A 50,659-nucleotide genomic window follows, 5' to 3' on the forward strand; every position below is an offset into this window, starting at 1 on the left:
CGGTGAGCGCTTCAGCATCCCGACTACCCGTGCTGTGATCTCTGCAATCCAGAATGGCAAACTGCGCGGCGTTGAAACCGAGACTGTCCCTGTGTTCAACCTGCTGGTTCCTAAGACTCTGGAAGGCGTTGACAGCAACCTGCTGAACCCACGCAACACCTGGGCCGACGCTGAGAAGTACGACGAGGCGGCACGCAACCTGGCTGCCCAGTTTGTAGAAAACTTCAAAAAGTACGATGTCTCTGATGCCATCGTTGCTGCAGGCCCGCAGCTGGATTAATTCCTGCTTAGCGGCCAATAAAAAACGGGAGCTTCGGCTCCCGTTTTTTATTGGCAGAATTTCACCGACAACGAACAAATTGACCTCATAGGCTAAATCTGCATAATGCCTTCGTCCCTAATGACAATCGGAAGGAACTTATAATGTCATTCAAATTATTACCTGCGTCTATAATCTGTGCTTCAGCTATTCTATTTGGGTGTGCAGCACCTGTAATGAAGTCTGTTAATTTAGGCTCCACCCCCACGCAAATAAAATTAACCTATGATTCGGGTGATACCGGCATATCTCAGGCTCAAGTATTTTCTAATATAAGCAGTACCATCACGAGTGCTGCCGGATACAAAGCCAAAGGCTATTATCGTAACGCATCCGGGATATCGGATATCAAAGGGATGGAAGTAAAATCTCGTTGTATGACAGAATCGCAGTGCATGATCGGTTTATTATTCCAAAATGGGGAGCGTTACTCATCCACCAATAATGAATATGTAACCGTACAAGAAATAGCAATCCCAGTCACATTCAGCCAGGCAGATGGAAAGATAGTTGCGCTCATCGATATTAATTACAGCGTAAATACTCTTGAAGCCAGAAACCCAGTATTTATTCCATATTCTCCATTATTGGACAATGCCGCCCTGACGAGAGTATTTAAAAATATTGAAAAGATCCAACCTGAAATCTCGTTTTCTAAATCGTTTGCAGAAGAACTGACAATCGATAGCCAAGACAACGTCGTATACGGTAACTTCAAAAGAGTGTATGGTTTTTACAAATACAATGAAGATGAGTCTAAGGATAAAATCGGGAAAGAAAGTACATTCAGCTTAACAACAAAACAAGGCAGTGTTCCATTGACTGCTGAAATCTATCCTTCCCGAGAAGGAGCACTATTAAACTATAACTTCACTATGAAGTACTCAGCGAAACCTGATGGGACAACTAACTATAATCCACAGGATATAGCCCCAATTAAAGCATCCATTAAGAATGTAGCAAGCATGTAATCGCACTAAACGGGAGCTTCAGCTCCCGTTTTTTATGGCTGTCATTTCTTATTCCGGACTGCCACTCAGCGGAATCATGGTCTGAATAATAATCCGGATAACATCCTGCTGCGTGTTGACGCCAAGCTTGTTAAAAACCGCTTTCATCTGGCTGCGGACGGTTTCCAGCGCAGTACCATTATGTTCTGCAATATCTGCCAGCTTAAGTCCGTTCACCAGGCATAACGTCACCTGAGCTTCAGCATTGGTCAGAGCAAAAACATTCGCGATCTGTGCCGCCGAAATGTTCATCTGCCCGCCGGGATCACTGATATATACCCTGGCACAACGCTCTTCATCCGACACAGTAAAATGACTTCCCGGCTCCTGCACCGAAGAAATAAACAACACTAACGGGAAGGAGGCATGCGGATGAGAAAATGAAACGGTTCTCACCGCAGCGGCTGACTCAGAGCGGTGATGCAAAGCATCCAGCACATCCTGCAGAGCTGAATCCAGCTGCTTCTGACTTTCGCGGCTATGTGCCTGTAATTTATCTTCGGCCAACGACAATCCTTTATGTCTGCCGAGCACATGTTGCGCTACTGAATTGCAGAATTTTACCGTGCCATCCTGACCCACCAGCAACATGCCCATCGGAATTTTAGATACCAGCGACATCATATTACGGGCTTCACTGCGGGCATTACCCAACTCGCGCTGAATCAGAACCGCACGGCAGATATGCGGAGAAATCAGCCGCAGAATATTGGTTTCGTTGTTGCTGTAACCCGGCGCATTCAGCGATCGGTGCACTGCCATACCAATACGGATATCACTGTCTTTGTGTAAATCAACAACCGAGATATGGCCAATATCCGCAGGCTTCAGAATAAACTGATAATACGAGGGGTTATTCTGCTTCAGCTCCTGCGAAGGCAGAATAGTGACATCATTAATTCTGGTTCTTATCAGCGAAAAGGTATTGTCGTAACGGCCGAGCCCGGCGTTATAGGCCACCGCCAGAATCCGGCTGATGCCATAAATACTGATAATCTGCCGGTTGCCGGATTTCTGATTTTCGATGATCAGTACGCTGGATTTTGACCCGGTGAGCTGACAGAGTTTTTCCATCACCACCTCCCAGTGCCCGGGTTTGTACGAGGCTTCATAAATATCCCCAACAAAATCCAGCAGTTCATTCTGCATAACAACTCCAGACAACGGGCCAGGCCAGATAGCAGACGTACTCCGGTTAAGCCCTGATAAATTTTCTGACATTGCTACAGCAGAATATATGCATACAGCTATCGCTATCAGATTTCATAAATATCAGTCATAAAAGAATACCCGCTCACATCGTCCTGTCCACCCATACCCCCCATATGGGGGATGCCGGTTCAGACTATGCGGGTAATGATATCGGCAGAACGGCTGTTGGCAGATGATCTGCCAATGTTGATATCGAATAAATAAGGAATTCGGCCATGAAATTATTACCTCTTATATTTGTCTCCGGCTGCAGCCTTCTCACCGCCTGCGGCGGCGGAGGCGGTTCTTCATCATCAACGCCGGATACAGAAGAAGAGGTGTTGGTCGGCGCCTTTCTCGACTCTGCCGTTAATAACCTCAGCTACTCATCCCCGTCTTATTCAGGTAGCACAGATATTCTCGGCACCTTTGAGTACGCCGAAGGGGAAACCATAACCTTTTCTTATCTCGGGTTAGTTATCGGCACAGTTACGATGACACCCAGCAAGAACATCATTACGCCACTGGAATTAGTGGGTGTAACCGATACCGATAATCAGACCGTTAAAAATCTGGTGGTCATGCTGCAGTCCATGGATATTGATAAAGACCCGGACAACGGCATCGAGCTTAGCCCCGCCATTGAAGCCGACTTAAGCGGTCTGGATATCACATCCCCCACCTTTACCGATGATCTGGTCTCCGAACTATCGGACCAGGGCACAGCGATTGAGCTGGTCGATGAAGCTGATGCTCTTGACCACTTTGAACTGACGCTGCAAGGCATGGATGCCTCTTCGCTACAGCTGGTTGGTAACTGGGCAGAACGTAGTGCAGGCGGAGAGATATCTTCTCTGATTACCTTCAATTCGAGCGGTGAACTGAGTTCCACCCGCTTTGTGAATTGCAGTGACAACGACGAGTTTATCGCTGCCAGCGTACAATCAGCGCAGCGAAACTGCTCTTCTCAGAGCTCGAGCTACCGCTGGGAACTGTCCGGCAGCACCATCATCATCCGCGACGGCGACACCGTTGCCGATCGCTGCAGCATCCGAAAATCATCGGCTTACATGATACAAGCCACCTGCATGACCGACGCGTTTGTGCGTTTTGAACGCCAGATCACGACACTGTCACCCGCACTGATTGCCGCCAGCTACCGCAACATTCACAACAGTGGCGACAGCTATGCCAACCTCACCTTCAACAACGATCAACAGGGTGGCGGCTATCAGTATGTGAACTCAGGCAACGACCTATCGAATAGTGGTACCTTTACCAGCTGGTCGGCTTCCGGAACCAGCCTCAGCGTCACCGGAACAGACGGAGCAAACGATGCGTTCAACACCACCTACACCGTGCAATCGGCCTTTAATGGTGCCCTGATCGTCGATAGTGGTGATGACGTGTCAGCCCTGATTCCAGACTTCAAAGACAACCTCGCCAGCAACATGACCTTCCGTAATCTGAAAGTGTTCGATGCCATCAGCGGAAAATGTAAACGGCTGATGTTCTCGCAATCAGACACGAATCAGCCAACTCAGGACACCCTGGTGTACCGTGATCCGGTGAGCGAAGAAATTTGTGACCCCGGCAATATGGAGGACATCCCGGTGGGTACAGAAGCGACAACATACACCTTCAATATCATTGACGCCGACTACATCACACTTGAACACGGCGACTATGAACGCCGCTGCGACCCGATTGATCGGGTTTATGGGGATAACACCGGAGCCTACTGGTACATGGCGTGTTCAACCAGCAATGCCTCTGTTGAGAATCAGATAGAGCTGGAGATCTGGTACAACGCATACTGATTCCGGCGCGCTAAGCAGAACCCACTCTAAGTCACATTAATGCCCCGGCCCCCGTCAGGGCATTTTTCGTTATACTCCCGCCTCTGTTTTTCTGATTCACCAGGATTGTTATGAGTCACGACACCATTGGATTACGCCTTGCCGAAGAACTGGGCATCCGCCCGCAACAGGTAGCGGCTACCGTTGCCCTGCTGGATGAAGGCGCCACCGCTTCCATTAACGTCACGGCCCAGCACGGTGCGATTGTGCTGGAAAAAGAAGGCGAAGCGGAAATTTGCTGGCCTGTTTCGCACAATATCACTTCCGAAAATGGCAGCTACACCCTGATGGCCTGCTCACCGGATAATGGCGGCCCGGACAGCTTTAACTACCAGCTCTGGTATTAATCCGAACAGCCGGATGATCAAACCAAACGGGAGCCTCGGCTCCCGTTTTTTATTGCTTTTGACAAGCGTCACAACTGCATCTTCTGCGCATTGAGCTGACAGGCATCCGCCGTTAGACTCCGCTTTCCAAAATTCTGACAACTCTGAAAACAAGGAACTGTTATGGCCTTCTGGGGCATTCTTACTGGCATACTCTGTATCGCCGCTATTATCGCATTGGGTTTTTTCCGTGCCGCCCAGCACATGAAAGTTGAGCGTATGCGCAGTGAGCTGGAATCTCAGGGCGTGGCTGCTGAAGATATCAGCAGTCGTCTTGATTCCATCACTTACGATATTCCCCAGCAGGTTGCGCCGTCGCTGGTGATTGCTGCGGTTATTTCTTTTGCGTTTGGCATGTTCAATCAGGTGTTTTTCTACGCTGAGCCGGGTTTTGTCTACCACGTACGTACCATCACCGGTGAAGAAAAAGTAGTCTCAGACGTCGGCTACAACACCTACCTGTTCGGCCGCTATAACGCCTGGAAACGATCGATGACGGTACAGGCTGTTGTCGGTAAACGTGAAGAACTGACAGCCGAGCGTGACGATGCCTTCGCCAGCGCACTGCTGCCACCACTGAACATTATGTTCCTTGATCAGGTGGATGCTGATGCCGAAGCCACCGTGCGTTTTTCCATCCCGCAGGATCAGGAGCATTTCCTGAAACTCGCCCACGAATACCGTTCTCCGGAAAATCTGCTGCGCACCGCGCTGATTCCGGCCTTTAAAGAAACGCTGCAGTCCACCGCATCGCTGATGGGTGCCGAAGAATATTATTCCGGTGGCCGTTCCGGCTTTAACTCTGAGTTTGAAAATCAGATGGCTAACGGGATTTACATCGTCAAACGGGAAGAGCAGCTCAGCCGCAGCAACCGTAAACAAAAATCCTCTGCCAATGCCGCTCTGGGCGAAGAGCAACAGGATTACGGCGACGAAACCAAAATCGAATTTGTGGTTATGAAACAAGTCGACGACAACGGCATTCCAAAGCGCAAAGTGCAGAAGTTCACCAACTTCGGCATTACCGTACTGGATGCCCGCGTCACCGATATGCGCCCTAACAAGAAATTCGTTGAACGTATGCAGCTGAAGCAGAAAGCATCCGCCGACCGTGCGATTGCCCGTGAACAACGGATTCAGGAAGAAGAACAGCGCCTGCTGGCGATCGCCAAAGGTGAGCGTGAAGTGGCCGAGCGTCAGGCCAAAGCCAAAGTGGAGCAGATTCAGCACACCACCGAAGCCGAGACCGAAAAACAGCTGGCGATTACCGGTGCCGAAAAGCTGAAAGAACAGGCTGAAATTGCCAAAGAAACCGCCCAAATCGAACTGGAGAAAGCGCGCATCGAAGCCGAAACCCAACGCACGCTGGCCGACGCTGAAGCCTATCAGAAGAAAGTGATTCTGCAGGCCGATAACGCCCTCGCGCAGAAACTGCAGGCCGAAGTTGAAATCCAGAAACTCTGGGCCGAAGCCTTTGCCAAACGTCAGGTGCCAACCAACGTCTTTGGTGGCAATGGCAGCGGCGGTGCACCGGTTGGCTCCGATGCCGAAACCAAAGCTTTTATGCAGATGCTGACCCTCGATGCCGCCAAACGTCTGAATTACGACCGCGACATCACCAAAGCCAAGAAGTAAGTCATACTTTTTGCCGGGCTCAGCACATGAGCCCGGCCCACAAGTCCGTTATACTCCCCCCGGTTTTATCGTTTCCCCTGAGAGTGTTATGAGTCACGAATCCATCGGTTCCCGTATTGCTGAAGAACTGGGCATCCGCCCACAACAGGTTGCAGCCGCTGTCGCGCTGCTGGATGAAGGTGCAACGGTGCCCTTTATTTCCCGATACCGTAAAGAAGTCACCGGCTCGCTGGATGACACTCAGCTGCGTACGCTGGAAGAGCGTCTGCGTTATCTGCGCGAGATGGAAGACCGCCGCGCCTCGATCCTGAAAAGCATCGAAGAACAGGGCAAACTGAGCGACGAGCTGAAGCGCGATATATTAAGCGCCGACACCAAAACCCGCCTCGAAGACCTGTACCTGCCGTACAAAACCAAACGCCGCACCAAAGGCCAGATCGCCATCGAGGCCGGTCTGCAGCCACTGGCCGAAGCGCTGCTGGATAACCCGGCGCTTGACCCGGAAGCCGAAGCCGCCGGATTCCTCAACGCTGAACAGGGCGTGGCCGATACCAAAGCGGCCCTCGACGGTGCCAAGTACATTCTGATGGAGCGCTTCGCCGAAGACGCCAACCTGCTGGCCAAGCTGCGTACCTTTATGCAGCAGGAAGCCACCCTGTCGGTGCGTGTTGTGCCTGGTCAGGAAGGTGCGGGGGCCAAATTTGCTGATTATTTCGAACATGATGAAGCGCTGAAAGGCGTGCCCAGCCACCGTGCACTCGCCATTCTGCGTGGCCGTAACGAAGGCATATTGAGTTTCTCGCTGGTCACCGGTGACCCCTCCGACAAACTGACGCCAAGCCCGTGCGAAGGCATGATCGCCTCGCATTTTAATATCGAACAACAGGGCCGCGCCGCAGACCGCTGGCTGGCCGAAGTGGTGAAATGGACCTGGCGCATCAAACTGCTCACTCACCTCGAAACCGAGCTGATGGGCAACCTGCGCGAAAGCGCCGAAGAAGCGGCGATTAAAGTGTTTGCCGATAACTTGAAAGACCTGCTGCTGGCCGCTCCGGCTGGCCCGAAAGCCACCATCGGCCTCGATCCGGGTTTGCGTACCGGGGTGAAAGTCGCGGTGGTCGATGCCACCGGTAAAGTGGTCGATCACTGTGCGATCTTCCCGACACCACCACAAAACCGTATCGCTGAGTCCGAAGCCGTGCTGATGGCCTTAATCAGCAAACACAATGTTGAACTGATCGCCATCGGTAACGGTACCGCCAGCCGCGAGACCGATAAATTCGTCGGCAATATGCTGAAGAAATTCAAAGCCACTCAGGTACAGAAAGTGATGGTGAACGAGGCCGGCGCTTCCGTTTACTCTGCGTCTGAGCTGGCGGCGAAAGAATTTCCGGATCTCGACGTAACCATCCGCGGTGCGGTGTCCATTGCCCGCCGTCTGCAGGACCCGCTGGCCGAGCTGGTGAAAATCGAACCAAAATCCATTGGTGTCGGCCAGTATCAGCACGATGTGAATCAGAGCCAGCTGGCACGCACGCTGGATGCGGTGATCGAAGACTGCGTAAACTCGGTCGGCGTTGATCTGAACACCGCCTCAGCACCACTACTGACCCGTGTTTCCGGTCTGAACAGCACTCTGGCGAACAATATTGTTGCCTTCCGCGATGCCAACGGTGCCTTTAACAGCCGCGCCGATCTGCTCAACGTACCACGTCTGGGCGGTAAAACCTTCGAACTGGCCGCCGGTTTCCTGCGCATTATGAACGGCAGCAACCCGCTGGATGCCTCGGCCGTACACCCGGAATCTTACCCGGTGGTGGAGAAAATCGCGCACCAGTTCTCGCGCGATGTAGCCAGTCTGATCGGCGATGGCGCGCTGCTGAAGTCGGTTAATGCCGCGCAGTTTACCGACGATAAAGTCGGCGAAATTACCGTTAAGGACATTCTCAATGAACTGCAGAAGCCGGGCCGCGATCCGCGTCCGGAGTTCAGATTCGCGCAATATCAGGAAGGCGTGGAAGAGATCAGAGATCTGAAGCCAAACATGGTACTCGAAGGGGTAATCACCAACGTCGCCGCCTTCGGTGCTTTCGTCGATATCGGCGTGCATCAGGATGGTCTGGTACACATTTCCGCACTGTCCGACACCTTCGTCAAAGACCCGCGTGATGTGGTGAAAGCCGGCGATATCGTCAAGGTTAAAGTGATGGAAGTGGATGTCGCGCGTAAGCGTATCGGCCTGTCGATGCGTATGAGCGACGATGCCAATGACCGCGCCAACGAACGCACACCCGGCGAAAAACCGCAGCGCAATGGCCAGCGGGCGAACGGTGCGCCAAACCGCAACAGCTTTGGTGATAAAGCCCAGGCTCAGGGCGCGATGGCCGGAGCCTTAGCCGCCGCGTTTGCCAAAGCAAAGAAATAACCTTCACCAGCATGACACTGGTTCCCCACAGAGATGCTGCGGGAGCCAGGCATTCTCTTGCAGGCAACAATGAATACCACCAGCCTTACCGTTGGGAGGTATCGTCCGCCAGCAATTTCCCCCTATAATCCGGCGATCTGTGTTTCTGCCCCGAGGCGACTTTGGCTAATTATCAACAAGCCCTGAATCTGTTCAGCGAACCGCAACATCTGGCACTGCTGGCACGTTTACAGCGTGGTATCGAAAAAGAAGGCTTACGCTGCTCACCTCAGGGCATCATCAGCCAGAAACCGCATCCGAAAGGGCTGGGCTCGGCACTGACCCACCCAAGTATCACCACCGACTACTCCGAAGCCCTGCTGGAATTTATTACGCCGGTTTTCGAAAGCGCTCACGAGGCCCATGCCTATCTGAGTATTGCTCACCGCTACGCGTACAAACAGCTGGATGGTGAGCTGATCTGGCCAAGCTCCATGCCCTGTATTCTGCAGGGTGAGATGAGCATTCCGATTGCCCATTACGGCAGTTCTAACCTCGGCCAGCTCAAGCATGTTTACCGTCATGGTTTGTGGCACCGTTATGGCCGTACCATGCAGACCATTTCCGGTATTCACTACAATTTCTCGCTGCCGGCGGAAATCTGGCCGCTGCTGCAGGCCAACGATGAACGCGGCGATCAATACAGCCCGCAAAGCTATATTTCGGCGCGTTATTTTGGTCTGATCCGTAATTTCCGCCGCTATTCGTGGCTGCTGATGTACCTGTTCGGCGCCTCGCCAGCAGTGTGCGCCAGCTTCCTCGCCGGCCGTGATCACAAGCTCGACCGCCTCAATGAGCACAGCCTGTATGCGCCTTATGCAACGTCGTTGCGCATGAGCGACCTGGGTTATCAGAACAACGCCCAGTCTGATCTGATGGTGTGTCACAACACCGTCGACAGCTATATCAAAACCCTTGGCAAAGCGATCAGCGCGCCGGTTCAGTCCTACGAAGAGATTGGTCTGCAGGACGAGCACGGCCACTACAAGCAGCTGAACACCAATCTGCTGCAGATCGAAAATGAATACTACAGCGATATCCGTCCCAAACGCGTTGCCCGCAATGGTGAAAAACCGCTGCAGGCGCTGGATAAATACGGCGTCGAATATATTGAAGTGCGCTGCACCGATGTGAACCCTTTTATGCCGCTGGGTATCGACGTGCCGCAGATGCAGTTTATGGATCTGTTCCTGACCTGGTGTCTGCTGCAGCCAAGCCCGGATATCGACGAAGACGAATACTGGCGCATCAAACGCAACCAGCAGAAAACCGTGATGGAAGGCCGTCGTCCGGGCCTGATGCTGGAACAGGGCGGCAGCGATATCAGCCTGCAGCAATGGGGCATGACCATACTCGACGAGATGAAAGAGCTGGCCATCATGATGGACCGCGCCAGCGGTGAAACTTTCCATATCGACACCCTCGGACAACAGCGTCTTAAGCTGGCCGACAGCCGCCTGACGCCGTCTGCGCAGGTGCTGCTGCAGTTGCAGGAAAGCGGTCTGGAGTTTGCCGAGCTGACCCTGCAGCAGGCCGAACGTCACCGCAAAACCCTGAGCGAAAACCTTGGCCCGCAGGTCTACCAGCAATGGCAGCAAATGGCGCGCGATTCGCTGGCGGCACAGGAAGAACTGGAGCAGTCAGACAATCTGCCATTTGCCGAATATTTAGCGCATTATCTGCAGCGCTGAGCGGAGCGGCAGGCAATAAAAAGGGAGGCACTGCCTCCCTTTTTAATTTTCACGGTGAATTCCGCACCGTTAATTCTGTGCTCTTAATTCTGTATCTTTAATTCTGAACAACGAAATTACTGAAATATAAATCGTCGATCAGTGGCGAACCTTCCAGCTGCACCATCAGTGCCCGTACTTCATCCAGTGCAACTTTACGCAATGACTCACGCCCCTGCGAGCTGTTCATGGTTTCTGATTCCTGCGCACTCAGCAGCATCACCAGGTTATTGCGGATATATGGTTTATGTTGGCTGACAGCCGCTGCCGCCTCATTACCGGAGACCTTCAGCGCGATTTCGGTACGCAGATATTTCATCCGCCCGGTGCTGCCATAATTCACCACAAACGCCGGTTCCAGATGAATATACTTGGTCTGATTTGCTACCGCCGTTTCCTCCTCTGCCTGAACAACCCGGCTTATACCTGCCGTTGTCATCAGCAGCCCCAGCATCAGTCCCGTTGCTGACATTAACTTCCAAAACCTGCGGAACATACCGCCACTCCTCCTGACTAATTTGAGCCCGTTAATACGGATTTAACAGCGCCTGACCCGGCCGCCTCGGCTGCCGCCCTATTGATCTTAGACCAGATCCTCCGGATTGTGGCTGTGTTAGACTTCAACCAAACCAGGCGAGAAGCGCCGGATCGTGGAATTTTTATGAAAACATTTCTGAAATCACTGTCATTACATCACGGCTATCTGGCCGGCTTTCTGTCCTGCGCTGCGCTGCTCGCAGCCGCTTACTACTTTGAATACGCACTCTATCTTGAGCCCTGCCCGCTGTGCATGGTACAGCGACTGGCAACACTCGCCATCGGGCTGGGTTTTCTGGCCGCATTTATCGCGCGCCAGCGGGGCGATAAACCTGCCAGCTGGGCGTTGCGTATCGCGTTAATATTCACGTTGTTGTCAGCCATCGGTGGTGTCTGGGTCGCCGATCACCATGTCTGGCTGCAGAATCTGCCACCGGAAGATGTTCCGGCCTGTGGTCCGGGATTCGATTACCTGATCGAAACACTGCCGCTGAGCGAGCTTATCGGTGTCATGCTGCGCGGTAACGGTAACTGCGCCGATGTATCCTGGAGCTTTGTTGGTCTGAGCATGCCGGAATGGACGCGTCTCTGGTTCCTGGGTTATGCCCTTGCCGCTGCTTTTGCCCTGTTCCGCGTCTGGCCACGTCAGCGCTGAGCGGAACACTGAAGAGCAAGCAGAAAACCTTGATTTCACAAGGCGGAAAACAGAAAAAAGCTGCTTGCTTCGCCCTTTTTGACCGGCCTATAGTGTCTGCATACCCTCAGAACAATAATGCTGCGACCCGGAACACCAAAGCAGGGTCGCCAAGGAGAAGAACATGCTGGAAGGTTGCAAAACTGCACAGGAACGCTGGGGCGGCGTTCATAAACTGATTGATGGCTGGCTCAGCGGTCGTCAGGAACTGATCGTTTTATTCTGCAATCTGTCTGCCAGCAAACCGCTGTCAGCAGAACAACCGCTGGGGCCGGGCATTCAGCGCTTCTGCCAGAGCATGATGGATTACTGCTCCGCCGGTCATTTTGAAATTTACGAGCAACTGATCAACGAAGCCAAAGAATATGACGATGGCGGCCTGGAACTGGCTTCCACACTGGTTCCCAAACTCGACGAACTGACCGGACGCTGTGTCGATTTTAATGACACCTACGACCAGCACTGCACCTTTGAAGAACTGGCGCAGCTGCCAAAAGATTTATCAGCAATCGGTGAAATTCTGGAAGAGCGTTTTGAACTGGAAGACCAGTTAATCGAACGCCTGCACACCATTCACCGCGAACTCGTGACCGAATAACTCTTCCTGCTTTTGCTCTCTGGTTCCCGCGCACGGCGGGAGCCGCACAATATCCCACCAGACGAACTACACTGATACAGAATTTATCTGCAACGGGTTTGCCATGATTCTGCGTGTGCGGCATTTGTCTTCTGCCTTACTTCTTTCTCTGACCCTGCTCCTGAGCGCCTGCGACGGTGGTAAAGCGCCCGCCGATATCCGTGAAGTTGCGCGTCAGGGTGCCTATTCCATGCGTTTTTCAGCCAACGGTAATGAACTGATGGTGGGCAGCCTGCATCATGGTGGCAGTCTGTGGAGTATCAGCCCGCCAGAGCGCCTGATCGACTGGAATCACAAAGCCGATGACTACAGCAGTATCACCAGCAGTGCGTTTTCTCCGGAAGGTAACTTTGTTGCCACCACCGACAACCGCACCATCGTTCTCTGGGCACGCGACAGTGGTGAGGCTGTGTGGTTCTGGAATTCACCCGGCGATATTCAGGACATCGCCCTGACCAGTAACGGCAGCTACGCACTGCTGGCGATGGCCGATTACACCGCCACACTGTTTGATATTAAGAATGGTGGTATTCGTTTGCGTCTCGCGCATGATGGTACGGTTTACGATGTCAGCGTCAGCGATAACAGCCTGCTCGCCGCCAGCGCCAGCGACGACCTGAACGCCCGTATCTGGAATCTGGAAAACGGTAAATTACTGCATCAGCTCAAACACAATAATCAGGTAAAAACCGCTCAGCTTTCTGCCGACGGACGCCTGCTGTTTACTTCGGCATTAAATGAAAGCGGCAAAATCTGGGATGTTGCTTCCGGGCGTTTATTACAACAGATTGATCGCACCCGTGGCCATTACAGTGCCGCACGCTTTTCCGCCAATAACAGCCAACTGTTAACCGGTAACAGCTCCGGTCAGATCGAGCTGTGGAACACCGCCGATGGCACGCGCAGCCAGATCTGGCGTGCAAGCCCGAGGGATACCTGGGTAAGCAATAATGTTCTGGTCGAAGACGTTGCCTTTCACAACAACGAATGGCTGGCAGCAGGCTCAAATGGCCTGCTGTATTTTCTGCGCTAGAGTCGCTCAGTACCTGTCAGAAGCAGGCGCTCAGCGCGCCTGATCAATCTCTTTTTTATGCTGATCCACCAATGCCTGCACGCCCTTGGCATCGTCCAGCAGTTTGGGAATATTCGCCGGATTCACCGTCATCGGCAGCCCGGGCAGTGGCGCAGCTGGCTCCTGTGTCTGTTTCTTGTCTGCGCTGCCGTCTTCGCCGTCCATCTGGGGCAGCCTGACACTCTGAATAACATTGGCAGCGGTATCAATATCAACCGCCTGCGCGGTGACCCCTTCTGGAACCTCATCGCCAAAGTGCCAGACACCGTTCTTATCCTGCCATTTATAGTAAGTTTGCCGTGTATCTTCGGTGGACAGCAGCTCTTGTTTATCATCGAGCGACATCAGTGGTTTGCCATCCGGGCCATTAATAAAGTAAGGCGCCGCAACCGCCAACCCCAGAATAAACAGCATAAAAGCTATTTTGCTTTTCATTTGATCATCCTTGTGATTCATTCCACGGCCAGAGATTATAACCTATGCTACAAATGCGCTGGGCAAAAAGCGCCCGTAATAATTATAGGTATACCCGGAGTCTGTTGACATTCATTACATCAGGCCCAGGGGAAACAGGGATATTTAAGTGACAGAAACGCTAACGCCACAAGATGCTCCGGCAACGGTCCGGGTTGTCAGTCGCGCGGCTCCTGTTCGCATAATGATTGCGAACGCCAAAGGCGGCTGTGGCAAAACCACCATGGCAACCAATCTGGCCAGTTACTTTTCCCGGCAGGGTGAAGTCACGGCGCTGATTGACTATGACCCCCAGGGATCATCTATGGACTGGTTACAGGCACGCGACCAGCATCTGCCAAAAATCAGTGGAGTGCCGGCTTTTCAGCGCCACGTACCCAGTGCATCGACACGGGTCTGGAGCCTGCGTGTTCCGGCCAACACCAGCCGTGTGATTCTCGATACTCCTGCTGGCCTTGCCGGTAACGAATTATCCGATCTTATTCAGCAGGCTGACCTGATTGTTATTCCGGTGATTCCTTCCGCCATCGACATCCGTGCTGCCACCGGTTTTATCCGTGACGTACTCCTTTCCCGGGCTTATCGGATTAATCCGAAGCCCATCGCTGTGGTCGCTAACCGGGTGCGTAAAAACACGCTGATTTATGCCAAGCTCGAACGCTTCCTTAACAGCCTGCAAATTCCTTTTATCGCCGCACTACGCGATACTCAGTTCTATGTCCGTGCCAGTGAGCATGGATTAGGTCTGATTGATTTCGATCAGCAGGATTCAAAAGACGAAAAAGAATGGCAGCCTTTGCTGCAATGGTTGAGTAATACCATTGAAAATATTCGTCCCAAGAGCGAAAAAGACAAATAAATTCACCTAAAATAAATAGATGATTTTAATTCATTTCGTATAATGCCCCGACGATCAAACCCGAATGAGGAATTGCACATGGCCGCCCGCAAAAAAGCACCTGCAAAAAAAACCGCTCAACCCAAAGCAAAAGCCGCTGTAAAAACAGTTGCTAAAGCTGTTGTTAAGAAAGCAGTAGCAAAAAAACCTGTTGCCAAAAAAGTTGTAGCGAAGAAGCCGGTAGCGAAAAAAGCGGCGGTTAAAAAAGTCGTTGCTAAAGCAACTGCTCTGAGTGCAATACAGCAACTGGAAAAAGATATCGCAGCACTGCAGGCCAAACTGGCTACTGCCCGTGCCAAAGAGCTGAGCGATGCAGAGAAAGCCGTTGCCAAAGCAACTGCCACTCAGGCCAAAGCCAATGAAAAACTGGCCAAAGCCAATGCCGCACGCAAAACCGTTGCCGACAAAGTAAAAGCCAAGAAAACCCCTGCCGGTGTTCGCCAGCTGGAAACCGCCCGTAGCCGTGTTGAAGCAGCTAAAACCGAAGCGGCTGCAGCAAAAGAAGCTGCAGTTGCTGCCAAAGCTGCAATGGCAGCTCTGACTCTGGAAGCAAAATCTCGCGCGGCACTGGACAAAGTCATCGCTGATTTTGAAAAAGCTCAGGCTAAACTGGCAACCAAAGCACCGGCCAAAAAGAAAGCCGTTGCCCGTAAGCCTGCCGTGAAAAAAGCCGTTGCTGCTCAGCCAGCTGCTCCTGCTGCTGCCGAAAAACCAGCGACTGCCAAAAAAGCTCCGGCTAAGAAAGCCGCTGCCAAACCTGCCGCCAAGAAAGCAACTGCTGCAAAACCTGCAACCAAAGCCGCTGCTAAACCTGCAGCAGCCAAACCAGCGGTTAAGAAAGCGGCCGCCAAGCCTGCAGCTAAAAAACCAGCTGCGAAAAAGCCAGCCGCTAAACCAGCAGCTCCTGTCGCCGCTGCTGAAGCAGAAGTGAAAGACGTTGCCGTTGAAGCTGCAAAGGTTGAAGCACCGGCGGTTTCAGCTCCTGTTGTTGAGAAACAGACAGCTGAAACACCAGTCGTTGAAAACGCAAAAGTTGAAGCTCCTGTAACAGAAGCGCCGGCAGCACCAGTAGCCGAAACTCCTGCTACTGAAACTCCGGCTGAAGACAGCGACAAGTCCAGCCTGTTTGGTAATAACTAAGCTGCTGCATTGTCATTACCTGGCGAAGTTACTTCGCCAGTAATAACAGCTGTTGTAAAAGAGGCCCACTGGCCTCTTTTTTTTGTGCCGTCACTGAACCGTTATCGGCCATCGTGATGTTCTGCAGTAACGTCAGGTTAACTGCACTGCAATCTGCCTGCTCTGTCAGTGCCTGCTGTTGCAGCCAGGTGAATATCAGCCGTATACCTTCCTGCTCTGCCTGTAATTCACTTTGCAGTAATTGCTTACGTAATACAGCCTGCTGCGAACGCAGCGGTTCGGCATTTAAGTGTGAACGTGCCTGCCTTATTGGCAGAATCACCTGCTCACGCCAACGAAAGTAGTCACCGGCTTCCGCCAAACTGTCTGGTAACAAACATTGCTGCTTACCCAGCCACAACGCCGTCAGCAGCAACAATACATCCATACCGGCATCGTTCTGCAGGCTCAGCAACGTCTGCTGTACTCCGGGGCGTGCATAAAATGTCAGGGCGAACTCCCACAGTGGGTTATCACCGCTTTCTGTGGCAAACTGCGCCGCCATTGCCGTCACCTTTAATTAGCCAAGTTATGATCGAATTTAATCAGGTTTCCCTGCAGCGCGGAACGCAAACTCTGCTCAAAGACTGTCAGCTGCGTATTCACGATGGGCAGAAAATGGCACTGATCGGTCCGAACGGGGCCGGTAAGTCGAGTTTATTTGCGCTGCTGAACGGTGAACTGCAGGTGGACGGTGGCGATCTGTACATTCCGCCAAAGTGGCGCATTGCCCATATGAGGCAGGAAGTGGAAGCCAGCGAGCGCAGTGCGCTGGATTACGCGATGGATGGCGATGCCATTTACCGCCGCATCGAGCACGGCATTGCCAACGCCCAGAATGATAACGACCTGACCCACTGGCTGGATCAGATGGATCAGCATCAGGGCTACAGCGTGCCGGTAAAAGCCGAGCAACTGCTGCACGGTCTGGGCTTCAGCAAAGAAGAATTACAGCGCCCGGTTAAAAGCTTTTCCGGTGGCTGGCGTATCCGCCTGAATCTGGCGCAGGCGCTGATGATGCCGTCCGATTTACTGCTGCTCGATGAACCAACCAACCACCTGGATCTCGAAGCAACCTTGTGGCTTGAGCAGTGGCTGAAAAATTATCCCGGCACACTGTTATTTATTTCCCATGACCGCGATTTTATCGACGGTGTTGCCAACAATATTGTTCACCTGCATCAACAGGCGCTGACGCTCTATCCGGGCAATTACAGCGCTTACGAGCGTATCCGTGCGGAAAAACTCGCACAACAGCAAACGCTGTTTGAAAAACAACAGGTGCGAGTGGCCGAGATCGAACAGTTCGTTGCCCGCTTCCGCGCCAAGGCCAGTAAAGCCAAACAGGCACAGAGCCGCTTAAAAGAATTGCAACGCATGGAGCTGATCGCGCCGGCGCATGTGGATTCACCTTTCCGCTTTGAATTTCCGTGCTACGAAAAAATGTCAGCGCCACTGCTGGCCATTGATCATGCCGCGCTGGGTTATGCCGGCAAAACCATTCTGCCCGATGTGCGCCTGTCGATTGTACCGGGCCATCGCGTTGGTCTGCTCGGCCCTAACGGCGCGGGTAAATCAACGCTGCTGAAAACCCTGTGCAACGAAATTGCCATGCTTAGCGGTGAACGCTCCGAAGGCGAACATCTGCGCATTGGTTACTACGCTCAGCACCAGCTGGAATCGCTGGATGTAAAAGCCTCCGGCGCGCTGATATTGCAGCGTTTAAAACCGAAAGCATCCGATCAGGAAATCCGTAATTTCCTCGGCGGTTTTGGTTTTCATGGTGATAAAGCGCTGGAAATTATCGAACCCTTTTCCGGTGGCGAAAAAGCCCGCATGGCGCTGGCCTGTGTCGCCTGGATGAAGCCCAACCTGCTGATTCTGGATGAGCCGACCAACCATCTGGATATCGAAATGCGCGAAGCCTTAACGCTGGCGCTGCAGAATTTCCCCGGTGCGATTTTAATCGTCAGCCACGACCGTCACTTATTAAAAGCAACCGTCGATGAATACTGGCTGGTCGATAACGGCAAGGTGCAGGAGTTTGATGGCGACCTCGACGATTACCATCACTATCTGCAACAGCGGGAAGAGATGCCTGCCGATGGCAGCGACGGCACAGTAACACCTGCAACCAGCGCTGCGGCCAACGTGCCACAGGCAGATCGCAAAGAGCAGAAACGTCTGGATGCCGAAAAACGCCAGCGTCTGGCTCCCCTGCGCAAGCAACAGCAGGCAGCGGAAAAGCAGATGGAGAAATTCCAGACCCAGCTCAGCGCGGTCGAAGAAAAATTATCCGACACCGGTCTGTACGATGCCGAGCGCAAAGCAGAGCTTAATCAGTTGCTGCAGGAACAGGGCAAACTGAAAAGTGCGCTGGAAGAAGCTGAGATGGAATGGATGGAGCTGACCGAACAGCTGGAGCAGGCGGAATAATATCCGCCTGCTTTACCTGTTTTTTAACAACATGCATTTAACAACAGGTATTTAACAACAACCTGAATCAGCCAAGCACCGCTTTAAAACGCTTCAGCCGCAGCGCATTACTCAGCACAAACACACTCGACATCGCCATTGCCCCCGCCGCCAGCATCGGCGACAGCAGCACACCATAAGCCGGATACAACGCACCGGCTGCCAGTGGAATCAGCAGGGCGTTATAGGCAAATGCCCAGAACAGATTCTGGCGGATATTACGCAGTGTCGCCTGACTGATGGCCAGCGCATTCGGCACCGCCCGCAGGTCGCCATTCATCAGCACCACATCGGCCGCTTCAATGGCGATATCGGTACCCGTGCCAATGGCTAAGCCGACATCCGCTTCGGCCAGTGCCGGCGCATCGTTAATACCATCACCAACAAAAGCCAGTGCACCGTAACGGGCGCGCAGAGTTTTCAGCGCTTCTACTTTGCCTTCCGGCATCACTCCGGCAACCACCTCGTCGATACCGAGCTGCGCAGCAATCGCCTGCGCGGTGCGTTCGTTATCGCCGGTAATCATCGCGACTTTTAAGCCCAGCGCATGCAGCGCATTAATCGCCGCAGGAGTGGTGTCTTTAACAGGATCAGCCACCGCAATGACTGCCGCTAATTGCCCGTCGATGGCGGCGTACAGCGGGCTCTTACCCGCCGCGGCCAGCGCCGCACTCTGCGCGGCTAAAGGCCGTAATTCCGCGCTCATTAAATCCAGCCCGAGCTGTTGCATAAACCGGTCGGCGCCTATTTCAACACGCTTGCCATCGACCAGTGCACGGATACCCAGACCGGGAAGCGCGGTAAATTCCTGCGGCTCACTCAGTGTCAGCGAACGCTCTCTGGCAGCGCGTACAATAGCCTCAGCCAGCGGATGTTCAGAATGCTGTTCGGCGGCGGCGACTAATGCCAGCAGACTGTTTTCTTCAAACCCCGGCTGACAGATCAGATTGGTCAGCTCCGGCTGGCCTTTGGTTAAGGTACCGGTTTTATCCAGCGCGACGATTTTACTGTCACGCAGGCTCTGCAGCGCATCGCCACGGCGGAACAGAATACCCAGTGCCGCGGCCCGCCCGGTACCCACCATAATGGAGGTTGGCGTCGCCAGCCCCATGGCGCAGGGGCAGGCAATAATCAGCACGGCAACGGCATTAATCAGGGCAAAACTCAGCGCCGGTTGCGGGCCGAACAGCAGCCAGACCACAAAGGTCAGTGCGGCAATGGCCATCACCAGCGGCACAAAGATCGCCGTGACTTTATCGACCAGCGCCTGAATCGGCAGCTTTGCGCCCTGCGCCTGTTCGACCATGCGGATAATCTGTGACAACAGGGTATCGCCACCCACTTTTGCCGCGCGGAACGTCAGCGCGCCGTTTTTATTTACCGTGCCGCCCACAACTTCATCTCCGGGTGCTTTCGCCACCGGTAACGGTTCTCCGGTGAGCATGGATTCATCGACATAGGATTCGCCTTCCAGTACCTCGCCGTCGGTGGCAATACGCTCACCGGGGCGCACCACCAGTACATCACCCACCTGAATATCCGCCAGTTCGACATCCACCAGCTCTGTTCCGCGTTTGACCCGTGCAGTTTTTACCTGCAGGCCCAGCAGGTGCTGGATGGCTTCGCCGGTACGGCCTTTGGCGCGCGCTTCGAGTAAGCGCCCCAGCAAAATCAGGGTAACGATCACCGCCGCTGCCTCAAAATACACATGGCGCGTACCTTCCGGCAGCCATTGCCCGGCAAAGGTCACCACCAGCGAAAAGCCCCAGGCCGATAAACTGCCCAGCGCCACCAGCGAGTTCATATCCGGTGCGCGACGCCATAACGCCGGCAGACCTTTACTGAGAAAACGCCGGCCGGGGCCAAACAGCACCAGCGTGGTGAGCACTAACTGGATGCCCCAGTTCAGCGGCTGACCCAGAGTCTCTGCCAGCCACTGCTGCATGCCCGGAATAATGTGTGCGCCCATTTCCAGCACAAACACCGGCAATGTCAGCCCGGCGGCCAGCCAGAAATCACGCTGTAACTGCTGCTGTTCCTGTTCGCGCCGGGCGTTGTCGTCATCACGCTCAGCGGCCAGAGGTGTGGCATCGTAACCTGTGGTGCGGACCGCTTTGATTAACGCTGCCGCATCCAGATTACCGGCCAGCACTTCCACCGTGGCGGTTTCTGCAGCCAGATTGACCTGCGCACTGAGCACGCCGGGCAAACCGAGCAGGGCTTTTTCGACCTTGCCGACACAGGATGCGCAGCTCATACCGATCACCGACAGCTGATACTGCTCAGTGCGGGTTTCATAACCACAGTCTTTGACCGTTTGCAGCAGCGCCTGTGTTTGCCCATCGGCCGCCAGAGCCACCTCGGCTTTTTCACTGGCCAGATTGACGCTGGCGGCGCTGACACCCGGCGTCGCCAGTAAGGCCTGTTCGACACGGCGCACACAAGAGGCACAGCTCATGCCGATCACCGGCAATTGCAGCACGGCAGCAGAATCATCAGGGATGGGAATAGCAGTAGATTGAGTCATCGTTCTGTCCTGTCAGGAAAGCAATGACTGCAGTGTGAACCTTACCATGGTGGTAAGGTCAAGCGTCTGAATGAACGCCGTCGTCTGCCGCCAGCTGAGCAAGAATCGCGCAGTGCGACTGGTCATCGCCGGAGCAGGCGGCCACCATCTCCTGCAAGGTGCTGCGCATGGCATGCAGCTCCTGAATTTTATGTTCCACTTCCTGCAGATGCTGCCCCGCCAGTGCCTTAACCTCACGCGCGGAACGTTGCGGATCGGCCCATAGCGCCAGCAGCTCACCGATTTGCGGCAGCGAAAACCCCAACAGCCGTGAACGACGGATAAACCTCAGCATTTCAACATCCTGTGCCGAATACTGACGATAACCCGCGGCGGTACGCGCTACCTCAGGCAGCAGCCCACTGCTTTCATAATGGCGGATCATCTTTGCCGATACACCGGCCTGAGTGGCCGCTTCACCAATGTTCACTCTGATATCTCCTATCGTCTTCGCGCTTACCATCCCGCGCAGCAGCACAGAGGTCAAGCCTGCGAAGCTCACACCTTTTCCTGATTGATAGCGCTGTTAATTATGAACAGACATTCATCAATATATTAATCATCTTAATGTTATCAACAGCCCGGCCGACACCCTGTGCATAACCAGCCAAAAGGAAACGGCCATGAAGATTGTTCAGTCGCAGATACAACTCAGTGCTCAGCAAAAGGATCTGTTATTAAGCGCCCGCCTCAACGCTATGTCGGTGAGTGTCACAGCAGGTGATGGCGAGAATGATGGCAGCAATCCCGCCGGCGGCAGCAGTGCCAGCGCCGGCATTCAGTTGTCGCTGAGTACACGCACCGAAAGCAGCCAGGCAGTGAGTCGCAGCAGCAGTGTTACCCATGCCGATGGCAGCCAGCAGCAATCGTCCTCAGCCTATCTGGCACAACAGCTGACCGAGCAGACCACTCAGCTGAATGTGATCGTCAGTGCCGTGAATGCCCGGCCGGGCAGCGCAGGCCTTGGCGTACAGGTCGAAGTGCAGAGCGTATTGCAGGTTGAGCGCGGAGAGTCGCTGGTCTTTGAAGCACTGGGTCAGGTACAGACCGAAGACGGCCGTCAGATTGATTTTATGCTGGCGCTGGATTTCAGCCGTTACACCCGCGCCGAGCAGACCAACCTGTTTCAGGGCCAGCTCAACCTGATCGACCCGTTAATGATTAATCTGAACGGCGGTGCGGTCGAACTGAGTGACCAGAGTTTCAGCTTCGACCTGAACGCCGACGGCCAGAGCGAGAACATCGCCCGTACCGCCGCCGGCAGCGGTTATCTGGTATTCGATAAAAACAACAACGGCATCATCGATGACGGCAGCGAGATGTTCGGCCCGCAGAGTGGCAATGGTTTTGCCGATCTGGCGCAGTACGATGACGACGGCAACGGCTGGATTGATGAAAACGATACCATCTTCAGCCAGCTCAGCCTGATGGAATTTGATGACGAAGGGCCAACCCTGCGCTCCGCTGCGGAAGCCGGCTTAGGCGCATTTTTTCTTGGTTCTGCAGCGTCCGATTACGAGCTGAAAAACGACGCCGGCCAGGTACGCGGAGTGATTGCCCGCTCCGGTGTTGCACTGAATGAAAACGGCGAAGCGCTGTTATTGCAGGAAGTGCATCTGAATACTCCGCCCGAGCTGCCGCAATACGCCATCAGCGGCGGCAACCTCGCCCTGAGCAGCGAACAGGGCACGGTTAATCTGCAGTCGCCGCTGAGTTTTTTTCAGTTCGATAACGAACTGCTGAACCGCCGCGATGAACAGACCCGTGTGCAGCTGCGCTTTGAACCAGACCAGGGCGTCAGACTGGAGGCCGGCGGCCCTCTGCCGGGAACCGCCGCCGCTGGTAATCATGCCAGCAACAGTACTCACAACAACAATAACAACGGTAACGCCATTCAGGGTCGTGCACCCCGCCCGAATGCGCCCCTTTACGATGATCTGCAGCCCCGCCGCATGAATATGCGCCAGTGGGCCGCCGATGCCATTAACCGCTATCACGCCGAAGAGCAGCGTAAGCCCAGTAATAAAGACGCCCATGTGTATGTCGATATTCCTGACCCGGTGCGGGCCACCCCGCTTAACCTGCGCAACGAAATCGAAGCCGGCAGCAAAGATATGGACAACAAACTGAAAGCCCTGCGCGCCACCATTGAAGAATTAAAACAGATGCGCGAGCAACAACTACACAGCGAAAAACCGCTGGCGCTGTATCAGGCGATAGGTCATTTGCAGGGATAAAAAACGAACTGAAAATCTGCACAAAAGCGGCGGCCTGCTACCGCTCTGGCGGACAGCCCCTGCCGCTCTTTTCCTTTAAGGCCGCAATGCAGAGCCAAACCGCAGCCTGCAGCTGCCATGGCATACATACTGCTTTCTGACAGAACCATCAGAAAAGGAGGCAGGGTATGAACATTAACCGCACGGAGGCACTCGCCGCCATCAGTCACAACATCAATAACAACCCTCAGTCGCAACCTGAATACAAAGCAGGAAAAAACAGCAATACGGTATTTGCCGATCTGCTGCGCGTACAACAGCAGGCGCAAGCTTCTGCAATACCATCAGCTACAGCACCAACGTCAGCACCATCAGCTGTAACCTCATCTGCTCCATCATCCGCAAGTATGGCGCCAGCGCCTTCCTCATCAGCAACCAACGTCCAGGCGTCACCCGCGGCAGAAGCAGAAACCGGTACCAAGAGCAGCGCCGTACAGGAATTCCGCGACTATATGGCAATGAGCGATGCAGAAAAAATGCGCGCGGCGGTGCTGAAAGAAATGGGGCTGACCGAAGAAGAGTTTGAACAGCTGCCACCGGAAGAACAGCTGGCCATCGAACAGAAAATTGTCGAGCGGCTGAAACAGGAAACCGGCGTCAGCGATACTGGTTTTAATACCGAAGCCATCAGCCTGTTACTGCAGGAAATGCCGCAGCCAGGCTGAGCTTATATTACTTATTCAGCACCCGCCGCACGCAGTGCCGCAGCATATTCTTCGCCTTTGCTGTGGCTGGCGATGGTTTGCAGAATGCTCACACCTTCTGCATTTTTTGCATTCAGGTTATGGCCTTCGGCTTTAAACAGTTCCACGTATTCGGCAAACACTTCCGGCACCATATGACGGTAAGCGCGGATGGCAGCAACGTAATCAGCATCGCTGCCGTCATAGCTGTTGGCGCTCAGAAATTCACGCAGCTGCGCTTCTGACCACTCACCACCAAATACTTTTTCTTTATCTTTTTTCTGCATAATTTACTCCTGAGTATTCTGCTATCCGATTAATGTTGATCGCGTCAGCGAGGCAGTCAGTGCGCGGCAAAGGTCCGCGAGAAAGCGCAGTGTATACAGCCATACATGAGCATTTCGAGCGGAGCTTTAACAAAGCAATGACAACGCAGCTAGCGATCAAACTTTACGGAACATTAAATCCCACACCCCATGCCCCAGCTTCTCACCGCGGTTTTCAAACTTGGTCAGCGGGCGGTGCTCCGGACGCGGTACGCAATTGCCCTTACCGGCAACGTTTTCATAACCTTCGGCCACATCCATCACTTCCAGCATATGCTCCATATACGGTTCCCAGTCGGTCGCCATATGGAATACGCCACCCGGCTTTAAAATACGGCGGATGGTCTGGGCAAATTCGGCCTGCACAATGCGGCGCTTATGGTGCTTTTTCTTGTGCCACGGATCAGGGAAAAACAGCTGCACGGTATCGATGCTGTTATCCGGAAGCATTTTCAGCACTTCGATCGCATCTTCTTTATAACTGCGCAGGTTGCTGATACCGGCTTCTTCCGCCAGATACAGCAGTGAACCAACACCCGGCAGATGCACTTCCACACCGATAAAATCTTTTTCCGGCGCGGCCGCCGCCATCTGCACCAGCGACTGACCCATGCCGTAACCGATTTCCAGCACCACGTGGCCGTCACGGCCAAATACCTCAACCGGATTAATCGCGCCCTGCGCCAGTTCGAGGCCCATTACCGGCCATTGCCGTTCGAGAGCGCCTTCCTGGCCTTTGGTTAAACGCCCGGCACGGATAACAAAGCTTTTGATACCGCGGCGGTAAACCGGTTTGTCGCCTTCCGCAGCCGCAGCTGCCGGATTTTCATCATGTTCGCTCACGCTAACCTGCCTGAATAATTACAAAGAGTGTGAAGGGGTTTTCAGCTTAACGGCCGCCACCAGCAGCGCCGACCAGCCCAGCAACCAGCTGACGCCGCCCAGCGGCGTGATCATACCCAGCGGCCGCACACCGCTCAGCGCCAGCAGATACAGGCTGCCGCTGAACAGAATCAGACCCAGCAACATCAGCCGCGCCGACCAGCTCAGCCAGCGCGATGGCTGCACCTGCAGCCACAGCGATAAGGCCAGCAGAACCACAGCATGAATCAGGTGATACTGCACCGCGGTCTGGTACACCGTCAGCATATCAGCGCTCAGTACGCCCTTCAGACCATGCGCTCCGAACGCGCCCAGTGCGACGCCGCTGAAGCCTGCGACGGCGGCGGTGATCAGTGTATTTTTTGCCTGCATAAAAAACCCCCTGCGGTTTTGGCCGGCGATTATAAAGGAGCCGGGCGGTCAGGTCATATCCGGAGCATCTCTGGTATGATGCCCGGCAGTTGAAAAGCCTGTGGAAGTGCCTGTGAAATACACCGACCTGCGCGACTTTATTAAATCACTGGAAAAACGTGGCGAACTGAAACGCATCCGTTATCCGGTTGATCCGCATCTGGAAATGACCGAAATCGCCGACCGTGTGCTGCGTGCCGGCGGTCCGGCGCTGCTGTTTGAAAATCCCAAAGGTTATGACATGCCGGTTCTGGCCAATCTGTTCGGCACGCCGAAACGGGTGGCGCTGGGCATGGGTGAAGAGTCGGTGGAAGCGCTGCGCGATATCGGTCAGCTGCTGGCGTTCTTAAAAGAACCTGAGCCACCCAAGGGCATGAAAGACGCCTGGGAAAAACTGCCGATCTTCAAAAAAGTGCTGTCGATGGGGCCGAAAGAAGTGCGTAAGGCGCCCTGTCAGGATGTGGTGCTCGAAGGCGACGACGTCGATCTGAGCAAAATTCCGGTACAGCATTGCTGGCCCGGCGACGCCGGTCCGTTAATTACCTGGCCGCTGGTGATTACCAAAGGGCCGCATAAAGAGCGCCACAATTTAGGTATTTATCGTCAGCAGGTGATCGCGAAAAACAAGGTGATTATGCGCTGGCTCAGCCATCGTGGCGGCGCGCTGGATTTTCTTGAGTGGCAGAAGGCCCATCCGGGCGAACCCTTCCCGGTGACTGTCGCGCTGGGTGCCGACCCGGCCACCATTCTCGGTGCCGTCACGCCGGTGCCGGATACCCTGAGCGAATACGCTTTTGCCGGCCTGCTGCGCGACAGCAAAACCGAGCTGGTAAAAAGCATCGGCAACGATCTGCTGGTACCGGCCTCGGCCGAAATCGTACTCGAAGGGGTGATTCATCCGGGCGAGATGGCACCTGAGGGGCCATTCGGTGACCACACCGGCTATTACAACGAGGTCGATGAGTTCCCGGTATTTACCGTCGAGCGCATTACCCACCGCAAAGACCCGATTTACCACAGCACCTACACCGGCCGGCCGCCGGATGAGCCGGCCATTCTCGGCGTGGCGCTGAACGAGGTTTTTGTGCCGATTCTGCAGAAGCAGTTTCCGGAAATTGTCGACTTCTATCTGCCGCCGGAAGGCTGCTCCTACCGCATGGCGGTGGTGAGCATGAAGAAACAATACCCGGGTCATGCCAAGCGCGTGATGATGGGCGTATGGTCGTTCCTGCGCCAGTTTATGTACACCAAGTTTGTGATCGTGGTGGACGACGACGTAAACACCCGCAACTGGGAAGACGTGATCTGGGCCATCACCACCCGTATGGACCCGGCACGTGACACCACGCTGATTGAAAACACGCCGATTGATTACCTCGACTTTGCCTCGCCGGTATCGGGCCTGGGCTCGAAGATGGGTCTGGATGCCACCAACAAATGGCCGGGTGAAACCAGCCGTGAATGGGGCACGCCGATCGTGATGGATCAGGACGTGAAAAATAAGGTCGACGAAATCTGGGATCAGCTGGGGTTATGACGCTCCATACCGTCACCTTCCGGCCATCCGGGGCGCGTATCCGCTGTGCCCCGGATCAGACCATCGCCGAGGCCGCGCTGCAGCAGGGCGTGATCGTGCCGGTCAGCTGCGAAAACGCGATCTGCCAGATCTGTCAGGGGGAAAGGCTTGCCGGAGCGTTCAGCTTTCGCAACTCTCTGGGTCAGACCATACTTGAGCAAGACAATCAGGTATTATGCTGCGTCGCCCAACCCCAGACCGATGTTGAGATATATATGGCCGATGTTTACGCCCCCAACCACAAGCCACAGGTCAGCCTGGCCTGTCAGATTCCTGCCGTGGAACTGCTGGGCGATGATATCTGGCGCATAGAATTACTCACCCCGGCCGGCAAGAGCGCCGATTTCTGGCCCGGCCAGTACCTGCTGCTGCACGTGCGCGACGAACAGGGTAACGAAGAGCAGGTGCCGTTCTCCATCGCCTGCGCACCGGGCAGCATGAACAACACCGACCCGCGTAAGATCGAACTGCATATTGCCAACAGCAGCGACAACGCCCTGCGCATTATTAACTTCCTGCGCGACGCCGTCGTAGCGCGCGTCACTCTGCCGGCGGGCGATTGCTTTATCAGCAAACTCTTTATTCAGCAGCACAAAGATCAGCCACTGGTCATGGTGGCGGCCGGCAGTGGTTTCTCACAGATTAAAGCCCTGATCGAAGGCGCGCTGGCGCTGAATCCACAGCAGGAAATTCACCTGTATTGGTCCAATCGTGGAGCTGAAGGCTTCTATCTGGCCAACCTGCCCCTGCAGTGGGCACAACAGCATGCGAACTTTCATTACCACCCGATTATCGAACAGCAGAGCGAAGGCTGGCATGGCCGCGCCGGCTGGATTTATCAGGTGATTCACGAAGACTTTGCCGATCTGAGCCAGGTACAGATGTTCGCCTGCGGCTCACCTAATATGGTGTACGGCACCCTCGATCAGCTGGCACCGCTGGGCCTGACCCGTGCCAATATGCACTCCGATGTCTTTGCCTATGCACCACGCGACTAACGATCAACTATCCCCTTACCTGCCAATCAGGAGCTTATATGAACTGGACCTTCACCATTAATCCGCAGCAGTTATGGGAAACCTATATTCTGCCCTGGGGTACACAGATAGTACTGGCGCTGCTGATTTTTATTATCGGCCGCATGCTGGCGGGCTTTGTTACCCGTACCACCACCAAAGCGCTTGAGCGCGCCCGCCTCGATCCGATTCTGATCAGCTTTCTGGCCACGGTGATGAACAGCACACTGGTGCTGCTGGTTATTGTTTTTGCGCTGTCACAACTCGGGCTCGATACCACCTCACTGGTTGCCCTGCTCGGTGCCGCCGGTCTGGCCGTTGGCCTGGCGCTGAAGGATTCTTTGTCACACTTTGCTGCCGGCGTAATGCTGATTGTGTTCCGGCCGTTCAAGCTGGGTGATTATGTTGAAGTGGGCGGCGTGGCCGGCTCGGTGGATAAGATCACTATTTTCAGCACCCGTCTGAAAACCCCGGACAACAAAGTCGTCACCGTGCCAAATGGCAATGTGTTCGGTAACACCATGATCAACTACTCCGAAGAAGCGACGCGCCGGATCGATATGGTGATCGGCATCAGCTATGGCTCCGATCTGTTAAAAGCGAAGAGCATTCTGGAAGAACTGGTCAAAGACCATGACAAAGTGCTGAAAGATCCGGCCTATAAAATTGCCGTCTCCGAGCTGGCCGATTCCTCGGTGAACTTTATCGTGCGCCCCTGGGTAAAAGCCGAAGACTACTGGGATGTACGCTTCCAGCTGACCGAAAGCATCAAGCTGCGCTTTGATGCCGAAGGCATTGAGATTCCGTTCCCGCAGATGGATGTACACTGGCATAAAGACGTTGCCTGATTCCTGCCTCGTCAGGCGCAGTTAACCGGCTTTCTGGTCAGACCAGCGCTCATCATTCAGCCTGGTCACCAGAAAATCGAGAAAACTGCGCAGCAGCGGCGACATCTGCTTACGGGTGGCATACACAGCGTAAATGCCGAGCTGTACCGGCTCGTAATCGCTGAGCAATGCCACCAGCTCACCACGCTCAAGATAATCAGCCACAGACCACACTGGCTGCAGGCTGATACCACCGCCAAGCAGGGTGTTGTGCAGCAGAAGATTCGACTGGTTGGCACTCAGATTACCACTCACCGCCACTGACTCTGGCCCCTCCGCTCCCCGGAACTGCCACAGGCTTTTGCCAAAATAGGTATAGGTCAGACAGTTATGGCGGGACAGATCCGCGACCTGTTGCGGAGTCCCCTGTTGTTGCAGATAAGCCGGACTGGCGCACACCACAGAACGGCAGACACCCAGCCTGCGTGCCACCAGATTCGGGTCCAGATCATTGGTAATGCGCAACGCCAGATCAATCCCTTCTTCCACCAGATTCACGGTGCGGTCCAGCTGCAGAATCTCTATCGCGGTTCCCGGCCAGCGAGCCAGATACTCATGCACCGCATCCATCAACACCGCATGCGCCAGTGAATAGCTGCAGGTGATCCGCAATTGTCCGCGTGGCGCCTCGCCCTCATGGTTAGCGAGCTGCGCCATCTCTTCACCCAAAGCCAGCATGCCACGCGCACGCTGCAGGGCTTCTTCCCCCGTTGCCGTCAGGCTCTGGCGTCGGGTTGTGCGGTGCAGCAGCCGCGCTCCCATCCATTCTTCCAGCTCGGCCAGATAGCGCGACACCATGGCCCGGGACATATCCAGCCATTCAGCAGCCGCACTCAGGCTGCCCCGCTCAACCACCGCAACAAAGACCTGCAACGCTGTCAGTCGATCCATAGATATGTCCGGATTATGCAATAGTGAAGTCACCATTATGCTGTATTTGATACTGATTTGATTCAATAGACTGGCTCCATTCACTCTTTCCAGTCAGAGAAACAACCATGAACAAACTCTTAGCTTTTATGACACTGGCAACCGCCCTGCTGAGCAACATAACAAACGCGGGGGCACTCAGCGTTCAGGTTTACAATCCCGGCGAGCAGGCCGTATTCCCGGTCACCTCGACCCTGATAAGCGGTGAAAAAGAAGCCATCCTGATCGATGCTCAGTTTGATGTGCACAATGGCCAGAAGCTGGCCGGACTGATCAAAGCCAGTGGCAAAGTTCTGACGACCATTTTTATCAGCGGCGGTGATCCTGATTTCTATTTTGGTCTTGAGCCTGTTCTGGCGGCCTACCCTCAGGCCAGAGTGATGGCCAGCCAGCACGTGGTGGATCATATTGTTAAAACCAAAGATGCCAAGCTCGCCTACTGGGGCCCAATACTCGCCGATGCAGCGCCGCAGACGCTGACGGTGCCAAAGGTAATGACCAGTAACCAGCTGACACTGGAAGGCGAAAGCATAGAGATAAAAGCAATGAACACCCCCAGCGCTTTTATCTGGATTCCATCGTTGAAAACCGCACTGGGCGGCGTGGCTATTCACAGTGGTCTGCACGTATGGATGGCCGACAGCCAGACGCCGGCTGCCCGTGCGCAATGGCTTTCAACCCTGAACGGATTGCTGGCCCTGCAGCCTGAACGGGTGGTACCCGGACATTTTCACGGCGCGGAACCAGAGGGAGCCTCCGCCGTTCAGTTTACCCGTGACTATATCCTGCGTTTTGAGGCAGAGCTGGCCACAGCACACACCTCAGCAGACCTGATCAAAGCAATGACGCAAGCCTACCCTCAGCTTCCGGCAGACGACGGCCTGACGATCAGCGCTAAAGTCGCGACCGGCGAAATGAGCTGGTAGCCTTATACATGAACGGCCGCAGGCACAGATTGCGGCCGTTCATGTCGCAGACGTTCGTCTATCCGACCAATGGTTAAAAGTCATTTATGCCATGCGGGAGGATGATAGCGGGCTGACTTTCAGGAGAGAGCCCTATGCCCGCTGCATTCTTCCGCACCACCATCTGCCTGCTGCTGGCACTGCCATTTGCCATGCCACAGGCCATTCAGGCCGCACCCGCCGGTGACAGCGTAAAACTCGGTCTCAACTATCCCTCCAGCGGGCGCTATAAAGAACAGGGCCTGGCTCAGGCGCGCGGCGCTTTACTGGCCATCGAAGAACTCAATGCCGGCAGCGGTATCCTTGGCCGCCCGGTTGAACTGCTGACCGCCAACTCCGCCTCTAAACCCGATAAAGCCGTCGAAAACGTCGATGCTCTCGCCGCGCAGAATGTATCCATGCTGTTTGGCGGTTCATCCAGTGCGGTGGCCATTGCTGCCGGTAAACAGGCTGCCAAACACGATCTGCTCTATTTCGGCACCCTGACCTACGCCAACGAAACCACCGGTGCCGAAGGGCATAAACACATGTTCCGCGAAACCTATAATGCGCACATGGCGGCCAAGGCACTGGCGTCTTATCTGAATGACAGCCTGCAGGGCAAAAAGCTGTTTTATCTGACCGCCGATTACAGCTGGGGCTGGTCGACCGAAGAGTCACTGCGCACCTTCACCAAAACCACCGATACCAGTGCTCACCCTGGCGTGCGTGTAACTTATCCGCGTCCACGTGACGGTGATATGCGCACCGCACTGGAAGCCGCGCGCGACTCCGGTGCCGATGTACTGATGCTGGTGCAGTTTGGTGATGATATGGCGCTGGCGCTGCATGCTGCTCAGCAGATGGGCCTGAAAGACAAGATGACCATCATCGTACCCAACCTGACCCTGGGCATGGCCAAGTCGGCCGGTTCCGGCATTATGGAAGGCGTTATCGGGGCTGTGCCCTGGTGCTGGCAGGTGCCTTACCGCTACGACTATCCGCAAGGCAAAGCCTTTGTTGAAGTCTTCGTGACTAAATACGGCGCTTATCCGTCAAGCTCTGCGGCATCGGCCTACAACATCGTCTATCAGTTTAAGGCTGCCGCGGAACGTGCCGGCTCACTGAACACCGGCAAGCTGATCAAAGCGCTGGAAGGCCACCGCTACAGCAGCCTCAAGGATGAACAGGAATGGCGCGCCTTTGACCATCAGAACGTACAAAGCGTGTATGTGGTACGCAGCCGTCCGCGTAACGAGATTCTGCAGAGCAATCTGCACGAGGATTTCTTTGAAATTCTGGCCCGCCTGCCGGGCAACGAGGCCGCGCAAAGCCTGAGTGAATGGCAGGCGGAACGCCGCGCCGCGGGTAAACAACTGGCGCTGGAATAACGCCAGAACAATAACGGCCGGTCAGTGACCGGCCGCATCGTCCTCAGTTAACGCAGCGCCAGCTGAAAGTGCTCACAGGCGCGGGACTCATTCCCTTCGGCCAGCAACACCTTACCCATTTCCGCATGCAACTCCGGCAGGCCTTTGATACGCAGACCGGTCTGCAGGTATTCCTGTGCCTTGTCGAGGTCATTAAGGCGCAATGCCAGACGACCCAGAATCAGCAGCAGTTGTGGATCGTTCGGCCGCTCCTGCAACTGCTGCTCAGCAAACAACAGCTGGCGGCTGGCGTCTTCGCCTTTCAGCGTGCCGTACAGGCTGATCAGCTCATCGTGCCAGACGTATTTCAGTGCATTGCGCAGCTCATGCTCGGCCAGCGTTTCTTCGTTCTGCTCGATCAGCAGCTCAATATAGCGACGGGTGATCGGCAGCGAATAACGCAGCTGGCGCGGGATATCGTGATACAGGCGCTTCAGCTCCGCCACGCCCTGCCCCGGACGCTGGCTATGGCCGCGCACCGCCCGTTCCAGCAATTGCAGATGAACGTTCTCTTCCAGCTCTTTGATCTTGTCGGCCGGAATTTTGGTGGCTTTGCGCAGCAGCGGCAGCAGCTCATGCAGCGCCACCCAGTCCTGCAGGTCGAGATAGGTTTTTACCAGCAGTTTCAGCAGATAAGCATGTTTCGGATGTTTCTGACGCAGGCGTAACAGCACCGCCAGCGCCTGTTCTTTCTGGCCGCGCGAATTCAGCAGCTCAGCCTGGGTCAGGCCAACGGCCAGCTCGGCGCCTTTGGTGCTCTGACTGGCGGCTTTCAGCCATTCATCGGCGGCTTCCATTTTGCCCTGCTCGTAAGCCGCGCGGGCAGCGGCCAGATAGTTGATTAACGGCGTATCTGAATCGTCGGCGCTCAGGGTCAGCAAGCGTTCTGCACGGCGCCACTGACCCTGCGCCAGACTCAGCAGGCCGCGAGTGGTCTGCCGGCGGGCACGCTGGTTACGGCGCTGGCGGCGCCATTCGTTAAAACGCCAGTCGCTGCCCAGCAACAACAGGCTGAAGCGCAGCAGGGCGTACATCGCGATCATGGCCAGCAGCGTCAGGCCAATATAAACCCAGATATTGGTTTCCACCGTGTAATTATTCCAGCTGAGCAAGACATAGCCGGTGTCCATTCTTACCAGGGTGCCGATCATCAGGCCCAGCCCCAGTGTAATAATCAGCAACAGCAGCCATACCCTCATGCCGCATCCTCCGCGTCCGCAGCTGCAGGCATTACCGTACCACGGCGCTGCTGTTCAACCAGGCTCTGCAGTTGCTGCAGCGAGCGGCTGATATCCGGCAACGCCGGGGCAACGTTCCACTGCTGCAACTCCTTCAGCGCAGCATGAGCGGCACGGGTACGTTCATCATCGATAATCAGGTAATCCTGCAGCCAACCGGCAACACGCTTAAGGCTGTGCTGGTACAGGTCAGCCTGCTGACGCAGCAGTGCTACCTGCGCCTGCTCCAGCATCAGGTGCATATTCTGCTGCAGGTAATACTGCTGATCCGGCGTCAGTGGCGCCGCTACCGGTGCACTGCGTTCACGGATACGGATAACGCCCTGCAGCGTGCTGGTGATTCCATGCCACCATTTGTCTGTGGTGGTATCTGTAGCATTGCCGGATTCATCGGCTGCAGAGGCCGTTTCTGCAACCGGCTGATCGGCGATCAGGCGGTCGGGGATCCACGGCAACTGAGTAATCTGTTCCTGCAGCGCCTGTACCCGCAATACGGCGCCGGTCAGGTCGATGGCCGGTGCCGTACGCAGCGCCAGCATTTCTTTTGCCAGCGTGGCGCGTACCGGGTTAAGACGTGGATTACGGGTTTCGGTCAGGACGTTGTCGGCCGCCTGCAACATACTCAGCGCACCATCCCAGTCGCGCTCCAGCTGTAAGCGCTGATTCGCCATACGCAGCAGGTATTCGGCTTCCGCCAGCAGCCAGTCCTGGCGCTCAGCGCCCGGCAGCTTGCCCAGACGGTCGGTATTGTGTGCGACCTGTTCCTGCAGCTGTGCCGACTGTTCATTCAGGGCTTTGGCCTGCGCCAGCAGCTCGGCTTCTTTGGCGCTCAGGGCAGCCGCGTTGTTCTGCGCCTGATCCACCCGGTCACGCAGTACCGCCAGCTCTGCGGCGGTATTCTGCTGCTGCGCCCAGCTCAGCCAGCCGGCATAGGCCGCAAGGGCAAACAGACCCAGCATCAGTACCAGATTGATCCATGACAGAGGGTGCGGACCATTGCGCTGCGCGCTGCTGGCAGGAGCCTTTTCCTTAGCGGCTTTGGCCTTTACCGGCTTGGCAACCGGGGCGTCTGCGGCAGACTGATTATCCGTTCCCTTCTGTTCTGTGGTCACTGTCGGAATCCTTTGCTGTATCAATGGTTAATGTTTTTATTGTCTGCCGGACGGTTGCCCTGACGCCCTTTTAATTACTGCGCTGACACTTGCCACTGCTGCAGGCAAGCCAGCATATCTTCATCACGGGCACTGGCAGCCACCAGCACTTCGCGGTAACCGCGGCTGCGGGCCAGATCGGCAAGACGTTCACCGGGCAACATAATGGCACTGACGCGCTGAGCCAGATCGGGCACCTGTTGCTCAACAATATCCAGCGCCTGATTGCTGCTCAGCAGCAGCACCGGCTCACCGGCCAGCGTATCGGCCCATTGCTGTGCGCTCCAGGCGATTTCACGGCGCTCATACAGCTCCGCGTAATCGACTTCGGCACCACGGGCAGTCAGCTCTGACGCCAGTTTTTCGCGCCCGCCGACACCACGCCAGAGCAACACTTTACGGCCAGCAATCACATCGCTCTGCATCACCGGCAGCTCCAGCAGGCCTTCGCTGTCGTAGGTTGTCACGGGTGAATGCACACTGAAACCTTCCCGCTGCAGTACTTCGGCGGTACTTGGCCCAACCGCACACCAATGTATACCCAGTGGCGGCTGCGGCCAATAACGGTCGAGCCAATCCAGACCAATAGCAGCGGCATTCATACTGATGGCGATCACCGCGCTGTAGTGGTCAATATCCAGAATACGCTGGCGCAAACCACTGGCCACCGCCTGTTCGTCGTCGGCCAGCGGCACTATGTTAATCAGCGGATGGTGGCGTACCGGAAAACCGCGGGCACTCAGCTCAGCGATCAGCCCACCCGCCTGACCGTCCGGGCGGGTAACAACGATGGGGACAGCAGCGGCCACGGTCATTACTTCACGTCATGGCCGTAAACGGCGGACAGGATAGCACCGGCGCCCTGAGCTAACAGGTCTTCAGCCGCCGCAATTCCCATGGCTTCGGCATCTGCGGCCAGTCCGCTCTGCGCCGTACGCAGCATGGTTTTGCCATCCACGCTGCCGACCAGTCCGCGCAGGCTGAGCGCATTTCCATCCAGCTCGGCGTAAGCGGCAATCGGCACCTGACAGCCACCCTGCAGGCGACGGTTAAGGGCACGCTCGGCCAGCACACAGGCGGCGGTTTTATCATCGTGCAGAGGTTTTAACAGCTCATGGATGGCGCTGTCATTGGCCCGCCATTCGATGCCCAGGGCACCCTGGCCACCGGCTGGCAGCGATTGTTCGGCAGGAATAAAAGAGGCAATGCGGTCGTGCATTTCCATACGCAGCAGACCAGCGGCGGCGAGGATGATGGCATCAAACTCACCGGCATCGAGCTTGCTCAGACGGGTCTGCACGTTACCGCGCAGACTTTTGATAATAAGGTCCGGACGCTGCTGCTGAATCTGACACTGACGGCGCAGGCTGGACGTACCGACCACCGCGCCCTGCGGCAGCTCATCAATGCTTTTATAGGTGCTGGAGACAAAGGCATCGTGCGGGTTTTCGCGCTCGCAGATAATGCCCAGCTCAAGACCTTCGGGAAATTCCATCGGCACGTCTTTCATCGAGTGCACGGCGATATCGGCACGGCCGTCGAGCATCGCGACTTCGAGTTCTTTCACGAACAGGCCCTTGCCGCCGATTTTGGCCAGCGGCACATCGAGGATTTTGTCGCCCTGGGTGGTAAAGGTCACCAGCTCGACCACCAGCCCCGGATGCAGCGCTTCCAGACGGGCCTTGATATGTTCGGCCTGCCACATGGCAAGCGGGCTTTTACGGGTAGCAATGCGGAGCGTGGTTACGGCAGACATGACATTCCTTAACGCGGGTCAGACCGGGCCTGACAATGAATTCAGAAAGTAATGCCGCATCATACCAGCGGGTGGCAGTCTGCCCAATGACACAAAGCAGCCCCTTGTTATCTATCTACCTGATGTCAGGGTTTCTGCTGCAATCTGTTCCTTATAGTGCTCAGCAAACCGCAGACCATCAGGGAAAATCTGCACGGTTTTACCATCATCAGATACAACGGGACGCTCGACCGTATTCAACCACTGTAATCCTCCGGAACCGGAGACCTTTTCAAAATGCTCCGATTTATAGAACTGCGGAAACATGTACTTCAGCGGCTGAACGTCACATAAGCGATATACGAACAGGCTTTTGCCATCGTAGTGAAAAGTGTCCAGCTCACAGGCAGCTGAAAGTCTGGACGAATCAGACTGGTGCTTCTGATAATACATATTGCCAAGCGATAAGGCATACAACATAACCCCGATGCAGACGCTGTATCCGATGACACGCGTCTTGGTTACAGACAAGTCATGTATAAAACTGAAAGTCAGCAGACATAGCGGAATAAAGATCGGTATGAAGTAATGGTAATACCCCCGCCCGGTTATCTGCGACTGCACAAAAGACAACACTGCCCATATCAACAAGCCGGCGGTAAAACGAACATCAATATCCGGCCTACCTTCTTTCATGCGCACCCCACAGAGCAGGATAAGCACGACTAACAGCGTCCAGAATTTAGACGGTACTTTCAGCAGATTCCGCTCCCCCCCCGAGTGCTGCAGGTTACGCAGAATCGTCTCGTACAGGACATCAACACCATAACCATTGAAGTACATGTACAGCAATGCATGTACAAGCAGAAAAACGGAAGCAGACACAACGGCAAACAGCAGCACCGGCTGCCAGCGTTTCTGCATCAACCAGACGGTGACTGCAACACCGAGAATGTCCAGTGCAGCTGTATATTTGACTCCCACAACCAGCGCAGCAGCCAGAGAAGCAGCCAGCCATTGGCCACGTAACAGGAAAACAAATGCAAACAGGATGAAGGGGATATAAATGAGTTCTGAATTCGTTCCGGTCAGTCCCTTGGCAGAAAAAAGAGCAAGCATAACCGGTACAAACAGGATACTCAGACGTTCGCGAAAATGATTCCAAGTGTACATCAGGGCATAAAGCAGCAGCAGCGCCTGCAGAATACGCAGCAAAGCAAATGAGCTGCCAAAGCCGGAAAACAGAGAATAATAAACGTATAGCAGCGGAGGCTTATGATCGAAAATATCCCGGTACGGAACCAGACCATCAGACCAGCCTTTGGCAATCTGGAAATACAGCTCCTCATCCCAATCAATCTGATAATCGGCGACAAAAATCCGCAATGCGACAATGATAAAAGACGCCAGCATTGCCCAATAAAAAAGCGTCTTGTCATGCTGGTGCGGCAGCAATTTTGCCAATGCTTTCATCTTCCTTTTTTCTCCGCGAATTCTACTTAATGCGAATAAACGCCTTGCCACGCCATAACCAACCTTCATCAGCGAAGTTCAGTAAAGGCAAATCACCACTGGTATCACCGTATGCATAAATACGCTCCGGCGTACGTCCATTCAGCCAGTTTTTAACCTGGACTACTTTTTCCGGCCCATAACAGTTATTTCCATCCAGTCGGCCTGATACGCACCCCTCAGCATCTACTGCCAGTTTCGAGCAAAGAAGCCCCATTCCCTGAGAATCAGTCCACGCGCGCAGGTAAATATCCAGCGATGCACTGACCAATACGCATTCATGTCCCTGCCCCTGATGCCATGCAAGCTTTTCCATTCCTTCCGGACGCAGCAGTGCCGGAATACCTGTCCTGGCAAAGGAACAACCCTCGGCATATAAAGCATCCTGACGATGCTCAGCAAGATAGCGTCTAAGAACCTTCTGCTTCGCCACATCATTCGGAATAAGTTTCGCCACATAACCCAGTAATACCGGACTGAGCAGCAACAAATCAGAGAAAAACCGCCAGTTACCCACGTACTGACGCAGGAAAGGCAGCATTGTGTCACGACGGGTCAGGGTCCCGTCAAAGTCAAAAAACGCAACTGGCGTGTTATTCATTACAGGGAAAGCCGTTTAAAAATACGTTCGGGAATGCTACGAATGATGAGCATAATGCCAGCCCAGAACCAGGGCAGATAAACTTCATCCTTGCCCTTCTGCATACTTTTAATAATCCCTCTGGCGATGGTTTCCGGCTTAGCCCAGAGCGGGCCGCCTTTATCAAAGCCGGCCGTCATCGGGGTATCAACAAAACCTGGTTTGATGGTCACCACACTGACACCGCTTTTAGACAGGCGATTACGCAAACCCTGCATAAACAGAGTCACCATGCCTTTCGCCGCACCATAAACATAATTACTCTGTCGTCCCCGGTCACCGGCAACCGAGCTGATTACCGCCAGAACACCCTGCTGCTGCTTTTCGAAACGATTTGCCAAAATGGTAAGCAGGCTGATAACACTCAGAGCGTTTAACTCAATTTCCTGCAGCGTAAGAGCGACTGATTGCTCGCACGCCGCCTGATCCGGCAAGCTGCCATGAGCAATAAGTACAGCATCCAGCCCTCCTAACTCCCGCTCAGCTTCAGCGATTAGGTTTTCATGTCCACTGCTGTCTGTCAGATCAGAGCTGATACCTGCAACCTTCTGATCACCGCCACAGCGAACCTGAAGATCGGCCAGTATCGCCTGCAGTTTCTGTTCGTTACGGCCAATGCAATAGAGAGAAGCTCCCTGAGCAGTTAATTGCCGTGCTGTCTGTTCGGCAATTGCCGAAGTTGCCCCAAGAATCAGGACGCGTTTTAGTCGGTTCATAACGTAACCCGTTGCCAGAAATGAGATGAAAAAGCCGGATCGATATATTCTGAAAACCGCTCCCATTGCGGAAATCCCGAGCGGAACAATGACGCAGGCATACGCGCATCCTTTGCCGGATACAAAGCACCACCAGCAGAGGTCACAATGGCATCCAGTTCGGTAAACAGACGCAATGTCCGCTCACCTTTATCGGGGAAGTCCAGTGCCAGTGTTGCTCCCGGACGCGGAAAGGACAGCATGCCTGCTGCCGGCCGGTCGCCAAAGGTTTTCAGCACCGCCAGAAATGATCCTTGCCCGCTGCGTGCAATTGCATTCAGTAACTCCGCGATTGCAGTCGCAGAAGCCTCTGGCGGAATAACGCACTGATACTGATAAAAACCACGCCGGCCATATATCCGGTTCCAGTCACCAATTGCATCAAGCGGATAAAAATAAGGCACATAATGCATCAGCCCGCCCTGAGGCTTGGTTGGCTGGCGGTAATACAAAGCATTAAAAGCGGTAAGACTCAGGCGGTTAACGAGAGAAAGTGGTGGATCGAAAGGCACTCTTTTGGTTTTCTCACGAAAGACAGGGAGATCCGTACGCATTCCGGCGTGATCGGCGGTTAAAAGAATCCCACGTCCCTGACTATTACCCTTCGACAGGCAATCAATCCAGGCGACCGCATAAGGACTATTAGCTTCGGCAGCCGCATTAAGCTCCCAGAACTCGTCCAGATTACGGAAGCGGACCGATTCCGCCCACATCCATTCATTACGGATAGGCATCAGCTGTAATTCAACCCAGCTGATCAGACCGGTAAGGCCCAGACCTCCGATCGTAGCAGCAAAGAAGGCTTCGTTTTGATCAGGGCGGCACTCCAGTCTGCTGCCATCCGAGCGAACAAGCTCAAAAGCCCTGACATGGTGGCCGAAGCTACCTTCTACATGGTGGTTTTTGCCATGTACATCGTTAGCCAGTGCACCACCGACTGTTGCGTAACGGGTACCGGGGGTGCTGGGTAAAAACCATCCCTGCGGGGCGGTAAGCGCCAGAACCTCGGCCAGAGTCACCCCGGCTTCGCAACATAAGACACCATTTTGCCTGTCAAACCGGATAAAACGATCCAGCCCCCTGCACATCAGCTGCGAGCCCTCCGTCAGGCAAACATCGCCATAACTGCGACCATTACCGTAGGCAAGTGCAGCACCAGACTGATCACTCAGAACCGCCGCAAGCTCAGATCGAGAAGACAACCAGAGTCGCTGTTGTGGCTGGATACTGGGGATACGGTTCCATGATTGCCCGGTCATAACACTTCCCCGTTATTCTCATCCGGGAGAGCTTCGCCATGACGACTGCGGATCAGGGCAACAAGACCGATAAATACGGCAAACCATAATGTTGCCAGACGAATAAACACCGTCGCAGCAATCGCTACCGGCATCGTCATACCCTTAAGTACCAGTAAGGAAATCATCACGGCTTCCGCGCTCCCCAAACCGCCAGGCAGAAAACTGATGGCACCGGCAAGAACCGACAATGCATAAATAAAGACGGCAAACGACAGCGATATATCACTGCCTAACCATTGCAATACCCAGTAAAAGGCCAGAGCTTCGCCTCCCCAGGCTACAACACTCAACAGGGTTGCAATACATAACAGCCATGGCGAATGACAGTTGTGCGCATCTTTAAGTAAAGCGACACCGGCCCTGAATGCACCCTCAAAGCGTCCGCTATAGGTTTCGCTGCGCTTCAGCAACAGAGAATGAAAACGACGGCTGGACAGGGCCACAAGCATGGCGAGAATTGCGACAATGCCAATCAGCACAAGATTCTGAGCCTGGGGGTACTGACTCAGTCCCAGCAAAGTCAGCAGCACAATGGCAATAAGATCAGACAACCGCTCACTGACAAAAGCTGCCAGCGTTGCAGGCAGCGGCACTCCGCGCTGCTTGAGCAAAACGCCACGAAAAGCTTCTCCGGCCTTGCCAGGAGTGGTGGTTAAAGCAAAGCCACTGAGATAAATACGCAGACTGGGGCGCCAGGCAACCTTATGCCCCATGGATTCAAGATACATTTGCCAGCGGATAAAACGCAGGCCGTAATTCAACAGGGACAGTGCCAGCGCGATCAGGGTTCCGGGAAGGCCGATTTTCCAGAAAGCCTCCACAACATCCTGCCATCCCGAATACAGTGAGATAACAAGATAGCCACCAACAGCCACAACCACTGAGATAATTAATGCGCGGAAACGCCATCCGGCAAAGTAACCCGCGGTCACGACAACACCCACAAAGTAACGCCAATCCAGGAAAACACGGTCAGGAGCAAATGTCCGTCCGTCAGCAGATCTTTTGCCGTGTCCGTTCCTTTGGCCTGATGATGCAGCAGGAACAGATAACGGAAAATGCCATAAATAACAAAAGGCAGAGTCCAGATCAGACTGTCACTGCCATGCAGTGCCGTTGTCTGCGGAGACACCGTATAAAGTCCGTAGGACAGTACCGTGCAGGCAGCCGTCACCGCGATAAACTGCTCCAGCATCGCCGGACTGTAGTCATCCAGCACCCGGCGGGTCTGATTACCATCGGCGCCACTGTTCTCCAGCATCAGTAACTCTGCGCGGCGCTTGGCAAAACCGAGAAACAGCGTGACCATCAAGCCGCAGAGCAATAGCCAGGCTGAAGGAGTAATCCCAAGACCCAGAGTACCGGCCAGAATCCGCAACATAAAACCCGCAGAAATAATGAAAACATCGAGAATAACAACGTGCTTCAGGCGCCATGAATAGAGCACATTAAGCAGCAGATAAATCGCGGTGAAACACTGTGCTTCCAAACTGACGAAGGCAGCCGTTACCAGAGAACTGGCAACCAGTAATACAAACAGGCCCTTAGCCATTGCAGGCGACACTTTTCCGCTTGGTAATGGCCGGCTGCGTTTAACCGGGTGCGCACGGTCAGCCTCGATATCCATCAGATCATTGAGCACGTACACGGCACTGGCCATAAAACAGAAGGCGACAAACGCCAATAATGCGCTGCTGAGTGTCGGAATATCCCACTGGTGGGCGAATAAAGGTCCAACCAGAACAAAGCCATTTTTTATATATTGATGAGGCCGCAAAAGTTTAATGATTGCTTGCATCGGTATTCCATAAATAGATGGGGGTCAGCTATCCGGTGAGAAGATTAACTAACTGCTCAGCAAAAGTTGGCGCAGCTTAACACAGCGGGATCAGCGGCTAAAACTTAAGCCTCTACAGCTCCTTCATCACCCGCCGCACATCCGGCAGATGCCGGCGACTGACCGGAACGCCGTCAGCCAGGCCGCGTAAATACACCTTGTGACCACCGCTGTTCAGGGCTTCAAGGCGTTCGATGCGGTTAAGCGCAACCAGTGCGCTGCGGTGTACGCGCACAAACAGACCGGGGAATTCGTCTTCGAGCTGACGCAGGGAATCGTCGATCAGGGTTTCGCCGCCTTCGTGATGGACGTTGACGTATTTCTGATCGGCGTAGAAATAAAACACCTCTTCCAGCGGAATCAGCTGCAGGCCATTGTGCGTACGCGCACTCAGATGGGTGCGGCTGCCGGCGGGACGGGCGGCGGTCGCGGTGGCTTCGTTATCCGCCTGCGCGCCACTCTGTGCCAGCCATTCACTGGCGCGCTGCAGCGCGCGGCATAAGTCTTCTTTGCGCACCGGCTTCAGCAGATAGTCGATGGCTTTCACGGCAAAGGCCTGCAGCGCGTGTTCGTCATAAGCGGTGCAGAACACCACCAGCGGTGGTTGCGGCAATTCCTGTATCGCGGCGGCGGTATCCAGGCCGTTGCGGCCGGGCATCTGAATATCGAGCAGCACCAGATCGGCCCGATGCATACGCAGCCAGGCAAGCGTTTCATCGCCGTTCCCGGCTTCTCCGGCACAGACAAAATCGTGGTGTTCCAGCAACAAGCGCTTCATGCGCTCCCGCGCCAGAGGCTCATCATCCACCAGCAGAACACGATAGGTCATACACTTCCCTTAACGGTTGTTACACCATCCGCCGCAGCCTGCGGCAAACGCAGACGGGCAATATATTCCCCGCCCAGATCGTCAACTTCCAGCCGCGCCTGTTCATCCAGTGCGGCCAGCCGGGCGCGGATATTATTATGCGCCAGACGGTTACCCGCTTCACCACTGCCCTCAGGTTTGCTGTTGCGGATAGTCAGCCACCAGGCGCCGTTATCTTCCGCCTGGCCTTCCTGTGCCAGCTCAACCTCAATCCAGCCACCGCTGATACTCGGCTGAATGCCATGGTAAACCGCGTTTTCCAGCAATGGCTGCAGCAGTAACTGCGGTACTTTCAGCGCCGCCGGTAACGGCTGCGGCAACTTCCAGTTCACCTGCAGGCGCTCATTGCCCAGCCGCACCTGCTCAATACCCAGATAACGGCGACCCAGTTCGATTTCCTGTGCCAGCGGGATCTGTGCATCATCGTTATTCAGCACCGCGCGGAACAGCTGCGCCAGATCAAGCAGCAGGTGTTCGGCTTTATCCGGATCGACACTGATCAGCGAGGTTACGGTATTCAGGGTGTTAAAAAAGAAGTGCGGGCGGATATTGGCCTGCAGTGCCGCCAGCCGCGATTTCAGCTCGGCCTGGGTTTTCAGCCGCCACTGGCTCTGCACATAGAAATAACGCATCGCCATGGCGCCGAAGACGCCGGCAATCAGCAGGTTACGCAGTACCCAGGGCCAGTCGGTGTAAGTACGGTCGAGGGGCCATAACCACTCGCCGATCAGACTAACCCCCAGCGTTACCAGCTCGATCACCAGCAGTGCCACCAGCGAGGCCGACATCGCCGTTAACCGCGCCAGCAAAACCCGCAGCTGACACAGTATCGCCACCGACAGCAGACAAACCCACTGCACAAAGAACGACACCACGGTAAAACGCTGCCAGGAAAATTGCGGCAAACCGCTCTCGACCAGCGTCAGCGCCAGCACCAACGCTTCGCTCAGCGCCAGCAGAATAATCACCGCACGGGTGTTGCACAGGTCAGGCAGGAAAAAGGCTTCCAGCAGCGCCTGCTGTCCACGGGCAGAAGAGGATGTTGAATGGCTGGCTGACAAAGTGATGATTCCTGAACTGGCGCGGAGCCTAAGTCTGTCGCCAGTACTGCAACAGGGCAAGCCTGCAAACGCTGAATGGCGGCAAAACAGGGACAGAGCGCTGCCGCAATGGTTATAATCCGCGCCATTTCCGATTCATGCACCAGTTTGAGGTACTCATGTCTGATCAATCATCCACCAATGCATCCTGGGGCGGGCGCTTCTCCGAACCGACCGACGCTTTTGTTGCGCGCTACACCGCATCGGTGGACTTTGACCGCCGCATGTACCGTCAGGACATTCAGGGCTCCGTCGCCCACGCCAAAATGCTGTGCAAAGTCGGCGTACTGACCGCACAGGAACGCGATGACATCATCCGCGGTCTGGAAGAAGTGCGTATCGAAATCGAGCGCGGTGACTTCGAATGGTCGGTGGCACTGGAAGACGTGCACATGAACATCGAAGCGGCACTGACCAAAAAGATCGGCATCACCGGTAAGAAGCTGCACACCGGCCGTTCCCGTAACGATCAGGTAGCCACCGATATCCGCCTCTACCTGCGTGACGAAATCGACGTCATCAGCGCCGAATTGACCCGCCTGCAGCAGGGCTTGGTGGAGCTGGCAGAAAAAGAAGCCGACACCATTATGCCGGGCTTCACCCATCTGCAGACTGCGCAGCCGGTGACTTTTGGTCATCACCTGCTGGCCTGGAACGCCATGCTCGAGCGCGATTACGCCCGTCTGCAGGACTGCCGTGCGCGTATGAACCAGCTGCCGCTGGGTGCTGCAGCACTGGCCGGCACCACCTACCCGATCGACCGTCATTACACCGCTGAGCTGCTGGGCTTTGACGCGCCGACCGAAAACAGCCTGGATTCTGTATCCGATCGCGACTTCGCTATCGAATTCTGCTCCGCCGCATCGCTGATCATGATGCACATGTCGCGCTTCTCCGAAGAGCTGGTGCTGTGGGCCTCTGCCCAGTTCCGCTTTATCGATCTGCCGGACCGTTTCTGCACCGGCTCCAGCATCATGCCGCAGAAGAAAAACCCCGACGTGCCGGAACTGGTACGCGGTAAAACCGGCCGCGTATACGGCCATCTGGTTGGTCTGCTGACGCTGATGAAATCGCAGCCGCTGGCCTACAACAAAGACAATCAGGAAGACAAAGAACCGCTGTTCGACACCGTCGACACCCTGCGCGACAGCCTGCGTGCCTTCGCCGATATGGCGCCCAACCTGATTGCCCGCAAAGACGATATGCGCGAAGCCGCAATGCGTGGTTTCTCCACCGCCACCGACCTCGCCGATTATGTTGTGCGCAAAGGTATCCCGTTCCGTGACGCCCACGAAATCGTCGGTAAAGCGGTTGGCTACGGCGTGAAAACCGGCAAAGACCTGAGCGAAATGACACTGGAAGAACTGCAGCAGTTTTCCACTGAAATCACCGCTGACGTCTTTGATGTACTGACACTGGAAGGCTCGGTCGCGGCGCGTAACCATATTGGTGGCACCGCACCGGATCAGGTACGTGCCGCCGCGGCACGGGCGAAAACAGCGCTGGCGCAGCGCTAATCCGCAACAACGGGGAGTTTTATGGACAGCTTTAAACTGGAAGATATGGTACGCGGCTGGTTTGTCGGCGGCTTCGAACCAACACTCTACAAAACCACGGATGTTGAAGTCGCCGTACAGCATTTTAAGGCTGGTGATAAAGAAGCCAGCCATTGCCACAAAATCGCCACCGAAATCACGGTTATCGTCTCCGGACGGGCACGGATGAAAGGTCAGGAATACGGAGCGGGTTCAATCATCCGTATTGTGCCCGGTGAGTACACCGATTTTGAAGCTCTGGAAGACACCATCACCACGGTAGTCAAACTGCCGGGGGCACTGAACGATAAATATCTGGAAGAGAATGCCTGATGCTGAATATTGTTATCCCAATGGCAGGGCGTGGCAGTCGTTTCGCCAAAGAAGGTTATACCGATCCTAAACCCCTGATTCCGCTGTCGGGTAAACGCATGATTGAAGTTGTGATCAACAACCTCAAACCCTCCTGCGACCACCGTTTTATTTTTATCTGCCAGAACCAGCATCTGGCCGACTACGATCTGCAGAACAAACTGTGCAGCTGGGCTCCGGGGGCTGTTGTTATTGGTATTGATGGCATCACCGAAGGTGCCGCCTGTACGGTTCTTGAAGCACGGGATTACATCAACAACGACGACCCGCTGATGATTGCCAATTCTGACCAGTGGGTTGATGTGGATATTAACGATTATCTGAATTACATGGATGATCAGGCGCTTGATGGCCTGATAATGACGATGAAAGCCGACGACCCGAAATGGTCTTACGCCCGCGTAGAAGACAACGGCCGGGTTTCTGAAGTGGTCGAAAAAATTGTCGTCTCCGATGAAGCAACCGTTGGCATTTATAACTACCGCCATGGCAAAGACTTCGTCGCCAAGGCCGACAAAATGATTGCCAATAATGAGCGCTCTAATGGCGAGTTTTATGTCGCTCCGGTTTACACCTATATGTACCGCGAAGAAAACGCCAATATTGGTGTGTACAACATTGGCCGCGAAGCTGATGGCATGTACGGCTTAGGTATTCCGAGTGATCTGGATCTGTTCAAATCACTGCCGGTCTACCAGCAGGCAATTAACTTCTGATCATAAGAGAATCGCATGCAGATTATTTCTCACCGGGGCTACTGGCTCGACGCCACAGAAAAAAATACCGTCGCAGCGTTCCACCGTTCTTTTTCCATGGGATACGGTACGGAAACAGATATCCGTGACTGCGCCGGGAAACTGATGATCAGCCACGATATGCCGAACGGTACAGAACTGACGTTCGACGAGCTGCTGGAAATATATCTGCGTTACGATCAGCGCCCGTGCCTGGCCTTAAACGTTAAGGCCGATGGTCTGCAGACTGCCGTGGCCGAGAGTCTGCAGCAGCATGGTATCGAAAACTATTTTATGTTCGACATGTCATTACCTGACACGCTGGGATATCTGCGCAACGGCCTGACCACATTTCTGCGTGCCAGTGAATACGAAACACCGGGCGTTCTGCTGGAGCAGGCCCAGGGAGTATGGCTCGATGGTTTTCAGCGACTGAACATTGATGCCGGTCAGTTACAGCAGTGGCTGTCTGCCGGTAAAAAGGTCTGCATCGTTTCTCCGGAATTACACCGCCGCGATGTTAACGACGAATGGTCAGAACTGCGTAACCTCCCCGGCGAGCTGCTGGAGAGCGATCATTTAATTCTGTGTACGGATATTCCGGAACAGGCAGAGAGGTACTTCCGTTTTGACTAAGGTTATTAAGGCCGTCATCTTCGATATGGACGGCGTACTGATTGATGCCAAAGACTGGCATTACGAAGCACTGAATAAAGCACTGCGTCTGTTCGGTTATGAAATTACCCGTCCCGAACATGAGATCACCTACGATGGCCTACCCACGCGCGACAAGCTGAATATTTTGTCACGGGAGAAAGGTCTGCCACGGTCATTACATGATTTTATTAATGAGCTGAAACAGCAGTACACCATGGAAATGGTCAACAACCTGTGCCGGCCGATGTTTCACCATGAATATGCGCTGTCATCCCTGAGCAAACAAGGTTACAAGTTAGCCGTTGCCTCTAACTCCATCCGCAACTCCGTTGCCGTTATGATGGATCAGGCGCATCTGAAACCTTACCTTGAATTTTTCATTTCCAATGAAGATGTCTCCAAAGGCAAGCCGGACCCGGAAATGTACAACCTGGCTATCTCCCGGCTGGGATTAAATCCGCAGCAGTGTCTGATTGTGGAAGATAACGAAAACGGTCTGAAAGCCGCCTATGCAAGCCAGGCTCACGTAATGAAGGTGGATTCTGTTTTTGATGTCACCTACGACAACATCAGAAACCGGATCTCTGAAATCGAGGGCGCAGCATGAATATTATTATTCCAATGAGCGGCGCAGGTCTTTACGAAGCCTCTGCCGGCGGGATTTACCCGAAAATTCTGACCGAAGTGGCAGGCAAGACGCTGCTCGAACATGCTCTGACTCCTTTTGCCGGCCTTGGCAGCGATGCCCGTTTTATTTTCATGGTGCCGAAAATTGAACGGAAAGCACTGTCGCTCGATGCCATCATCAAAATTGTTGTACCCGGCGAATACGACATCATCGACATCAATGGAGATACCGGTGGCGCACTCTGTACCTGCCTGCTTGCTCTGGATACGATGAATGCCGATGACGAGCTGATCATTTCCTCGGCCGACCATCACCTGAGCGAAGATATCAGTGCCGCTCTGGCTTTCTACCGCGAAAGCAAAGCTGACGCTGGCGTGCTGACCTTTGAATCCGTTCACCCTAAATGGTCTTACGCGCTTCTCAACGAACGCGCGGAAGTACGGCAGACCTCAGAGAAATTGCCGATCAGCCGCCATGCCATGGCCGGCTTTTTCTACTTCCGCCAAGCGCGGGATTTTATCGAAGCGGCCAAAAGCGTTATCCGCAAACAGAATCAGATCAATGGTCAGTATTTTGTATCCTCGACCATCAACGAAATGATTCTGGCTGGCCAGACTGTTCTGGCAAAACCCCTGGCAGGCGGCGTTTACTATAATTTTTACGACTCCCATTCGATTAAAGTATTCGAACACGACATCACATTGTCGCGTCATGTTATCGAAGAGAAATCCCGCGCTTATGTCCATGCATTCCATGCGATGGATCTTGACTCCGTTATGAACTTCTTCGATGACGATGCCACTCTCATTGACCCAGGCGTCAATCTCAGTGGAAAAGCGGCCATCCGCGATTTTCTGACCGGGCTTTTTGCTTCAGTGAAGAAGATCAATTTCATTGAGAAAAACATTCTGGTCGATGGCGAAAAATCCGTGATCGAGTTTGAACTGCAGATCGACGATCAGCGCTATATCGGCACCGATGTTATTCAATGGCAAGCCGGTAAAATAAGCGCTCTGCGTGCTTACTTATATCAACAGGAAGACAAGAATGTCTGATAAACCTAAAGTTGCTTTCTGCCTGCATGGACTGGCCGCAGGTAAGAACTTTAAACACGGTGGACTGGAAGTCACCTTTGAAGCCGAGAGTGATCTGTACAAGCAACACATACTCGGCATCAATAATTGTGACGTCTTTATGCATAGCTGGAGTGTGGATGTTGCCGATCAGCTGAAAGAAATCTATCAGCCGCGCAAAGCGCTCTTCCAGAACAGTGAAGTCTTTTTTACGCCAACGCTTGGCGAGCGTTTTAAAGACTTTAAGAAGAAGTTACGCGGAAAGACCCGCGAGCTCTACCGCGTAAATAACATCTACAGCCGCAGGGCAACCTTTAAACGGGCTGTCGATCTGGTTGGCCAGTACGAAGAAGAAAACGGTGTCCGCTACGACTTTATCATGGTCAGTCGCTTTGACATGTCACTGTTTGCCGATATCGATTTTTCCCGGCTGGACCCGGAGAAGTTCTACGCAGGCCGCTGGGTTGGTTTCCGCGATACCTTAGGCAAGGTGATTCCCGAAGAAAAAACGTTCAGCCATCCGGATAAATTTTTCCGCTATGAACGTGGTTTTCCGACAACCAACGAAGGACTTTCGGATTTCTGGTTTATTGCCAGCGCCGACAATATGAAACGCTTTGCTCGGATTTTTGATGAACTGGAGCAGCTGATTCCAAAAACTGCGACCAGCAATCATAAAATTGCTCTGGAAAAAGTCCGTCAGCTGGGACTGATTCCAAAACTGGAATTTATGCTGGAGTTCTCCAAGGATTATCAGCTGACCCGCTGGCTTAACTGAGCCGAAGCCGCAAAGCGGTAACAAACGCCAGACAAAAAAAGAGCCTCAACCGAGGCTCTTTTTTATTGCGCAACAATCGCTACTATCAGCAAATTGTAGCCATCAGCAAATCGTATCCATCAGCGGATTTTATCCACCAGCGCTACCGCCAGTTCATCACCAATCAGCTTGGCAACTTCACGCGCGGCTTTCTGCCGGGCCACGTCTTCCAGCCCGGACACGCCTTTGGCCTGTTTGCTGAACGAGCTCAGCACACGA

Annotated in this window: 49 protein-coding genes; 27 read left to right on the forward strand and 22 right to left on the reverse strand. The window is 54.3% G+C overall.

Annotated elements, in window-relative coordinates:
• Both B3P58_RS16435 and B3P58_RS16440 read left to right on the forward strand, forming a co-directional pair.
• A partial coding sequence (locus B3P58_RS16435) for a phosphoenolpyruvate carboxykinase (ATP) (RefSeq protein ID WP_286719106.1) occupies nucleotides 1–280 on the forward strand: 280 nt, incomplete at its 5' end.
• A 143-nt stretch (nucleotides 281–423) separates the two neighbouring features.
• A complete protein-coding gene (locus tag B3P58_RS16440) occupies nucleotides 424–1,290 on the forward strand; it encodes a hypothetical protein (RefSeq protein ID WP_286719107.1) in 867 nt (288 codons plus the stop codon).
• Between the two features lie 48 nt (nucleotides 1,291–1,338).
• Here the strand turns inward: B3P58_RS16440 and B3P58_RS16445 are convergent, their stop codons facing one another.
• Nucleotides 1,339–2,478 carry a helix-turn-helix transcriptional regulator gene (locus tag B3P58_RS16445; RefSeq protein WP_286719109.1) on the reverse strand — a complete coding sequence of 380 codons (1,140 nt, stop codon included), beginning with the start codon at nucleotides 2,476–2,478 and terminating at the stop codon, nucleotides 1,339–1,341.
• 278 nt (nucleotides 2,479–2,756) lie between these two features.
• On the opposite strand from B3P58_RS16445, the gene B3P58_RS16450 reads away from it, so the two are divergent.
• From B3P58_RS16450 to gshA, 5 genes are all read left to right on the forward strand, one after another.
• Nucleotides 2,757–4,340, forward strand: coding sequence for a hypothetical protein (locus tag B3P58_RS16450; protein WP_286719111.1), 1,584 nt, complete (start codon nucleotides 2,757–2,759; stop codon nucleotides 4,338–4,340).
• Nucleotides 4,341–4,450: 110 nt separating this feature from the next.
• Nucleotides 4,451–4,726: a hypothetical protein gene (locus B3P58_RS16455; protein ID WP_286719112.1), complete on the forward strand. Its 276-nt coding sequence runs from the start codon at nucleotides 4,451–4,453 to the stop codon at nucleotides 4,724–4,726.
• 162 nt (nucleotides 4,727–4,888) lie between these two features.
• Nucleotides 4,889–6,400 (forward strand): SPFH domain-containing protein, encoded by a 1,512-nt coding sequence (locus B3P58_RS16460; RefSeq protein ID WP_286719114.1) that lies wholly within the window; start codon nucleotides 4,889–4,891, stop codon nucleotides 6,398–6,400.
• Nucleotides 6,401–6,488: 88 nt separating this feature from the next.
• The gene (locus B3P58_RS16465) at nucleotides 6,489–8,825 is read left to right on the forward strand and encodes a Tex family protein (protein WP_286719115.1); all 2,337 of its coding nucleotides are present in this window, start codon (nucleotides 6,489–6,491) and stop codon (nucleotides 8,823–8,825) included.
• A 161-nt stretch (nucleotides 8,826–8,986) separates the two neighbouring features.
• Entirely contained in the window at nucleotides 8,987–10,555 is a 1,569-nt protein-coding gene (gene gshA, locus B3P58_RS16470) for a glutamate--cysteine ligase (protein ID WP_286719117.1), read from the forward strand.
• A gap of 97 nt (nucleotides 10,556–10,652) precedes the next feature.
• Here gshA and B3P58_RS16475 read toward each other — a convergent pair whose 3' ends face one another.
• Nucleotides 10,653–11,090 carry a flagellar basal body-associated FliL family protein gene (locus B3P58_RS16475; protein ID WP_145467175.1) on the reverse strand — a complete coding sequence of 146 codons (438 nt, stop codon included), beginning with the start codon at nucleotides 11,088–11,090 and terminating at the stop codon, nucleotides 10,653–10,655.
• 165 nt (nucleotides 11,091–11,255) lie between these two features.
• Here B3P58_RS16475 and B3P58_RS16480 point away from each other — a divergent pair, with 165 nt between their 5' ends.
• The 3 genes from B3P58_RS16480 (at nucleotide 11,256) to B3P58_RS16490 (ending at nucleotide 13,495) form a co-directional block, all read left to right on the forward strand.
• Entirely contained in the window at nucleotides 11,256–11,786 is a 531-nt protein-coding gene (locus tag B3P58_RS16480) for a disulfide bond formation protein B (protein ID WP_145467177.1), read from the forward strand.
• A 163-nt stretch (nucleotides 11,787–11,949) separates the two neighbouring features.
• On the forward strand, nucleotides 11,950–12,423 hold the full coding sequence (gene rsd / locus B3P58_RS16485) for a sigma D regulator (protein WP_145467179.1): 474 nt from the start codon (nucleotides 11,950–11,952) through the stop codon (nucleotides 12,421–12,423).
• A gap of 103 nt (nucleotides 12,424–12,526) precedes the next feature.
• Nucleotides 12,527–13,495, forward strand: coding sequence for a WD40 repeat domain-containing protein (locus B3P58_RS16490; protein WP_286719121.1), 969 nt, complete (start codon nucleotides 12,527–12,529; stop codon nucleotides 13,493–13,495).
• A gap of 30 nt (nucleotides 13,496–13,525) precedes the next feature.
• Here B3P58_RS16490 and B3P58_RS16495 read toward each other — a convergent pair whose 3' ends face one another.
• The gene (locus B3P58_RS16495) at nucleotides 13,526–13,969 is read right to left on the reverse strand and encodes a DUF4124 domain-containing protein (RefSeq protein WP_286719123.1); all 444 of its coding nucleotides are present in this window, start codon (nucleotides 13,967–13,969) and stop codon (nucleotides 13,526–13,528) included.
• A gap of 223 nt (nucleotides 13,970–14,192) precedes the next feature.
• On the opposite strand from B3P58_RS16495, the gene B3P58_RS16500 reads away from it, so the two are divergent.
• Nucleotides 14,193–14,867: a ParA family protein gene (locus tag B3P58_RS16500; protein ID WP_286719125.1), complete on the forward strand. Its 675-nt coding sequence runs from the start codon at nucleotides 14,193–14,195 to the stop codon at nucleotides 14,865–14,867.
• 78 nt (nucleotides 14,868–14,945) lie between these two features.
• Nucleotides 14,946–16,046, forward strand: coding sequence for a hypothetical protein (locus B3P58_RS16505; protein WP_286719127.1), 1,101 nt, complete (start codon nucleotides 14,946–14,948; stop codon nucleotides 16,044–16,046).
• 28 nt (nucleotides 16,047–16,074) lie between these two features.
• Here the strand turns inward: B3P58_RS16505 and B3P58_RS16510 are convergent, their stop codons facing one another.
• The gene (locus tag B3P58_RS16510) at nucleotides 16,075–16,590 is read right to left on the reverse strand and encodes a TIGR02444 family protein (RefSeq protein WP_286719129.1); all 516 of its coding nucleotides are present in this window, start codon (nucleotides 16,588–16,590) and stop codon (nucleotides 16,075–16,077) included.
• 26 nt (nucleotides 16,591–16,616) lie between these two features.
• Here B3P58_RS16510 and B3P58_RS16515 point away from each other — a divergent pair, with 26 nt between their 5' ends.
• Nucleotides 16,617–18,521 (forward strand): ATP-binding cassette domain-containing protein, encoded by a 1,905-nt coding sequence (locus tag B3P58_RS16515; RefSeq protein WP_286719131.1) that lies wholly within the window; start codon nucleotides 16,617–16,619, stop codon nucleotides 18,519–18,521.
• A gap of 67 nt (nucleotides 18,522–18,588) precedes the next feature.
• On the opposite strand, the gene B3P58_RS16520 is transcribed toward B3P58_RS16515, so the two are convergent.
• Together B3P58_RS16520 and cueR are read right to left on the reverse strand one after the other, a co-directional pair.
• Nucleotides 18,589–21,087 carry a heavy metal translocating P-type ATPase gene (locus B3P58_RS16520; protein ID WP_286719133.1) on the reverse strand — a complete coding sequence of 833 codons (2,499 nt, stop codon included), beginning with the start codon at nucleotides 21,085–21,087 and terminating at the stop codon, nucleotides 18,589–18,591.
• A gap of 58 nt (nucleotides 21,088–21,145) precedes the next feature.
• Nucleotides 21,146–21,556: a Cu(I)-responsive transcriptional regulator gene (gene cueR / locus B3P58_RS16525; protein ID WP_286719135.1), complete on the reverse strand. Its 411-nt coding sequence runs from the start codon at nucleotides 21,554–21,556 to the stop codon at nucleotides 21,146–21,148.
• Nucleotides 21,557–21,749: 193 nt separating this feature from the next.
• Between cueR and B3P58_RS16530 the strand changes: the two genes are divergently transcribed.
• Nucleotides 21,750–23,363 (forward strand): hypothetical protein, encoded by a 1,614-nt coding sequence (locus B3P58_RS16530; protein ID WP_286719137.1) that lies wholly within the window; start codon nucleotides 21,750–21,752, stop codon nucleotides 23,361–23,363.
• A 167-nt stretch (nucleotides 23,364–23,530) separates the two neighbouring features.
• A complete protein-coding gene (locus B3P58_RS16535) occupies nucleotides 23,531–24,067 on the forward strand; it encodes a hypothetical protein (RefSeq protein WP_230332136.1) in 537 nt (178 codons plus the stop codon).
• Between the two features lie 11 nt (nucleotides 24,068–24,078).
• Here the strand turns inward: B3P58_RS16535 and B3P58_RS16540 are convergent, their stop codons facing one another.
• The 3 genes from B3P58_RS16540 to B3P58_RS16550 form a co-directional block, all read right to left on the reverse strand.
• Complete coding sequence (locus tag B3P58_RS16540) at nucleotides 24,079–24,372, reverse strand: PA4642 family protein (RefSeq protein ID WP_145467198.1); 294 nt, start codon at nucleotides 24,370–24,372, stop codon at nucleotides 24,079–24,081.
• A gap of 156 nt (nucleotides 24,373–24,528) precedes the next feature.
• Nucleotides 24,529–25,254 carry a tRNA (guanosine(46)-N7)-methyltransferase TrmB gene (trmB, locus tag B3P58_RS16545; RefSeq protein ID WP_286719139.1) on the reverse strand — a complete coding sequence of 242 codons (726 nt, stop codon included), beginning with the start codon at nucleotides 25,252–25,254 and terminating at the stop codon, nucleotides 24,529–24,531.
• A gap of 18 nt (nucleotides 25,255–25,272) precedes the next feature.
• A complete protein-coding gene (locus B3P58_RS16550; RefSeq protein ID WP_225691337.1) occupies nucleotides 25,273–25,665 on the reverse strand; it encodes a DUF423 domain-containing protein in 393 nt (130 codons plus the stop codon).
• Nucleotides 25,666–25,777: 112 nt separating this feature from the next.
• On the opposite strand from B3P58_RS16550, the gene ubiD reads away from it, so the two are divergent.
• From ubiD to B3P58_RS16565, 3 genes are read left to right on the forward strand one after another with little or no spacing between them, the layout of a single operon-like run.
• A complete protein-coding gene (gene ubiD / locus B3P58_RS16555) occupies nucleotides 25,778–27,241 on the forward strand; it encodes a 4-hydroxy-3-polyprenylbenzoate decarboxylase (RefSeq protein ID WP_145467207.1) in 1,464 nt (487 codons plus the stop codon).
• Entirely contained in the window at nucleotides 27,238–28,278 is a 1,041-nt protein-coding gene (locus B3P58_RS16560) for a 2Fe-2S iron-sulfur cluster-binding protein (RefSeq protein ID WP_225691335.1), read from the forward strand. The genes ubiD and B3P58_RS16560 overlap by 4 nt, the downstream gene beginning before the upstream one ends.
• A gap of 38 nt (nucleotides 28,279–28,316) precedes the next feature.
• Nucleotides 28,317–29,144, forward strand: a complete 828-nt coding sequence (locus tag B3P58_RS16565) for a mechanosensitive ion channel family protein (RefSeq protein WP_145467211.1) — start codon at nucleotides 28,317–28,319, stop codon at nucleotides 29,142–29,144.
• A 21-nt stretch (nucleotides 29,145–29,165) separates the two neighbouring features.
• On the opposite strand, the gene B3P58_RS16570 is transcribed toward B3P58_RS16565, so the two are convergent.
• Nucleotides 29,166–30,074 carry a LysR family transcriptional regulator gene (locus B3P58_RS16570; RefSeq protein WP_286719142.1) on the reverse strand — a complete coding sequence of 303 codons (909 nt, stop codon included), beginning with the start codon at nucleotides 30,072–30,074 and terminating at the stop codon, nucleotides 29,166–29,168.
• Nucleotides 30,075–30,181: 107 nt separating this feature from the next.
• Between B3P58_RS16570 and B3P58_RS16575 the strand changes: the two genes are divergently transcribed.
• Both B3P58_RS16575 and B3P58_RS16580 read left to right on the forward strand, forming a co-directional pair.
• Entirely contained in the window at nucleotides 30,182–31,039 is an 858-nt protein-coding gene (locus tag B3P58_RS16575) for an MBL fold metallo-hydrolase (RefSeq protein WP_286719144.1), read from the forward strand.
• 134 nt (nucleotides 31,040–31,173) lie between these two features.
• Nucleotides 31,174–32,448, forward strand: a complete 1,275-nt coding sequence (locus B3P58_RS16580) for a substrate-binding protein (protein WP_286719145.1) — start codon at nucleotides 31,174–31,176, stop codon at nucleotides 32,446–32,448.
• 47 nt (nucleotides 32,449–32,495) lie between these two features.
• Here B3P58_RS16580 and B3P58_RS16585 read toward each other — a convergent pair whose 3' ends face one another.
• The 12 genes from B3P58_RS16585 to B3P58_RS16640 form a co-directional block, all read right to left on the reverse strand.
• Complete coding sequence (locus B3P58_RS16585; protein ID WP_286719146.1) at nucleotides 32,496–33,686, reverse strand: heme biosynthesis HemY N-terminal domain-containing protein; 1,191 nt, start codon at nucleotides 33,684–33,686, stop codon at nucleotides 32,496–32,498.
• On the reverse strand, nucleotides 33,683–34,837 hold the full coding sequence (locus tag B3P58_RS16590) for a uroporphyrinogen-III C-methyltransferase (protein ID WP_286719147.1): 1,155 nt from the start codon (nucleotides 34,835–34,837) through the stop codon (nucleotides 33,683–33,685). Before B3P58_RS16590 ends, B3P58_RS16585 begins: the two co-directional genes overlap by 4 nt.
• A gap of 74 nt (nucleotides 34,838–34,911) precedes the next feature.
• Nucleotides 34,912–35,685, reverse strand: coding sequence for a uroporphyrinogen-III synthase (locus B3P58_RS16595; RefSeq protein WP_286719149.1), 774 nt, complete (start codon nucleotides 35,683–35,685; stop codon nucleotides 34,912–34,914).
• Between the two features lie 5 nt (nucleotides 35,686–35,690).
• On the reverse strand, nucleotides 35,691–36,632 hold the full coding sequence (gene hemC / locus B3P58_RS16600) for a hydroxymethylbilane synthase (RefSeq protein ID WP_286719151.1): 942 nt from the start codon (nucleotides 36,630–36,632) through the stop codon (nucleotides 35,691–35,693).
• 111 nt (nucleotides 36,633–36,743) lie between these two features.
• Complete coding sequence (locus B3P58_RS16605; RefSeq protein WP_286719153.1) at nucleotides 36,744–38,153, reverse strand: hypothetical protein; 1,410 nt, start codon at nucleotides 38,151–38,153, stop codon at nucleotides 36,744–36,746.
• A complete protein-coding gene (locus B3P58_RS16610) occupies nucleotides 38,107–38,724 on the reverse strand; it encodes an HAD-IB family hydrolase (protein WP_260997980.1) in 618 nt (205 codons plus the stop codon). The genes B3P58_RS16605 and B3P58_RS16610 overlap by 47 nt, the downstream gene beginning before the upstream one ends.
• Nucleotides 38,724–39,479 (reverse strand): SDR family oxidoreductase, encoded by a 756-nt coding sequence (locus B3P58_RS16615; RefSeq protein WP_260997979.1) that lies wholly within the window; start codon nucleotides 39,477–39,479, stop codon nucleotides 38,724–38,726. The genes B3P58_RS16610 and B3P58_RS16615 overlap by 1 nt, the downstream gene beginning before the upstream one ends.
• A complete protein-coding gene (locus B3P58_RS16620) occupies nucleotides 39,476–40,777 on the reverse strand; it encodes an FAD-binding oxidoreductase (RefSeq protein ID WP_260997978.1) in 1,302 nt (433 codons plus the stop codon). The genes B3P58_RS16615 and B3P58_RS16620 overlap by 4 nt, the downstream gene beginning before the upstream one ends.
• Nucleotides 40,774–41,763 carry a lysylphosphatidylglycerol synthase transmembrane domain-containing protein gene (locus tag B3P58_RS16625; RefSeq protein ID WP_260997977.1) on the reverse strand — a complete coding sequence of 330 codons (990 nt, stop codon included), beginning with the start codon at nucleotides 41,761–41,763 and terminating at the stop codon, nucleotides 40,774–40,776. Before B3P58_RS16625 ends, B3P58_RS16620 begins: the two co-directional genes overlap by 4 nt.
• A complete protein-coding gene (locus B3P58_RS16630; protein WP_260997976.1) occupies nucleotides 41,748–42,617 on the reverse strand; it encodes a decaprenyl-phosphate phosphoribosyltransferase in 870 nt (289 codons plus the stop codon). Before B3P58_RS16630 ends, B3P58_RS16625 begins: the two co-directional genes overlap by 16 nt.
• 112 nt (nucleotides 42,618–42,729) lie before the next feature.
• Nucleotides 42,730–43,485, reverse strand: coding sequence for a LytR/AlgR family response regulator transcription factor (locus tag B3P58_RS16635; protein WP_145467225.1), 756 nt, complete (start codon nucleotides 43,483–43,485; stop codon nucleotides 42,730–42,732).
• On the reverse strand, nucleotides 43,482–44,585 hold the full coding sequence (locus tag B3P58_RS16640; protein WP_145467227.1) for a sensor histidine kinase: 1,104 nt from the start codon (nucleotides 44,583–44,585) through the stop codon (nucleotides 43,482–43,484). The genes B3P58_RS16635 and B3P58_RS16640 overlap by 4 nt, the downstream gene beginning before the upstream one ends.
• Before the next feature lie 158 nt (nucleotides 44,586–44,743).
• Here B3P58_RS16640 and argH point away from each other — a divergent pair, with 158 nt between their 5' ends.
• Genes argH through B3P58_RS16675 form a run of 7 tightly spaced genes read left to right on the forward strand, consistent with a single transcriptional unit; the run spans nucleotide 44,744 to nucleotide 50,401 of the window.
• Nucleotides 44,744–46,141 carry an argininosuccinate lyase gene (gene argH / locus B3P58_RS16645; RefSeq protein ID WP_145467229.1) on the forward strand — a complete coding sequence of 466 codons (1,398 nt, stop codon included), beginning with the start codon at nucleotides 44,744–44,746 and terminating at the stop codon, nucleotides 46,139–46,141.
• 21 nt (nucleotides 46,142–46,162) lie between these two features.
• Nucleotides 46,163–46,492, forward strand: a complete 330-nt coding sequence (locus B3P58_RS16650; RefSeq protein WP_286719162.1) for a hypothetical protein — start codon at nucleotides 46,163–46,165, stop codon at nucleotides 46,490–46,492.
• On the forward strand, nucleotides 46,492–47,247 hold the full coding sequence (locus B3P58_RS16655; protein WP_145467233.1) for a glycosyltransferase family 2 protein: 756 nt from the start codon (nucleotides 46,492–46,494) through the stop codon (nucleotides 47,245–47,247). Before B3P58_RS16650 ends, B3P58_RS16655 begins: the two co-directional genes overlap by 1 nt.
• 15 nt (nucleotides 47,248–47,262) lie before the next feature.
• Nucleotides 47,263–47,901: a hypothetical protein gene (locus B3P58_RS16660; protein ID WP_286719164.1), complete on the forward strand. Its 639-nt coding sequence runs from the start codon at nucleotides 47,263–47,265 to the stop codon at nucleotides 47,899–47,901.
• Nucleotides 47,894–48,529 (forward strand): HAD family hydrolase, encoded by a 636-nt coding sequence (locus B3P58_RS16665; RefSeq protein ID WP_145467237.1) that lies wholly within the window; start codon nucleotides 47,894–47,896, stop codon nucleotides 48,527–48,529. Before B3P58_RS16660 ends, B3P58_RS16665 begins: the two co-directional genes overlap by 8 nt.
• Nucleotides 48,526–49,605 carry a nuclear transport factor 2 family protein gene (locus B3P58_RS16670; RefSeq protein ID WP_286719166.1) on the forward strand — a complete coding sequence of 360 codons (1,080 nt, stop codon included), beginning with the start codon at nucleotides 48,526–48,528 and terminating at the stop codon, nucleotides 49,603–49,605. Before B3P58_RS16665 ends, B3P58_RS16670 begins: the two co-directional genes overlap by 4 nt.
• Entirely contained in the window at nucleotides 49,598–50,401 is an 804-nt protein-coding gene (locus tag B3P58_RS16675; RefSeq protein WP_286719168.1) for a hypothetical protein, read from the forward strand. Before B3P58_RS16670 ends, B3P58_RS16675 begins: the two co-directional genes overlap by 8 nt.
• Nucleotides 50,402–50,659: the final 258 nt, after the last annotated feature.

Origin of the sequence: Thalassolituus sp. UBA2009, from assembly GCF_002335285.1 — a bacterium.
Lineage (GTDB): Bacteria > Pseudomonadota > Gammaproteobacteria > Pseudomonadales > Oceanobacteraceae > Venatoribacter > Venatoribacter alkanivorans.

Coding starts and splice junctions, on each gene's coding strand:
- B3P58_RS16440 (WP_286719107.1), top strand. CDS start 424: ATGTCATTCAAATTATTACCTGCGTCTATAATCTGTGCTTCAGCTATT.
- B3P58_RS16445 (WP_286719109.1), bottom strand. CDS start 2,478: ATGCAGAATGAACTGCTGGATTTTGTTGGGGATATTTATGAAGCCTCG.
- B3P58_RS16450 (WP_286719111.1), top strand. CDS start 2,757: ATGAAATTATTACCTCTTATATTTGTCTCCGGCTGCAGCCTTCTCACC.
- B3P58_RS16455 (WP_286719112.1), top strand. CDS start 4,451: ATGAGTCACGACACCATTGGATTACGCCTTGCCGAAGAACTGGGCATC.
- B3P58_RS16460 (WP_286719114.1), top strand. CDS start 4,889: ATGGCCTTCTGGGGCATTCTTACTGGCATACTCTGTATCGCCGCTATT.
- B3P58_RS16465 (WP_286719115.1), top strand. CDS start 6,489: ATGAGTCACGAATCCATCGGTTCCCGTATTGCTGAAGAACTGGGCATC.
- B3P58_RS16475 (WP_145467175.1), bottom strand. CDS start 11,090: ATGTTCCGCAGGTTTTGGAAGTTAATGTCAGCAACGGGACTGATGCTG.
- B3P58_RS16480 (WP_145467177.1), top strand. CDS start 11,256: ATGAAAACATTTCTGAAATCACTGTCATTACATCACGGCTATCTGGCC.
- rsd (WP_145467179.1), top strand. CDS start 11,950: ATGCTGGAAGGTTGCAAAACTGCACAGGAACGCTGGGGCGGCGTTCAT.
- B3P58_RS16490 (WP_286719121.1), top strand. CDS start 12,527: ATGATTCTGCGTGTGCGGCATTTGTCTTCTGCCTTACTTCTTTCTCTG.
- B3P58_RS16495 (WP_286719123.1), bottom strand. CDS start 13,969: ATGAAAAGCAAAATAGCTTTTATGCTGTTTATTCTGGGGTTGGCGGTT.
- B3P58_RS16500 (WP_286719125.1), top strand. CDS start 14,193: ATGATTGCGAACGCCAAAGGCGGCTGTGGCAAAACCACCATGGCAACC.
- B3P58_RS16505 (WP_286719127.1), top strand. CDS start 14,946: ATGGCCGCCCGCAAAAAAGCACCTGCAAAAAAAACCGCTCAACCCAAA.
- B3P58_RS16510 (WP_286719129.1), bottom strand. CDS start 16,590: ATGGCGGCGCAGTTTGCCACAGAAAGCGGTGATAACCCACTGTGGGAG.
- B3P58_RS16515 (WP_286719131.1), top strand. CDS start 16,617: ATGATCGAATTTAATCAGGTTTCCCTGCAGCGCGGAACGCAAACTCTG.
- B3P58_RS16520 (WP_286719133.1), bottom strand. CDS start 21,087: ATGACTCAATCTACTGCTATTCCCATCCCTGATGATTCTGCTGCCGTG.
- B3P58_RS16530 (WP_286719137.1), top strand. CDS start 21,750: ATGAAGATTGTTCAGTCGCAGATACAACTCAGTGCTCAGCAAAAGGAT.
- B3P58_RS16535 (WP_230332136.1), top strand. CDS start 23,531: ATGAACATTAACCGCACGGAGGCACTCGCCGCCATCAGTCACAACATC.
- B3P58_RS16540 (WP_145467198.1), bottom strand. CDS start 24,372: ATGCAGAAAAAAGATAAAGAAAAAGTATTTGGTGGTGAGTGGTCAGAA.
- B3P58_RS16550 (WP_225691337.1), bottom strand. CDS start 25,665: ATGCAGGCAAAAAATACACTGATCACCGCCGCCGTCGCAGGCTTCAGC.
- B3P58_RS16560 (WP_225691335.1), top strand. CDS start 27,238: ATGACGCTCCATACCGTCACCTTCCGGCCATCCGGGGCGCGTATCCGC.
- B3P58_RS16565 (WP_145467211.1), top strand. CDS start 28,317: ATGAACTGGACCTTCACCATTAATCCGCAGCAGTTATGGGAAACCTAT.
- B3P58_RS16570 (WP_286719142.1), bottom strand. CDS start 30,074: ATGGATCGACTGACAGCGTTGCAGGTCTTTGTTGCGGTGGTTGAGCGG.
- B3P58_RS16575 (WP_286719144.1), top strand. CDS start 30,182: ATGAACAAACTCTTAGCTTTTATGACACTGGCAACCGCCCTGCTGAGC.
- B3P58_RS16580 (WP_286719145.1), top strand. CDS start 31,174: ATGCCCGCTGCATTCTTCCGCACCACCATCTGCCTGCTGCTGGCACTG.
- B3P58_RS16585 (WP_286719146.1), bottom strand. CDS start 33,686: ATGAGGGTATGGCTGCTGTTGCTGATTATTACACTGGGGCTGGGCCTG.
- hemC (WP_286719151.1), bottom strand. CDS start 36,632: ATGTCTGCCGTAACCACGCTCCGCATTGCTACCCGTAAAAGCCCGCTT.
- B3P58_RS16605 (WP_286719153.1), bottom strand. CDS start 38,153: ATGAAGGTTGGTTATGGCGTGGCAAGGCGTTTATTCGCATTAAGTAGA.
- B3P58_RS16610 (WP_260997980.1), bottom strand. CDS start 38,724: ATGAATAACACGCCAGTTGCGTTTTTTGACTTTGACGGGACCCTGACC.
- B3P58_RS16615 (WP_260997979.1), bottom strand. CDS start 39,479: ATGAACCGACTAAAACGCGTCCTGATTCTTGGGGCAACTTCGGCAATT.
- B3P58_RS16620 (WP_260997978.1), bottom strand. CDS start 40,777: ATGACCGGGCAATCATGGAACCGTATCCCCAGTATCCAGCCACAACAG.
- B3P58_RS16630 (WP_260997976.1), bottom strand. CDS start 42,617: ATGCAAGCAATCATTAAACTTTTGCGGCCTCATCAATATATAAAAAAT.
- B3P58_RS16635 (WP_145467225.1), bottom strand. CDS start 43,485: ATGACCTATCGTGTTCTGCTGGTGGATGATGAGCCTCTGGCGCGGGAG.
- argH (WP_145467229.1), top strand. CDS start 44,744: ATGTCTGATCAATCATCCACCAATGCATCCTGGGGCGGGCGCTTCTCC.
- B3P58_RS16650 (WP_286719162.1), top strand. CDS start 46,163: ATGGACAGCTTTAAACTGGAAGATATGGTACGCGGCTGGTTTGTCGGC.
- B3P58_RS16655 (WP_145467233.1), top strand. CDS start 46,492: ATGCTGAATATTGTTATCCCAATGGCAGGGCGTGGCAGTCGTTTCGCC.
- B3P58_RS16660 (WP_286719164.1), top strand. CDS start 47,263: ATGCAGATTATTTCTCACCGGGGCTACTGGCTCGACGCCACAGAAAAA.
- B3P58_RS16670 (WP_286719166.1), top strand. CDS start 48,526: ATGAATATTATTATTCCAATGAGCGGCGCAGGTCTTTACGAAGCCTCT.
- B3P58_RS16675 (WP_286719168.1), top strand. CDS start 49,598: ATGTCTGATAAACCTAAAGTTGCTTTCTGCCTGCATGGACTGGCCGCA.